Genomic DNA, 57295 nt, shown 5'->3' on the forward strand with positions numbered 1-57295 from the left:
TGTCGGTGCACCCGCACAACGACCGGGGCACCGCGGTCGCCGCCGCGGAACTGGCCCTGCTGGCCGGCGCGGAACGGGTCGAAGGCTGCCTGTTCGGCAACGGCGAACGGGCCGGCAACGTCTGCCTGGTCACCCTCGCGATGAACCTGTACAGCCACGGCGTCGACCCCGGCGTCGACTTCTCCGACATCAACACGGTCCGGCGAACCGTCGAGCGGTGCACCGGGCTGCCGGTCCACCCCCGCCACCCGTACGGCGGCGACCTCGTCTACACCGCGTTCTCCGGGTCGCACCAGGACGCCATCAAGAAGGGCTTCGACGCGCTCGAACGGCAGGCCGCCGAGACCGGTGTGCGCGCTGACGCGCTGCCGTGGCGGGTGCCGTACCTGCCGGTGGACCCCAGGGACGTGGGCCGCACCTACGAGGCGGTGGTCCGGGTGAACGGCCAGTCCGGCAAGGGCGGCGTGGCGTACGTCATGAGTGCCTGGCACGGCCTGAACCTGCCGCGCGGCCTCCAGGCCGACCTGGCAGAACGCGTTCAGCGGCAGGCCGACGCGGCCGGCGGCGAGCTGACCCCGAACCGGATCGGCGCGCTGTTCACCGGGGAGTACCTCTACCACGGCGATCCGTCCGGACCACTCCAGGTGGGCTGCGAGCCGCTCACCGCGACCCTGTACGTGGACGGCGGCTTCGACGTCAGCGGCGACCAGGCCGACGCGTTCCGCACCCTCGGCTCGGTGCTGAGCCCCTGGGGCATCCAGGTCTGCGTGGTGCACCGGACCGGACTGCCCCTGGACCACGAGGACCTCACCCCGAACCAGGCGATCCACTCCGGCGACGAGACCGTGATCTACGCGGAATGTCACAGCGGCGGCGCCGTCGCCTGGGGCGCCGGCATCGACAGGGACATCGCGACGGCGGCCTTCTCCGCGGTCCGCGCGGCGGCCGACCGGCTCGTCCGGGACGGTCACCTGGACGACGACGCCCCCCGGCTCGCCGCCGCCGGGCACTAGGGAGACCACGAGATGACGGTGGACGACGGACGCGAGGGCCTGGCGACCCTGCGGGCGCTGCTGGCCGAGGCGGTCGCGGGCAAGGGCAGGATCGCGATGGTCACCGGCGCGGTGGCGACCGGCAAGAGCGAACTGCTGTACGCGATCGCCGAACGCGCCTTCGACCAGGGCGCGCTGCCCCTGACGGCCACCGGTTCACCGGCCGAGTCCGGCCTGCCGCTGGGCGTGCTGTCCCAGCTCCTGCACAGTGCGCCGCTGCCTGACTCGAAGCGGCGCACCGTGCTCGGCCTCCTGGACGACGACCGGGGCGCCGAATCGGCCGAGCACGTCGACGTGCGGATCGTCGACGCCCTCGGCAGGATCCTGCTGGATCTGGCCGAACGCTGCCCGCTGCTGATCGCGGTCGACGACGTGCACCACGCCGACCGCGCCTCCCAGCAGTGCCTGGCCTACCTGGCCAGGCGGGTCAAGTTCGCCAACGTCATGCTCGTGCTGAGCGCCGCGGAACACAGCCCCCACCTGCGCACCCTCTTCCACACCGAAGTGCTCAGGCAGCCGCACTGCCGCCAGGTACGGCTCACGCACCTGTCCAGGGCCGGCGTCGACGCCCGGCTAGGCGAGGACGCCCACCGGTTCGGCGCGGTCGTCCACACGCTGAGCGGCGGCAACCGGCTACTCGTCGACGCCCTGCTCGAAGACCTCCAGAGCACCGGCGCCCCCGGCGACCACTACGGCGAAGCGGTCCTCGCGTGTGTGCGCAGGCTCGGACCGTGCATCCAGGAAACCGCCTACGGCCTGGCGGTGCTGGGCGAGCCCGGCTCGATCGGCCGGCTGCTCGGGCTCGGCGAGAGCGACGCCGTCGTCGACAAGTCGCTGCGGGCGCTGACCGGGGCCGGGCTGCTGACCGACGGCCGGTTCCGGCACCAGGCGGCCCGCTCGGCCGTCCTGGCGGAACTGGACACCGCCGACCGCATCCACCTGCACCGCCGCGCCGCCGAACTGGCCCACCGCGACGGCGCGAGCGCCGACGTGGTGGCCGGCCACCTCCTCCAGGCCAGCCACGCGGGCGACCCGTGGGCGCTGTCGGCCCTGGAGGAGGCGGCCAGGCTCGCGTTGCGCGACAACGGCGTGGAAGCCGCGATCGAATACCTCAAACTCGCCTGGCGGGCCTGCGACGACGAACGCCGCCGGGCCAGAATCGGCACGGCGCTGGTCCGGGCCGAATGGCGGATCGACCCCGGCGCCCCCACCGGCCATCTGGCCGAACTGACCGACGCGCTGCGCAAGGGCCACCTCGGCGGCGGCGACACCGTCGTGCTGGCCAAGGCGCTGCTCTGGCACGGCCACGTCCAGGACGCCATAAACGTCCTGGACCGCCTGCGCGAACTCGGCGAACCCGACCAGGAGACCACGGCGGAGCTCGCCGCCGCCCGCCCGTGGTTCCGCGCCCTCTACCCGTCGTTCCTGGCGCACCTGCCGGAGGTCACCGTCTCGCAGGCGACCGCCGCCGCGTCCTCCCTGGGCGTCGGCCGCCGGATCGAGTCGGCGGGCGCGCTCGCCGGGGTGCTCACCCATGGCCCCCGTGAGGAGACCGTGGCGACCGCCGAACACATCCTGCGTGGCTCCCGGCTGGACGAAATGACCATGGACACGGTCGAGACGGCGCTGCTGGCCCTCACTTACACCGACCGTTCCGGCCGTGCCGCCCCTTGGTGCGACGCCTTCATCGCCGAGGCGGAGACCCGCGGCGCCCCCAGCCGCCAGGCCCGCCTGTCCGCCATCCGGGCGGAGATCGGCCTCCGGGAGGGCGACCTGGCCGCGGCCGCCGCGGCCGCGCGGCGCGCCTTGGAGATCATTCCCGCGGAGAGCTGGGGGGTGGCCGTGGGCGGGCCGCTGGGCACCCTGCTGCTGGCCGGCGCCGCGATGGGCCGCCTGAACGACTTTCTGCCCGAGTTCAACCGGTCAGTTCCCGAGGCGATGCTGGAGACCAGGCACGGCCTGCAGTACCTGCGCGGCAAGGGCCGGTTCAACCTGATGGCCGACCAGCCCGACCAGGCGCTGCGCGACTTCCTGCGATGCGGCGAACTGATGACGCGCTGGGAGCTGGACGTCCCCGGCTTCATCGCGTGGCGACTGGACGCCGCCGAGGCGCTCATCGCACTGCGGGAGGACGACGAAGCCAGGCGGCTGGTGAACGACCAGCTCTCCCGGTGCGGGCGCCAGTCCCAGCGGGTGCGGGGTTCGTCGTTACGCCTGCTGGCCGCCGTCAGCGAGGTCCGCCACCGCCCGGCCATCCTCCGGCAGGCCGCCGATCTGCTGGAGGCGGGCGGCGACCAGTACGAGTACGCCCGGCTGCTGTTCGACCTCACCGAGGCCTACCACGCCACCGGCGAACACCGCAGGGCCGGGATGCTCGGGCAGCGCGCCCGCGCCCTGGCCGAGGAGTGCCACGCCGAACCGCTCAGCCGGGCCCTGCCCCGGCGGGACTGGGACGATGCCGCGGCGGCCGACCTGCCGACGCAGCTCAGCGACGCCGAACGGCGGGTGGCGGAACTGGCCGCCGACGGGTTGACGAACCGGGAGATCTCCGGGCGGCTGTTCATCACGGTCAGCACGGTCGAGCAGCATCTGACCCGCGTCTTCCGCAAGCTGAAGGTGTCCCGCCGGACGGATCTGCCGGAACTCCTCGCCGGTGAGGCGAGCGCGTGATCACAGCGGAATGTTGCTGTGGCGTCCTCGTGCGTAGGGCGCCTGGTCGAGGGCCTCGGCCAGCCGGAATCGGGTGGAGTCCGGGGAGATGACCTCGTCGACGACGCCGAGCGCGAGTGCGCGCTGGACCCCGCCGGAGACGCGGAGGTGTTCCTGGGTGAGGTGCGCCTTCAGGGCGGCGCGCTCCTCGTCGGGGGCGGCGGCGAGGGCCTTGCGGTGCAGGATGCCGACGGCGGCCTCGGCGCCCATGACCGCGACTTCGGCGTCCGGCCAGGCGAAGACCGAGGTGGCGCCGAGGGAGCGGGAGTTCATCGCGATGTACGCCCCGCCGTACGACTTGCGGGTGATCAGGGTGACCCGGGGGACGACCGATTCGGCGAAGGCGTGCAGCAGTTTCGCGCCGCGCCGGACGACGCCGTCCCATTCCTGGGCGACGCCGGGCAGATAGCCGGGGACGTCGACGAGCACCACCAGGGGCACGCCGAGCGAGTCGCACATCCGTACGAACCTGGACGCCTTCTCGGCGGAGAGGGTGTCCAGGCAGCCGCCCTTGCGGATCGGGTTGTTGGCCAGCACGCCCACCGAGCGCCCGCCCAGGCGGCCCAGGCCGACCAGGATGTTGGCGGCCCAGCGGGGCTGCAACTCCTGGAACCCCTCGTCGACGATCGCGTGCACGAGGGGGCGGACGTCGTAGGCGCGGCGCGGCGAGTCGGGCAGGAACGCGGCCAGGTCGCGGCGTTCGGCGAGCGCGCCGAGGTGGAAGGCGCCGGGTTTGGTGAAGATGCCGGTGAGGCGGCGGGCCCGCTCGTAGGCCTCGTCCTCGCCGCCGGTGACCACGTGGGCGACGCCGGACTTGGGGCCGTGCGCCTCGGGGCCGCCGAGGCCGGCCATGTCGATGCGCTCACCGGTGACGCCGCGGACGATCTCGGGGCCGGTGATGAAGATCCGCGCGTCCTCGGCCATGATCACGATGTCGGTGAGGGCGGGCCCGTACGCGGCGGCTCCCGCGGCGGGGCCGAGCACGACCGAGATCTGCGGGATCACGCCGGAGACCCTGGTCATCGCGGCGAACATGCGGCCCACGCCGTGCATCGACTCGACGCCGTCGGCCAGGCGCGCGCCACCGGAGTGCCACAGGCCGATCACCGGGCAGCCGAGGCGTTCGGCCGCGCCGATGGCCTCGACGATGTGCTCCGCGCCGGCGCCGCCGAGCGAGCCGCCCATCCGGGTCGCGTCGGTGCAGTAGGCGACGACGGGCGAGCCGTCCACCCGACCGCACACGGCCTGGACGCCGCTGTCGTCGTCGGCGTGCAGGGGCACGAGCGAGCCGGGGTCCAGCAACCGGGCCAGCCGGATCGAAGGGGCCCGGTGGTCCAACTCGATTTCAACGGTTTCGACGATCTGCATGGCTGTCATCCGCGAATCCCGATTCCCTGGGAGAAACAGATCGGTGTTATCGCCGAATGTGCCAAGCCGACCCCCTGCGGCCAACCCCTATTTTCCGCCGACCCGGCCAGAAAGGCCGCTGACCAGCGACAACACGGCATTGGCAACTTGTGACCGGCAATTCTGCTGATTGACCGCCTGCTCACATTCCCGTTTCCTCGTCGTGATCACGATGTTCTGATCGCACCGAGGGAGTACTTCCTTGTCCATATGGTCAGCACCGATGGTCGCCGCCCTCGTGGCGACGATGGCATTGCCGGCGGGTGCGGTTCACGACACCGTGCCGGCCCCGGCCACCGACGTGGCCGCACTGGTCAACCCCTTCCTCGGCACCAAGGCGGGCGCCGCGGACTTCGGGCACGGCGGCGGCGCGGGCATGAACTTCCCCGGCGCGGTCGTGCCGTTCGGCATGATGCAGTGGAGCCCCGACACGATGGAGAACGCCGGGGGCGGCTACGCGTATGAGGACAACCGCCTGCGCGGCTTCTCGATGACGCACATCTCCGGGCCCGGCTGCACCGGCGCGCAGGATTTTCCGGTGATCCCGATCTCCGGCCCGATCGGCCGGTCACCCGCCACCCACGGCGCCGACTACATCCAGACCTTCAAGCACGAGAACGAGAAAGCCTCCCCCGGCTTCTACAGCTCGGTTCTCGACACCGGCATCAAGACCGAGCTGACGGCGAGCCCCCGTGGCGGCGTGGGCCGGTTCACCTTCCCGGCCGGCAAGCCGGGCACGCTCCTGCTGAACACCAGCGGCTCGGTCAACGGCGTGGACGACGGCGAGACCAGGATCAGCGGTAACACGGTCACCGGCTGGGTGCAGACGGGCGGGTTCTGTGGCCCGCCGATGCGGTACAAGGTGTACTTCCACGCCACGTTCGACCAGCCGATCCTCGGCTACGGCACCTGGAAGGACGACACCGTCACGCCGGGGGGCGCGGCCGTGCGCAACGCCTCCGAGGCGAAGGTCGCCAACGCCGACGTGGTCACCCCGGGGGACATCGCGGTGAACGGGCCCGGCTCGGGCGCGTACCTGGAGTTCGATCCGGCCCGGCCGGTTCAGATGCGGGTGGGTCTGTCCTATGTGAGCCTGGCCGGCGCGAAGAACAACCTGGCCGCCGAGATCGGCCAGGACGGGGTGGAGCAGGTCGCCGCGAAGGCGCGGGCCGGCTGGAACGCCCGGCTGGGACAGGTACGGATCGGCGGCGGCACCGACGAGCGGCGGCGCACGTTCTACAGCAACCTCTACCACGCGCTGCTCCAGCCGTACGTGTTCGAGGACGTGGACGGCGCCTACACCGGCATGGACGGCCGGCCGTACAAGGTGGCTCCAGGAAAGCACCACTACGCGACCTTCTCCGGCTGGGACATCTACCGCAGCGAGGTCCAGCTCCTCGCCCTGCTCGCGCCGGATGTGGCCAGTGACATCGCCCAGTCGATGTACGACAACGCGCAGTCGGTCGGGAACGTCTGGGACCGCTGGTCGCACCAGAACGCGATCACCGGCGTCATGGTCGGCGACCCGTTCCACTCGATCCTGGCCAGCATGTACGCCTTCGGCGCGCGCGGCTTCGACGCCCCCGCGGCGCTGGACGCGATGGCCAGGGCGGCCCGCCGGGTCGGCCCGCAGGACATCGGCCACCCGCAGCTCGGCTACGACGAGCGCCCAGGCAACGCCGACTTCATGGCCAAGGGCTACGTCCCGATGGACCCGTCCACCACCCTGGAGTACGGCATCGCCGACTTCGGCATCGCCCAGCTGGCCGCCCGCCTGGGCAACGCCGCGCTGGCGGGCGAGTTCATGAAGCGCGCACAGGCCTGGCAGAGCACCTACAACCCGGCGAACACCTGGATTCAGCCGAAGATGGGCGACGGCGCGTTCCGGTCGCCGTTCGACCCGGCCTCGATGAACTCCTACATCGAGGGCAACGGCGCCCAGTACCAGTGGCTGGTGCCGCACAACGTGCGCGGCCTGTTCGACGCGATGGGCGGCAACGCGGCGGCGGTCTCCCGGCTGGACGAGTTCTTCAAGGTCCTCAACGCCGGCCCGAACCAGCCGTACGCCTACCTGGGCAACGAGCCTTCGGCGGCCACGCCGTGGTTGTACGCGTGGGCGCGCCAGCCGTACAGGACCCAGGACCTGGTGCGGCGGATCCAGAACGAGCTTTTCACCTCGGCCCCGGACGGCCTGGTCGGCAACGACGACCTCGGCGCGATGGGCTCCTGGTACGTCTGGTCCGCGATCGGCCTGTTCCCGGCCATTCCCGGCCGGGCCGAACTGCTGGTCAACACGCCGCTGTTCGACTCGATCACCATCAAGCGCCCGGCCGGCGACCTGGTCGTCAACGCCCCGGGTTCGGCCAACCGGTACGTGCGGACGCTGAAGGTCAACGGCGTGGCGACGACGAAGGCGTGGCTGCCGGAGACGATCGCGCAGCGCGGCGGCCGGCTGGACTTCACCACCGCCGCCACCCCGAACACCGCGTTCGGTTCGGCCGCCGCGGACGCGCCGCCCGCGTTCAACGACGGCGCGAAGCCGCTGGTGCTGGGCCTGAACCCGGGCAGCGGTCCCGCCGAACCCGGCCGGACCTTCGTGACCACGATCACGGCACGGTCGGCCGGCAGCACCGCAGGGTCGGTGCGCTGGGAGGCGAAGCCGCCGCCCGGCCTCTCGGTCGCCCCGGTCAGCGGCACACTCAGCCCGGCAGCGGGCGGCGGCGCGGCCTCACAGCGGATCACGGTGACCGTGCCCGCGAACACCCCGCTCGGCATGGTCAGCATCCCGATCATCGGATCCGGCGGACTCAACGCCGCAATCCGATTGAACGTGGCCAAGCCCGGCACTCCCGCCTGGCACCACAACAACGCCAGCATCGGCGACGACACCAAGCCCGGCAGCGCCAACGTGGACGGGGCCAACTTCAGCTACTCCGCCCAGGCGCTCGGCGCGGTCGGCCTCACCCCAGGCGCGGCGATCAACTGGAACGGCTTCACGTTCACCTGGCCGAACCGCGTACCCGGCGAATGGGACGACATCCAGCCCGGCGTCAAACCGCTGGACGTCACGGCTCCCCCCGGCGCCACCAAGATCGCCTTCCTGGGCGCAGGCACCGGCGGCTACCCCGAGGTCGACGCGACGCTCACCTACACCGACGGCACCACGACCAAGGCCAAACTCGGCATGAGCGACTGGCTCCTCGACTTCGGCGGCGGCCGGCCGGAGTACGGCAACGAGATCATCGCCTCCAGCCCCTACCGGCTGTACGGCGGCTCATGGGCCATGCAGCCCATCCCGGCCCACGTGTTCGCGGCCCAGCCGCTCACGCTCAACCCGGCGAAGAAGCTGAAGACCATCACGTTCTCCCCCGCCGAGGACGGAACCCTCCACCTCTTCACCTGGGCCTTCCTGTAAGCACGCAAAAGGGGTGCCGGGCGGAACCGGCACCCCTTTTCCGATCAGCCGGCGGTCAGCTGGTCGCGCAGGGTGGTGCGGACGTCGCAGTTGGCCACGGCGAAAGAGTCGGCCAGCGCGATGAGGTCGTCGTCAGTGAGGTCACGGAACAGTTCGGCGTACTCGTAGGCCAGGGGCTGCGCCACCGTGAGGTTGAGGATCAAGGTGCGGACCCAGTCGAAACGGCCCCACGGGTACGGGTCGAAGTCGGGGAACTCTTCGGCGATCATCTCGTAGAACGGCTTGGTGACCTCGGGGATGCCGAGGCCGTTGCTGCCCCACTGGTCCGCGCCGAGCCGGTTCTTCTTGGCCACGAAATCGCCGAAACGCTTCAGGTAGGGCGAGTCGGGGCGGACCATGACCAGGCCCTGACGGCCCAGGTCCTTGTACATCCAGATGGACCAGCCGGCGTCGTCGCGGCGGTAGATGTCGAGCTGGTCGGTCAGCAGCTGGCGGCGCATGGCGTCGCCGCGCTCGTCGCCGTTGTAGATGGGGCCGAACTCGCCGACCCAGATGGGGGTGTCGGTGCGGCGGCAGTATTCGGTGCGCTCGGCGTACTTGGCTTCCAGGGCCGCCTTGTCGAAGTACTTGCCGTCGGTCAGGCCGGGGTAGTCGCCGCCGCCGCCGAGGCCCGGGGCCGCGTAGTCGTGGGCGACGTAGACGGTGTTCTCCCACGGCTCGTCGAAGACGTCGAACTCGGTGGAGTAGGTGTTGCCGTCCAGGAACAGGATGTGCCGGTCGTCGATGGCCCGGATGGCCTTCACCAGGCGGGTGTAGAACGGGCCGACCACCAGGCGGGACTCGTCGGCGGGCTCGTTGATCGGGTTGTACCCGGCCACCCAGGGGTTGTCCTTGTAGTGCTCGGCGATGTGCTCCCACATCGCCACCACGCGGTCCTGGAAGTGCGGGTGGTCCCAGAACGCGGGCCGGTGGGTGGGGTTGTCGGAGTGCCAGTGGTGGTTCTGCGAGCCGGGGAGCGCGTGCAGGTCGATGACCGAGTAGATGCCGTGCCGCGCGCACGCCTCGATCGCCCGGTCCAGGTGGCGGAACCCGTCCTTCTTGAACTCGAACGGCTTGCTGTCGTCCTCGAAGTGGCGGTAGTTGACCGGGAAGCGCACGCAGTTCATGCCCGCGTCGGCCAGCAGCTTCGCGTCGTCCTCGCCGAAGAACGCGGTCAGCAGGCGCTCGAAGAAGAGCTCGTAGCGGTCGTCACCCAGTACCGAACGGACCGTGCTGCGCATGAGGGACTCATTGCCGGAGTAACCGGTGATGAAGTTTTCCATGTTCAGCCAGCCGCCGACCGCGACGCCGCGCAGACGGACGGGGGTGTCCGTCTCGTCGACGAACTGGCGTCCCACGGTACGAAGAAACGTCATGGGGTCTGTTCCTCAAATCTGGTTAATGGTTACTTGATCGCGCCGGCCGACAGGCCGCGCTCGAAGAGCCCTTGCAGGCACAGGTAGGCCACGATCTCGGGGATCGCGGTGATGACCGCGCTGGCCAGCACCTTGGTCTGGTCGTTGCTGAACTGGCTGACGAAGAACTGCGGCAGCAGCGTGACGGTCTGCTGGGCCGGGTCCTGGATGAGGACCAGCGGCAGCAGGTAGGCGTTCCACGAACCGATCAGCGTCAGCACCACGATCGCCGCGGCGATCGGGCGGGTCATCGGGACGACGATGTAGCGGAAGGCCGTGAACGTGCCGGCGCCGTCGATCCTGGCCGCGTCGAAGAGCGCGTCCGGGACGCCGTCGATGAACCTGCGCGCGATCAGGATGGTGAACGGGATCTGCAGCGCGGCCAGCGGCAGCACCACCGCCCAGTAGGTGTCGTACACGCCGAGCGCGAGGGTGGTCGCGAACAGCGGGGTGAGCAGCACGACCTCGGGCAGGGTGAGGGCGGCCAGGATCATCCAGAAGTAGATCTCCTTGCGGCGGATCTGCAGCTTGGAGAATCCGAACGCGGCCAGCATCGTCAGGACGTACACGATCAGGATCGTGGAGACGGAGATGATGACGCTGCTCTTGAAGAACGTCCCGAGGGCGCCGACCTCGAACACCGCGCGGTAGTTGCCGACGCCTTCGCCCGCCAGTGAGCCCTGCACCATGACGATCAGGGGAAACAGGTACGGGATGATCATCAGGGTGGCGAGGATCTGCAGGATGAGTTTGGCCGACAGGCGGCGAGCCTCAAACACCGGTCTCACTGTCCTTCCGGTTGGCCCGGACCGCGATGGCGATGGCGCCGACCAGGGCCAGGATGAGCAACATGATCGACAGGGCCGCGCCGTACCCGACGTGGGCACTGGGGATGCTGATCCGGTAGATGTAGGTGCCGAGGAACTCGGTGGCGTAGTTGGGGCCGCCGATGGTCACCAGATAGGGGACGTCGAAGGTCTTCAGCGCCCCGATCACGCTGAGCATGCCCAGCGCCACGGTGGTGCCGCGCACGCCGGGCCACACGATGCTGACCAGGGTGCGGATGTTGCTGGCCCCGTCGGTACGGGCCGCTTCCAGCGTCTCGGGGTCGATCTGCCCCATCGCCGCGTAGTAGAGGACGAAGGTCAGGCCGGTGAAGTTCCAGACGGTGATGAACATGATGACCGGCATCGCGGTGCTCGACTGGGCCAGCCACGGCTGGGACAGGAAGCCCAGGCCGAGGTGGTCGAGGGTCCAGTTGAGCTGGCCGTCGGCGGCGAACATCTGCCGGAACACCGGCGCCATCGTGGCCGGCGCGATCACCACCGGGGTGAACACGATCACCTTGTAGACGGCGCTGAGCTTGACCTTCGAGTGCAGCAGGGCCGCGAACACGAACCCGAGTGCGGTCTGCGCGGTGAAGGTCACGATGAAGAAGATCACCGTGTGCCAGATGGCCTGCCAGAAGATCGGGTCCTGCAGAATCTGCTCGTAGTTGCCGAGGCCCACCGAGGTCGGGGTCGGGCTGGTGCCGTCCCAGTCCAGGGTCGACAGGTAGCCGGTCTCGCCGATGCAGAAGTAGAGCAGGCCGACGACGAGGATGAACGCCGGCAGGATCCATGGAAGGCCGGAGGGTCGCGCCACCCTCCCCCGGGATCTTCCCGGGGAAGGGGGCGCGGTGGACGACGGACGGCGCGCCCCGGTCTTCGGCGAGGTCGTGGAGGTCATGGGTCTCCCTGCACGTAGTGGTTGGGACGGGCCGTCCGCGGGTTACTTGATCTTCGAGGCGGTGGCCTGCAGGGTGGCCGCGGCCTCCTCGGGGGTGGCCTCACCCGCCGCCACCGTGGTCGAGGCGACGCCGATCGCGGTCTGCAGGTCGGCGACCACGGTCGCCAGGCGCGGCTCGGTGGACTTGCCGGCGTCGGTGATCAGCTTCTCCAGGGCCGGCTTCTGCACCTCGGGGTTGACCAACTTGACGGTGTCCCAGTTGGGCTGCGCGCTGACCAGGGCGGGGATGTCGTTGAGGACGTCGGCCACCACCTGCTGGCCTTCCGCGGAGGTGCCCAGCCAGGTCGCGAAGGTCGTGGCGGCGGCGATGGACTTGGACCTCTTGTTCACGGCCAGCCCGAAGTCCGCGTCACCGTAGAGCGCGCCGACGTTGCCGGTGCCCGCCACGTCCGGGAACGGGATGGGGAGCTGGGTGAACGGCTTGGCGTCGGCGACGCCGGCGCCGGAGATGGCCGCCGTGCTGCCTTCGATGGTGGAGTACTGCATGTACCAGGTGCCCATCATCACCATGGCGTACTTGCCGGACATGAAGCCGTTGTTGGCGTCCGGGTACTGCTGCATGCCGAGGGCGCCCTCCTGCATGATCCCGTCGTCGAACAGCTTCTTCCACAGGCCCAGCGCCTTGACGATCGCCGGGTCGGTCCACGGGACCTCACCCTTGAGCGCCTTCTCCCACACGCCGGGGGCGACGTTGTCGGTGATGGCCTGGATGGTGTCCTCGTTGAACGCGGTCTGCGCGGCGCCCTGCACGAAACAGCCGACGTTGTTGGCCTTGAAGGTCTGACAGACCTTCAGCCACTCGTCGTACGTCGTCGGCGGGGTCAGCTGGTACTTGTCGAACAGGTCCTTGTTCACCCAGACCGTTCCGGAGAACACCGAACCGACGGACAGGGCGGCGAGCTTGTTCTCGTTCATCAGGCTGGTCACCCCGATCGGGGCCAGCTTGGACTTCCAGTCCGCGCCCAGCGTCTTCTCGACGGCGGGCGTGAGGTCGATGGCGTTGACGCCGTAGATGTCGACCGAGCCGTTGGCCGCGCCGGGCGCGACGTCGAAGACGTCCGGGCCGACCGAGGAGGCCAGCGCGGGGCGGATGGCCGCGTCATAGCCGTCGATGGTGAGCTTCTTGAAGGTGACCTTGATGTTCGGGTAGACCTTGTTGAAGGCCTTGATGTAGGCCTCGGCAGGGGTCGCGTCGGGTGTCCACCCCCACCAGGTGATGTTCCCCGAGTCGGCGGAGCCCTGGTCCGCGGTCTCGGCCGGCGCGCCGCCGGCGCATCCGGCGAGCGCCAGCGCTCCGACCATGAGCGCGGCAACGGCTCCAAGGGGGCTGCGCTTGAAGATTCGCGAAGATCCCAGCATGTGATCTCTCCTTGCAACGTGATAGGCACGCACCGTGGTATGACGCCGTTTCCGCGCCCTGCGAGAACTGCCGACGGTTCGACCGAACGACGAGAGCCGGACCTGGCTAAACTTCCGAAAGTTTCGGAAAGTGGTCTCGGGAGAGCGAAACATCGGGCGCCCGGCAGTGTCAAGAATCTGGGCTAAATTGTTTCCGTTAAGTTTCGAAACACTCGATCTTCACAATCCCGTAATCCTGGCCGTTTCCGAGCGTCGGGATGGGGGTCCTCTCGCACGTTTCCGCAGCTCTCCTGGCATCTGGGCAGTTCAGGCCGGGCCGGTGCTACGGTTATAGAAAGTTTCGACAGGTCGAATCTACGCATGAAGAGGTGTCGTGGCGATCGAACCGTTGGCCCCGAGCACACGGAAGCGGCCCAAGCGTGCCAGCCGTGTGACCATCGCGATGGTCGCCCGGGAGGCGGGCGTGTCCGTGCCGACCGTGAGCAAGGTGCTGAACGGCCGGGACGCCGTCGGCCCGGAGACCCGCCGGCGCGTGCAGGATGCGCTGAATTCGACAGGTTACCAGCGTAGGGCCAGGTCAGAGCCACGAAAGGTGGGTCTGGTGGACTTCGTGATCACCGAGCTGGACACCGCCTGGGCCTGCGAACTGCTCCGTGGCGCGGAGCAGGAGGCCTACCGGCTGGGCACCCGGCTGGTGCTGACAGTCACCCACGACCGGCAGGCCAACCCGCGCGAATGGCTGCACACCCTCGCCTCCCGGCCGACCGACGGCGTGGTCCTGGTGGCGTCGAGCACCCGGCAGGTCGCCGCGACACGGCTCCGAACGATCGAGGCTCCGTTCGTTGTCATCGACCAGTACGGCGGCTACGACCACGACATCCCGACGATCGGCGCCACCAACTGGGCCGGCGGTTTCGCCGCCACCGAGCACCTGATCGGCCTCGGCCACCGCCGGATCGGCGTGATCACCGGACCGGACGACGTCCGGTGCAGCCTGGAGCGCCTGGACGGCTACCGCGCCGCCCTCCGCCGCGCCGGCCTGCCGGTCGACGAACGCCTGGTACGGCAGGGCGACTTCTACGCCGAGGGCGGCAGGCGCGGCGCGGGAGAGCTGCTTGACCTGCCGGAACCTCCGACCGCGGTGTTCGCCGGCTCCGACCAGCAGGCGGCCGGCGTGTACGAGGAAATGCGCGTCCGTGGCCTGCGGGTGCCCGATGACCTCAGCGTGGTCGGCTTCGATGACACCGAGGTCTGCGAGTGGATGGCCCCCCGGCTGACCACCATCCGCCAGCCCCTCGCCCAGATGGCCGTGCTGGCGGTGCGCAATGTGCTGGAAGCAGGACACCCGGGTGGCGAGCCCCTGCGCCTGGAGCTCTCCACCAGCCTGGTCGTCCGGGAAAGCACCAGCCCACCCAGGTAAAACTCAGAGCATGTCGCGCCAGGAGTACTCCGGCTCGAACCCCAGCTCAGCGCGTGCCCGCGTGATGTCGAGCGCGCCCTCGTAACCCTCCAGCGGGCGGCGCACCGGCACTCCGGGGAACACCTCCGCCGCCAGTTCGGCCGTGGGCCGATCCATCAAGGTGTCGTTCGCGGCGATCACATACGACGGCGCCCCGGTCACGTCGGCGAGCAGACCACGGCGACACGCCTGCGCCACATCACGTTCGTCGATGTACCCCCACAGGTCAAACACCCTGGTCAGCGGGTCGCCCCAGAAGCCGGGCAGCTTCGGATAGTCGGCCGCGACATGGATGTTGGACAGCCGCAGCGACACGATCGGAATGCCCGACCAAGCCGAAATATGCTCTGCCATCGTCTCCCCGACCACCTTCGACAGCGCGTAGGTCGACAGCGGATACGGATAGTGGTCCTCGTCCACCGGCAGGTAACGCGGCGGCGCGTCCGGACCGAACGGGAACCCCAGCGCGGTCTCGCTGGACGCCCACACGACCCGGCCGACGCCGAGTTTGGCCGCGGCCAGGAAGACGTTGCCGTTCATGGCGTTGTTGGTGTTGAGCGTGCGGGCGTCGGTGAAGTACCCCGGCGCGGGTATCGCCGCCAGATGAACCACGCCGTCCACGCCGGTCAGCGCGTCGACGGTGTCGCCGAAGTCGGTCAGGTCCGCGCGCAGCAGCGGCGTGCCGAGCTGTTCCCACAGCTCACCGCGGTCGCCGGGCGCTCCGGCCACGTCGACGGCCCGCACTTCGTGCCCGTGGGCGAGCAGGTCCTGGAGCACGGCCCGTCCGGCCTTGCCGCTCGCTCCTGTTACCGCGATCTTCACGGCTGGCCTCGCTTTCGTTCGGAATCCATACGGTAGTAGATCAGGCACCGAAAGTTCGTCGAAACTATCGCACCCCGCCAGCGGGCCCTGACAAGCAAAAACGCGGTCAATCGGGCCTGGCCGTTCGGTCCTGCACCTTGACGTCCGAGGTCGGTCGCTCTACTTTGTCAACGTACATCTGAAGTTTCGGATAATTTCCGAAAGTTTCCGCGCAATTCTGAAGGAGTCACCGGTGCCTCTGGTGCAGATCGACCTTGAGCGTTCCCTCGCCGAACGGCTGGGCGGGCAGATCAGCGAAGGGATCCATCAAGCCCTGGTGGACGCGCTCGGGATGGACCCGACCGACAAGTTCCAGATCTTCCGCACGCACGCGCCGGGCGAGATCGTCTTCGACCCGACGTACAACGGCGTCGACCGCCGTGACCTGGTCAGCATCCAGATCCAGATGGTCCACATGTACGACGTGACCACCAAGTGGGCGATGTTCGACCAGATCGCCAAGCGGCTGGCGGAGCTCGGCATCCGCAACGACGACCTGCTGATCAGCATCGTGGAGAACGGCTTCGAGGACTGGTACGCCGGCAAGTCCCGCAGCTGACCTCGATCCCCACAGAGCTGGAGTCCACCATGAAAGTCCTCTACATCGGCGGCACCGGCACGATCAGCTCGTCGTGCGTGGCCGAATCCGTACGCCAGGGCCAGGACGTGTACGTCCTGAACCGCGGCCGCACCGCACGCCGCCCTCTGCCCGAGGGCGTCACCCCCATCACCGGCGACGTCCAGGACCCCGAATCCGTACGCGCGGCCCTGGACGGCACGGCGTTCGACAGCGTGGTCAACTTCCTCAGCTTCGGCGCCGACGACACCGAGACGGCGGTCGGCCTGCTCAACGGCCGCGTCGGCCAGTACGTCCACATCAGCTCCGCCTCCATCTACCACAAACCGGTACGGCAGTGGCCGATCACCGAGTCGACCACCCGGCGCAACCCGTACCTGGCCTACGCCCGGGACAAGATCGCCGCCGAGGACGTGCTGCACCGCGCGTACCAGGAGCGCGACTTCCCGGTCACCGTCGTGCGCCCGTCGCACACCTACGACGACGCCAACCCGCCGCTGCCCGGCGACTGGACGGCCTGGGACCGGATCGCGCGCGGCGACGAACTGGTCGTGCCCGGCGATGGCACCAGCCTGTGGACCCTGACGCACGCGCGCGACTTCGCCGTCGGCCTGGCCGGCCTGATCGGCAACTGGCAGGCCATCGGCGAGGACTTCCACATCACCTCCGACGAGGCGCTGACCTGGAACGAGATCTACGGGATCATCGGCCGCACGGCCGGCTCCCCGGCCAGGCTGCTGCACCTGCCGTCGGAGTTCCTGCCGAAGGTGGCGCCGGACTGGTTCTGGTCCGACCTGATCCTCGGCGACCTGGCGCACAGCGCGGTGTTCGACAACAGCAAGATCAAGCGGTTCGTCCCCGCGTTCCGGCCCACCACCACCTGGTCGGAAGGGGCCCGGCGACTGCACGAGTGGCGGGCCGCGCACCCCGAGCAGACCCGCCCCGACGCCACCACGGACGCGGTGCTCGCCCGGCTGGTCGAGGGACACCGGGCCGCCGCCGCCGCGCTCGCGCCACTGGCCCCGTGATGTCCGGCGACCTGACCGCCGAGGTGTGGCTGGCGGTATCCGGCGTGCACCTGGAGGGCGTGACGTGGGACGACGTCGCGGGCCGCCTGCGGTTCGTGGACATCCCCCGGGGGCGGATCTTCGACGCCGCCCCCGGCGCCGAGGCCGGCTGGTTCGACCTGCCCGCCCCGATCACCGCCGTCCACCCGACCACCGACCCCGCCACCCTGCTGATCGCGGACGGCGACGGCATGGCGCTGACCTCCGGCGGCGTACTGACCGAGCGGCTGGCCGCGCCCCTCGCCGGGCGGCCGGAGATCCGCATGAACGACGGCAACGTCGACCCCGCCGGCCGCTATCTCGCCGGGAGCATGGCCTACGACTGCACGCCCGGCGCGGGGGCCCTGTACCGCCTGGACACCGACCGCTCACTGCACACCGTGCTGACCGACGTCACGATCAGCAACGGCGTGGACTGGTCCCCCGACGGCGCCCTCTGCTACTTCGTGGACAGCCCGACCCGCCGCGTCGACGTCTTCGACTACGACGTGACCTCCGGCGCCCTGTCCGGACGCCGCGCCTTCGCCGACACCTCCGACCTGCCCGGCATCCCCGACGGGCTGACCGTCGACGCCGACGGCGGGGTGTGGGTGGCGTTCTGGGGTGGCTCGCGCGTGGTCCGCTACGACCCCGGCGGCCAGGCGGAACGCACCGTCCGCCTGCCCGTCACGCAGGTCACCTCGTGCGCCTTCGGCGGCCCGGACCTGGACCAGCTGTACATCTCCACCTCCACCGAGGAACTCACCCCCGACCAGCTCCGTGACCAGCCCGCCGCCGGCGCGATCTTCCGGGCCGAGCCCGGCCGCCACGGCCGACCCGCGAACAGGTTCGTGATCTGACATGGCTTCTGACGTGGCCTCTGACCTGGCCGACGACCCGACGCACCGACGCCCGTTCGGCCGCACCGGGCTCAGCGTCACGCCCATCTGCATCGGCACCAGCCCGCTGGCCAGCATGCCCGCCCTGTACGGCTACGCGGTGGGCGACGCCCGCGCCGAAGCCACCGTGGACGCCGTCCTCGACGGCCCTTTCAACTTCCTGGACACCTCCAACAACTACGGCAACGGCAGCGCGGAACGCCGCGTCGGCGCCGTGGTCCGCCGCCGCGGCCTGCCGGACGGGTTCGTGCTGGCCACCAAGGCCGACGCCGACCCCGACACCGGCGACTTCTCCGGCGAACGGGTCCGCCGCTCGGTGGCGGAGAGCCTGGACCGCCTCGGCGTGGACTACGTGCCGGTCATGTACCTGCACGACCCCGAATACCACCTCACCTTCGAGGAGGCCATGGCCCCGGGCGGCGCGGTCGAGGCCCTGGTCGCGCTGCGCCACGAGGGCGTGGTCGGCCATCTCGGCATCGCGGGCGGCCCGGTGGAGCTGATGCGCCGTTTCGTCCAGACCGACGTGTTCGCGGCCGTGATCAACCACAACCGCTGGACCCTGGTCGACCGCGCCGCCGACCCGCTGATCGACGAAGCCGCGGCCCGCGGGGTCGCCTTCGTCAACGGCGCGCCGTACGGCGGCGGCATGCTCGTCAAGGGCCCCGACGCCCAGCCCCGGTACGCCTACCGCGACACCGACGAATCAGTGCGCACGGCCGTCCGCGCCATGCAGGACGCCTGCGCCGCCCACGACGTGCCCCTGTCGGCCGCCGCCCTCCAGTTCTCGCTCCGCGACCCCCGGGTGACCTCGACCATCGTCGGCGTCTCCGAACCCCAGCGGATCGCCGCCACCCTGGCGCTCGCGACCACCCCGATCCCCACCGACCTGTGGGACGAGCTCGACCGGCTGACGCCCCCACCGGGCGGGTGGCTGGAATGACCTACCGCACCAAACGGAGTGACACATGACCATCGTGACGGACACCGCCCAGGATGTGTGGAGGGACCCGCACCGGTCCCCCGAGGAGCGGGTCGAGGCGCTGATGGCGCGGATGAACCTGCCCGAGAAGATCGCCCAGCTGTACGGCGTCTGGGTGGGCATCGACAACACCGACGGCGAGATGGCCCCGCACCAGCACGAGTTCACCTCGCTGCCGGTCGCCTGGGACGAACTGGTCAAGGACGGGATGGGGCAGCTGACCCGGCCGTTCGGCACCGCGCCGGTCGACGCCGCCAAGGGCGCGGCCACCCTCGCCGCCGCCCAGCGCTCCATCATGTCGGCCGGCCGGTGGGGCATCCCCGCGGTCGTGCACGAGGAGATCCTGACCGGCCTGGCCGCCTGGCAGGCCGGCGTCTACCCGTCGCCGCTGTGCTGGGGCGCGACCTTCGATCCCGAGCTGGTCGAGCGGATGGGCGCCCAGATCGGCGCCACCATGCGCCGCCTCGGCATCCACCAGGGCCTCGCCCCCGTCCTGGACGTCGCCCGCGACCTGCGGTGGGGCCGGGTCGAGGAGACCATCAGCGAGGACCCCCTGCTGGTCGGCATGATCGGCAGCGCCTACGTCCGCGGCGTGCAGTCCGCGGGCGTCATCGCCACGCTGAAGCACTTCGTGGGCTATTCGGCGTCCAAGGGCGGCCGGAACCTGGCCCCGGTGTCGGCGGGCCGCCGCGAGATCGCCGACGTGCTGCTGCCGCCGTTCGAGATGGCGCTGCGCGCGGGCGCCGGCTCGGTGATGAACTCCTACGCCGACATCGACGGCACCCCGGTGGCGGCCGACCCCGCCCTCCTCACCGACCAGCTGCGCGACCACTACGGCTTCACCGGCACGGTGGTGGCCGACTACTTCTCCGTCGCGTTCCTGCAGACCCTGCACCACGTGGCGGAGTCCCCGGCGGACGCGGCCCGGCTGGCGCTCACCGCCGGCATCGACGTCGAACTGCCCACGGTGAACTGCTTCGGGCCGCCGCTGGTCGACGCGGTCGAGCGCGGCGAGGTGGATATCGCGCTGATCGACCGGGCGCTGCGCCGGGTGCTGCTGCAGAAGTGCGAACTCGGCCTGCTCGACGAAGGCTGGACACCCGAGCCGCCCGTGCTGAGTGAGGACGGCGAGGTCGTGCTGGACGACGCCGACGTGCGGGCCCTGGCCGGTGAGCTGGCCCGCCGCTCCGTCGTGCTGCTGCGCAACACCGCGGGGACGCTGCCGCTGGCGCCGGGCCTGAAGCTGGCCGTGGTGGGGCCGCGCGCCGACACCCCGCAGGCCATGCTGGGCTGCTACTCCTTCCCGATGCACGTCGGCGTGCACCACCCGGACACCGGGATGGGCATCGAGGTGCCCACGCTGGTGGAGGCGCTGCGCGCCGACCCCGCCGGCTACGAAGTGCGCTACACCCAGGGCGTTCCGGTGCTCGGCGGCGACGACGAGGGCATCGCCGCGGCCGTGGCCGCCGCGGCGGACGCCGACGTCTGCGTGGCGGTCCTGGGCGACCAGGCCGGACTGTTCGGGCGCGGCACCTCCGGTGAGGGCTGCGACGCGAGCGGCCTGGGCCTGCCCGGCCGCCAGGAGGAACTGCTGGAGGCCGTGCTGGCCACCGGCACCCCGGTCGTGCTGGTCCTGCTGGTCGGCCGTCCCTACGAGCTCGGCCGGCAGATCGACCGGCTGGCCGCCGTGGTGTGCGGGTTCTTCCCCGGCGAGGAGGGCGCGGCGGCACTGGCCGACGTGCTGTCCGGCCGGGCCGACCCGTCGGGCCGGCTGCCGGTGAGCTTCCCCCGGGACGGCGGCAACCAGCCGGCGACCTACCTGGGTGCGCCTCTCGCCCTGCGCAGCGAGGTCAGCAACGTGGACCCGACCGCGCTGTTCGCCTTCGGCCACGGGCTGTCCTACCACCCGGTCACCTGGGGCGGGATCACCGGGGACACCTCGTGGACCACCGCGGGCACCTTCGACGTGCGGGTCACCCTGCGCAACGAGACCGAGCGGACGGCGTGCGAAGTGGTGCAGGTCTATCTGCACGACCCGGTCGCCGAGGTCGCCAGGCCCGTGCAGGCGCTGCTCGCCGCGCACCGCGTCGACCTGGCCCCCGGTGAGACGCGCGAGGTCACCCTCACGCTGCACGCCGACCAGACCTCCTACACGGGGGCGTCCTGGCTGCGGCAGGTCGACCCCGGCGCGGTGGAGCTGCGGGTGGGCGCGTCCAGCGCCGACATCCGGGAGACCATCGCCGTCACGATGACCGGCCCTCGGCGGCACGTCGGCTTCGACCGGGTCATGCAGGCGACCGTCACCAGCGTGTGACGGCGAGAAAGACGGTGGCCCCGCGCGGCGGCGGGACCACCGTCTTTTCTCACTCGCCCGGGTAGCGCAGGCCGACCTGGGCCCGGACCTCGTCCATCGTGCCCATGATCTGGCAGGACTCGTCCAGGGTGAGGATCGGGCTCTCCAGCAGGCCCGCGCGCACGCAGCGCGCGACCTCCTCGGTCTGGAAGCGCAATCCGTTGCCCGGCACGGGGAACTCGTACCGCTCCACCGCGCCGGTGCGCGCGGTCAGCGTGAACGACGTCGGCCGGTACCACCAGGCGTCGATGTCGATGCGCGCGTCCGTCCCGGCGATGGTCGCCCGGTTGGGCAGGAACGCCTCCATGCTGCTGGTCGCCACGCCCTGGCGGCCGCCGCCGTACCCCATGATCATCGTGGTCTGGCCGTCCACGCCGGTGTCGCCGAACTGCGTGGCGGCGAGCACTGAGGCGGGGGCGCCGAGCACCATGGACAGGAACGACACCGGGTAGACGCCGAGATCGAGCAGCGCGCCGCCGCCCAGGTGCGGGTCGAACATGCGGTGCGCGGGGTCGCGGTGGAACCAGACGCCGTGCTCCGCGGTCACCATCCGCAGGTCGCCGAGACGGCCCTCGGCGAGCAGTTCGCGCAGCCGGACCATGTGCGGCAGGAAGCGGGTCCACATCGCCTCCATCAGGAACACCCCGCGGGCCCTGGCCGCCTTGACCAGGTCCTCGGCCTCGCCGCGGTTGATGGTGAAGGGCTTCTCGACCAGTACGGCCTTGCCCGCCTCGATGGCGGCCAGGGCGGCGTCCCGGTGCGCGGGGTGCGGCGTCGCCACGTACACCGCGTCGATGTCCTCGGCGGCCAGCAGTTCGGCCTGGTCGCCGTAGGAGCGGGGAGCGCCCACCTGGGCGGCGAACGCCTCGGCGCGGGCGGCGGTGCGCGAGCCGACCGCCACCAGCCGGCCGGCGTCGGACAGCCGCAGATCCTCGGCGAAGTCCTTGGCGATGCCGCCGGTGCCGATGACGGCCCAGCGCAGGGGTTCGGGGGTCGGGGTGGTCATCGCAGCGAGCTCTCCAGAGTCAGGGCGGATTCGCCGGGCTTGCCGCGCGTGACGGGGTTGCGCAGCACGCCGACGCCACCGATGCCGATCTCGACCACGTCGCCGGGGGCGAGGGTGAACGGCGACGGCGGCACCAGGCAGGTCCCGGTGGACAGCACCACGCCGTCAGGGTGCACGTCGCCGAACATCAGATAGTCCACCAGGCCGTCCAGCCGCCTGCGCAGCTGCCCGGTGCCCGCCTCACCGTGCCACACCGATTCGCCGTCGCGGTGGATCGTCATCTCGATGGGCAGGTCATAGGGGTCCTCGACCTCCCACACCGGAGTGACCCAGGGGCCCAGACCGCAGGCGCCGTAGAAGATCTTGGCCTGGGGCAGGTAGAGCGGGTTCTCGCCCTCGATGCTGCGCGAGGACATGTCATTGCACACCGTGTACCCGACGATCTCGCCGAGGTTGTTCACCACCAGGGCCAGCTCGGGCTCGGGCACGTCCACCACCGAATCCGGGCGGATGGACAGCTCTCCCCCGGTGCCCACCGCCCGCCAGCCGACCGACTTGAAGAACAGCTCGGGCCGCTCGGCGTCGTAGACCTGCTCGTAGACGGTCGCGGACCGCTCGCTCTCCTCGACCCTGGCCTCCCGCGAGGTCCGGTACGTGACACCCGCCCCCCACACCTCGGTACGGCCGTCCACCGGCGCCAGCAGCTCGGCCTCCGCCAGCGGCACCCGCTCACCGAACGGACCCTCTGCCAGCCTGGCGCGCAGCGCGTCCAGCGGCAGCGTCCACAGCTGCGCGAGGGACGCGACACCGAGCAGCTCGGCGACGACGCCGTCGTCGTGCAGGCCGATCCGGGGTTCGGCGGATTGTCGCGTTCGATACCTGACGATGTTCACCTGACTCCTTAAATTTCCTGCGCGTGGGCCCGCAGGTAGTCCATGTCGAAATCGAGCCCGAGGCCGGGGCCCGGCGGCAGTCTCAGCCGTCCGTCGCGGTTGTCCAGCGGGGTGCGCAGGAACTGGTTGTACGCGCCGAGGTCGTGGCTGCTCGACTCCAGGCGGTAGAAGTTCGGCACGGTCAGCATCACGTGGCCGCCCGCGACGAGGTTGACGGGACCACTCGCGTCGTGCGGGGAAACCGGGACGTAGTACGCCTCGGCCATTGTGGCGATCTTCTTCAGTTCGCTGATGCCGCCGGTCCAGGTCACGTCCGGCATCACGAAGTCGGCGAGCCGGTTCTCCAGCACGGGGACGAAGTCCCAGCGGGTGTGCAGGCGTTCGCCCACCGAGATGGGCACGCGCACACGGTCCCGTACCTGCTGGAGGGCGTGGCGGCTCTCGGGGGGCACGGGCTCTTCGTACCAGTGGATGCCGCCCACGTCATCCAGTGCCTGGCCCAATCGGATGGCGGTGGGGACGTCGAATCGGCCGTGCGCGTCGACGAGTAGTTCGACGTCGGGCCCGGCGAACTCGCGGATCCATTCGGTCAGCTCGATCGCCTGGCGCTCCAGCGCCCGGCTGAGCCGGCCGTCGAGGTAGCGGTCGTTGGCCGGCGGCTGGCCGGGTTCGTGCGGGAACGGGTCGAACTTGATGGCGGTATGCCCGGAATCGACGATCTTCCCGATCTCCTCCGCGACTCCGTCCCTGGTGCCGAACCGGGACTGGTCGGGGTGGGTGTACAGCAGCAGATCGTCGCGGACCGCGCCGCCGAGCAGGTCGTACACCGGCACGCCGAGCACCTTGCCGCGGATGTCCCACAGCGCGATGTCGATGGCGCTGACCACGTTCGTGCCCGCCCCGCGACTGCCCAGGTAGGTGAACGCCCGGAACATCTTGTGCCAGATGTCCTCGATCCTGGCGGGGTCGTCCCCCGCGAGCAGCTCACCCGCCTGCCGCAACAGGGCGGCGACGCCGCGATTGGCCGCGCGGGTCGTGGTGGTGACCTCGCCCCAGCCGTCCACGCCCTGGTCAGTCCGTACCTGCAAAAACAGGAACTCGCCCCAGTAGGAGCCGCCCGACCGCACCAGCCACGGCACCAGCTCGACGATCTTCACGCCACCCGCTCCTCTCCGGCCCGACGTCACGCGCCGTGCCGGGCCTGCCGCCACCGCTCGTACTCGGGCGTGACCTGCTCCGCCAGCGGATAGTACGTTTTCAGGTCGCCGCCCTCGGACAGCCGCGTGCGGGAGAACTCCTCCCATTCGGCATGCCGGCTCGCCTCGGCCAGCAGGGCGGGGGCCAGCTTGATCGGGACGACCACCGCGCCGTCGTCGTCGGCGACGATGATGTCGCCCGGCACGACGACGGTGTTGCCGCAGGCCACCGGCACATTGACGGCGGTGGGGAAGATGTCGGTCTGGGAGTGGAAGTTCGGGGTCGCGCCGCGCACCCACAGGCCGAGGCCGAGTTCCCGCACCTTGCCGAGGTCGCGCACGCAGCCGTCCACGACGACGCCGAGGCCGCCGCGGTTCTTGAAATAGAGCATCATCATCTCGCCGAACACGCCGCTGCCCATGTCGCCGCGCGCGTCCACCACCACGATGTCGCCCGGCCGGGTGTGGTAGAGCACGTGCCTGTGCAGCTGCTTCTCCGGCTCGGCGTACTCGTCGACCGGGTAGAGGTCCTCGCGCTTCGGCATGAACTGCAGGGTCAGCGCCGGGCCTGCGACGCAGACGCCGGGCGTGTGCGAGACCGGGCCGCGGATGTGCGCGCTGCGGATCCCGAGGCGGTTGAGCTCGCTGCTCGCGGTGGCGCTGCCGATGGCCTGTAATCCGGCCACGAGTTCGGCCGCCGGGCGAACGATGTCGTGCGTCTCGAACACGTCGGTCTCTCTTTCGCCCGGAGATCATCGGCCAGCGAGTTTCGAAGGAATTTCGTAAACGTTCGCTGATGTAATCGTAGCGTCCGGGCGACGTCCAGGTCACACCGCCGAAACATCGAAACTCAGGTTCAGCGGGCCAGCGGAGCCGTACTGCCGCGCACCACCAGCTTGGTGGACAGTTCGACCCGGCCCTCGGGCATCTCGCTGCCGTCCTGGTGCACCAGCAGGGTGCGGACGGCCAGGGCGGCCAGCTCCGCGATGGGCTGCCGCACCGTGGTCAGCGGCGGGGTCACCCACTGCGCCATCGGCACGTCGTCGAAACCCACCACGCTCAGGTCGGCGGGCACCCGCAGGCCGCGCTGCTGGATCGCGGCGTAGACGCCGAGCGCCTGCTCGTCGTTGGCCGCGAAGATGGCCGTGGGCGGTTCCGGCCGGTCCAGCAGGGCCTGCGCCAGCGTGAAGCCGGAGGAGTAGTGGAAGTCGCCGTGCTCGACGAGCCCGTCGTCGGCCACGATCCTGGCCCGCTCCAGCGTCGCGCGGTACCCGGCCAGCCGCGCCTGGCTGCACAGGAAGCGCATCGGCCCGGTGATCATGCCGATCCGCCGGTGCCCGAGGTCGATGAGGTGCTGGGTGGCGGCCATCCCGCCGCCCCAGTTGCCCGCGCCGATCGACGGGATGTCGGTCTCGGAGTCGCCGACCGGGTCGACCAGGATGGCCGGCACGCCGAGCTTGGCGATCCGGGTGTGGTCGGCCGCCGTCAGCTCCGATAACGCCAGGATGATGCCGCGCGGCGACCGGTCGGCGATGTCCTCCAGCCACTGCTGCCCGCGCCCCGGGCCGCTGTCCAGCGCCGACACCACGATGCCGACCCTGGCGGCCCTGGCCGCCGCCTCGGCGCCGCGGATCATCTCGGCGGCCCACGGCGTGCTCGGGTCGTTGAACAGCATCTCCATCAGGCCGCCGCGGCGTTCCGCGACCACCGGGCGCTTGGTGCGCTTGGTGGGCACGTAGCCGCGGGTGACGAGCATGGCCTCGATCTGCACCCGGGTGGCCGGCGCCACATCCGAACGGCCGTTGAGGACCTTGGACACGGTCGCCCGGGACACCCCGGCCTCGGCGGCGATGTCGGCGACGGTGACGCGCGGTTCGATCGAGTCGGACACCAACCGTTACTCCATCACCGAAACTTGGCTTCACTGTCTAGTAAGCATCGTACGGGCCAGCGGTCATTCGGGCCTAATGCTTGGTCGTATGCGCTGTCTGTCCCGATATTGACGTCACTCGAACAGAACCGACCATGTCAGTGCGAGTCGCGTGGCACCTCGCTCCCGCGACCGCCCCGCAGGAACCCGAAGTCCGCCCCGCCGTCCGCCTGCAGCACATGCTCCCGGTACAGCCACCGGTAGCCGCTGTCCTCCTCGGCCTTGGGCGGCAGCCACTCGGCCCGCCTGCGCGCCAACTCCTCGTCCGGCACCAGCAGGGTCAGCCGCCGGGCGGGCACGTCCAGTTCGACGCTGTCCCCCGTACACACCAAAGCGAGCGGGCCGCCGACGGCCGCCTCCGGCGTGACGTGCAGCACCACCGTGCCGAAACCGGTGCCGCTCATCCGCCCGTCGCTGATCCGCACCATGTCGGTCACCCCGGCGCGCAGCAGCTTGGCGGGCAGCGGCACGTTCGCCACCTCCGGCATGCCCGGATAGCCCTTCGGCCCGGCGCCCCGGATGACCAGGATATCGCCGGCGTTCACGTCCAGGTCGTCGTCGTCGCAGACCGCGTGGTAGTCCTCCGGCGAGTCGAACACCAGGGCCCGGCCCACGTGGCGCATCAGCGTGGGCGACGCCGCCGACTGCTTGATCACCGCGCCGTCCGGGGCCAGGTTGCCGCGCAGGACCGCGGTGCCGGTGCCCGCGGGCAGCAGCGGCTCGGCCAGCGGGCGGATCACCTCGGTGTTCCAGCAGACCGCGTCCGCGACGTTCTCCCCCATGGCGCGGCCGGTCACCGTCACCGCGTCCGCGTTCAGCAGGCCCGCCTCGTCCAGCTGGCGCAGCACCACCGGCAGGCCGCCGGCGTAGCAGAAGTCCTCCATCAGGAAACGGCCCGACGGCATCAGGTCGACGATGGTCGGCACGTCCCGGACCAGCTCGTCGAAGTCGTCCAGGGCCAGGTCGACGCCGAGCCGGCCCGCCAGCGCGGTCAGATGGATGATGGCGTTGGTGGAGCCGCCGATCGCGGCGTTGGCGCGGATGGCGTTCTCGAACGCCGCCCTGGTCATGATCGCGCTCGGCCGCAGGTCCTCCTCGACCATGGCCACGATCCGCTGGCCGGCCGCCTGCGCGACCTCCATCCGGCGCGAGTCCACCGCGGGCCAGGCCGCCGAACCGGGCAGCTGCATGCCGAGCGCCTCGGCCAGGCACGCCATCGTCGAGGCCGTGCCCATCGTCATGCAGTGGCCGTTCGACCGGGCCATGCAGCCCTCGGCGACGTGGCCCTCCTCCACCGACATGCGGCCGGCCTTGATCTCGGCCTCGAACTTCCACACGTGGGTGCCGGAGCCGACGTCCTGGCCCCGGTACTTGCCGTTCAGCATCGGGCCGCCGGTCACCATCACGGCCGGCAGGTCCACGCTGGCCGCGCCCATGAGCAGGCCAGGCGTCGTCTTGTCGCAGCCGGACAGCAGCACCACGCCGTCCAGCGGGTTCGCCCGGATCAGCTCCTCTGCCTGCATCGCCAGCATGTTGCGGTACAGCATCGCGGTCGGCCGCAGCAGCGTCTCACCGGTCGCCATCACCGGGAACACCAGCGGGAACCCGCCCGCCATCCAGACGCCGCGCTTGACCGCGTCGGCCACCCGGTCCAGGTGCGCGTTGCACGGAGCCAGCTCCGACCACGTGCTCGCGATCCCGATGACCGGGCGGCCGTCGAAGACCTCCGCGCCGAATCCCTGGTTGCGCATCCAGGACCGGTACAGCATGCCGGAGCGGCCCTCGGCCGCGAACCAGTGCGCGCTGCGCCGTCCGGTGCCGCTGGTCTCGTTGTGTGCCATGGGGGCTCCGTTCACATCCATCCGCCGTCGACGATCCACTTCTGGCCGGTGCACATGGCGCTGTCGTCGGCCGCCAGCCACAGCACCAGCCGCGCCACGTCGGCCGGCATGACGTTGTCCGGCAACGACTGCACCTGCGCGAGTTTCTCCCGCACCTCGGGCGTGACCCAGTGGGTGAGCTGCCGCTCGGTGAAGACCCAGCCCGGGATGACGCAGTTGACCCGGATGCGGTCCGGCCCGAGCTCCCTGGCCAGGGTCCTGGTCAGGCCCTCGATGGCGGCCTTGGCGGCGATGTACATCGGCAGGCCGACGAAGTCCACGTGCGCGCTGACCGAGCCGAGGTTGACGATGGAGCCGCCACCGAGTGTACGCATGCCCGCCATCACGGCCTGGATGGCGAAGAAGTGGTGGCGCAGGTTCACCGCGATGCCGCGGTCCCAGTCGGCCGTGTCCACGGTTTCGATGTCCGTACGGACGTCGTTGGCGGCGTTGTTGACCAGGATCGAGATCGGGCCGAGCCCGTGTTCCACCGCCGCGACCGCCGCGCGCAGCTGGTCGATGTCGCAGACGTCGGCGTGCACGTACAGGGGTTCGGGGCAGCCGGTGCCGGTCAGGCGATCCAGCAGCCGCCCGGCTCCGGTGTCGTCGACGTCGACGAAGGCGACCCGCGCGCCCTGCTCCGCCAGCGAGGCGACGAACTCCGAGCCCAGGCCGGTCGCGCCGCCGGTGACGAGGGCGACCTTTCCCCGCAGGCTGGGGTAGACGGCGTAGGGGGACTCACTGGTCATGGTGTCTCCCACTGCTCGTTTCTCCCACGGCATCGTGTCGCCCGCTGGTCACGGTGTCTCCCATGGCATGATCACGCCTCGGCCGACGGAGCCGCCGGTCAGGTCGGCGAATGCTTCGTTGACGCGATCCAGCGGGTAGCGCTGGCCGATGAGCGTGTCGAGCGGCAGCCGGCCCGCGAGGTACAGCTCGAACAGTTTGGGCAGGTCGATGAGGGGGTTGGCCGAGCCGTACAGGCTGCCGATCACCCGCTTCTCGCGCTGGACCAGCATGTTCAGCGGCACATTGAAGGTCTGCCCGACCTTCCCGAGACCGACCGCGACCAGCGTGCCGCCAGGCCGCAGCGTCTCGATCGCCGTCTCCAGCGTCGCGGGCCGCCCGATGGCCTCGATGGCCCACTCGACCCCGCCCGGCCGGATGTCCTGGATCGCCGCGGCGACGTCCGTGCGCGACGCGTCGATGGTGTGCGTGGCCCCGAGCCGCTCCGCCATGGCGAGCCGCTCCGCGACCACATCCACGACGACGATCGGGTTGGCCCCCGCGAGCACCGCCCCCAGCACGGCCGACAGGCCCACCCCGCCCGCTCCGTAGATCACGATGGCTTCACCGGCGCACCGCCCGATGGCGTTGAGCACGGCCCCCACCCCGGTGATGACCGCGCATCCCGCGATGGCCGCGATCTCCGCGGGCACCCCCTCGGGCACCGGCACCACCGCCCGCTCCGACACCACGCAGTACTCCGCGAAACAGGACACACCAAGCAGGTGATGCACCCGCGCCCCGTCCGCGTGCAGCCGCGTGGTCCCGTCCAGCAGCCCGCCGGACCCGGCCATGATCCCCGCGGCCTCGCACAGCGCGGGCCGCCCCACCAGGCAGTTCCGGCACTGCCCGCACCGCGGCCGCCACATCAGGCAGACCCGATCCCCCACCGCGAACCGCGTCACCCCCGGCCCCACGGCCGCCACCACACCGGCGCCCTCGTGCCCCGGCACGACCGGCAGCGGACATCGCAGATCCCCCGCGAGGTAGTGCTGGTCACTGTGACAGACCCCAGCCGCCTCGACCTTGACCAGCACCTCTTCCGGCCCCGGCGCGTCGAGATCGACGTCTCGCACCACGAGAGGCGCCCCGAACCGTTCCAGCAGCGCAGCCCTCATCTGGCCCCGTTCTCTCTCTACCGCCCGCCGGCCTGCGGCCAAGCCGCTCCGACGCCACCGCACGGGCTCTGAATTCGATCGCTGTAACGCTAGATGTTACGAACACTGCCGTCAACAGTTTCGCAACTTTCCAATTCCCGCGTAGGCCGAGTCGACGTCGTCACTCCGTTCCCTATCGCCGGTTGAGCCAGGAAGCCCAGGTCAGGCCGCTTCTCCACTGCACACGCTGGGTATCGAACACCATCCGGATACGTGCGAAACTTTCCTAGACATAGCCGCATTCTTTCTGAGGAGCGATGCGATCTGCGCCGGTGCCGAGCGTGGGAGCACGGGCAGGCCGAGTGGTGGAGGCCCGCTACCGCCAGCCCTTCACGTGGGCCTAGCCGCTGGGATCGACGAGGCCCATGCGGCGGTTCTCTGGAAGGTCGACCGCCAATTGCCCGTCGGTGGCCAAGGAGCAGCTTCCGAGTTCCACCAGCAGCGTCGTGACGCCGTCGGCATGGACGAAGTGCCATATCTCCCAGCCGGGCGGCATCGGACAGCGGCGCCGCAGGTTCTCCGACACCCGACCGTCGCGGATCGCCGCCGCCAGGTCTCGCGCCTCTTCGCCATCGATACGCGCGGACCCGGTGAACGTGGCCCCCGTGGCGCCCGCCTCGTAACGGCAGGCAAGGATCTCCTGAACGTCCGACGGTATCCCGCGGATATCGGCCGCCCCCGGGACCAGCGCGGGGAGCATAAAAGCACATTCCGGCTTGGGAAGACTGTCCGCACTGATGATGGAGTCCTTCGGTTCGCCCGCCCAGGCGAACACGGAGGAGATCGTGATGACCGTCAGGGCCGTGATCGCGAACCCGGCTAGAGCAGTCCTCCGGACCCGACGCTGCTCGCGTACTCGCTCCATCGACCGATCCAAGGAGTCGGGTCGTGGTCTCGCTTCAGTGGCCAGTTCTCGCAATTGTCCGCGCAACCGCGCGATTTCATCCTCGTCCATCCGATCCTCATTCGGGTACGCGACTGATGTGCGATCGCAGCCGGGCCAGCGCCTTGTGATTCTGGCTCTTGACCGTGCCCACCGTGCAGCCCAGAAGCTCGGCCGTCTCCCGTTCGGACAGATCAAGGTAGTAACGCAGCACGACCACCGCCCGCTGATGCCTGGGCAAGACCGCCAGCCTGCGCCGAAAGTCATCGGCCGCCAGCGCCTGCTCCAGCCCGTCCGTGACCCCGGCAACGTCATGATCGTCGAAACTGGTGGGAATCTCCCCCCACCAACGCCGTCGCCGCCAGGACAGGTAGGTCGTGACGAGAATCCGATTGAGATAGGCGTCCGCGAACCTGCTCCCGCTCGCCTGCTTCCACTTCCGCCAAACCCGGATCAACGTGGCCTGAACCAGGTCCTCGGCCAGATGATGATCGCCGGTCAGCAGAAAGGCCACCCGGGTGAGCCGATCGATCCGCTCGGCCACGAATTCACGAAACCCCACCGGTTCGTCCATCTCACCCCCGCCCGTCACCTCAATAACGACCTGCCTCCGCAGAAGGGTTGCCATGTTCGCCAGAGGAGCGACGTCTTCCTCATCCGAGAGCTAGACCCGATACTGATCGAGACGAACGCCATGGCTTCGGACACCCACGAAGCCCCGCCCTTGGCCAGTGAGTTCCCCGGCATCGTGCGGGCAGCCGGTGGCCTTCTTAATCTTCGCTGGACGTCGTGACGGAATGGATCAGTGAGACATGGGCACCGGGAGCAGCGTCAGTTGCGCGCTCGTCTATGAGATCGCCACCCCGACCACCATGGTGATCCAGGTCGCGGCCACTCCCGATCCCGGCACCCGGCTCAGCGAACGCCTCGACGTCACCAACAACGCCGCCCCACTCCTCGCTCACGAGATCGCGGACACACACGGAGGACGTCAACATCTCCTACACGCCGAACCCGGCGTCCTCACCCTCGCCTACCAGGCCAGCATCGACCCCAGTTCACAACCACCCGAGCGCGTCACCGAACTGGCGCGGGTGATCGCCCTCCGCCCCAGCCGTTACTGCCCGTCCGACCGAATAGCCGGCTTCGCCCAGAGCCATTTCGGCTCCCTGCCAACCGCCCTCGATCGCGTACGGGCAATCTGCGACTACGTCTGGGAACACATCACCTACCAGACCGCCACAAGCGGCCCCACCACCGACGCCATCGACACACTCCTGACCGGACACGGCGTCTGCCGCGACTTCGCCCACCTGGTCACAACCCTGTGCCGAGCCGTCGACGTACCAGCCCGCGTGGCAGCCGTATACGCACCGGGCCTGTCCCCCATGGACTTCCACCTCGTGGTGGAAACGGAGATCCAGCACTACTGGCAGGTCTGGGACGCGACCCGACTGGCCCCACGTCCCACCCTGACCCGCATCGCCACCGGCCGAGACGCAGCCGACGTGGCCTTCGTCACGACCATCTCCGGCACCGCCGAACTACAGAACCTCGAAATCACCGCAGTCGCCAACGGCGACCTACCCCTAGACGATCACCAACAACTCGTCACCCTGAGCTGACCTGTGGGGGCACCAGGTGCCCGCACACGGCGACCGGACGGCGAGGCGATGCCAGCAATCCCACCGCCGAGGCCGAAAGCGAAAGCCGGCGTGGAACCCCAGTGAGCGCCCGCCGAAGTTTGCCGACCCCAGTGGCCAGACGGATGCGCTTCCTTGAATCAAGAAGGTATCCTTGATTCAAGGGAGCCATGGACATCCACGCCATCGGGGAACGCGTCCGCAGCGAACGCGAGCGGGCCGGCCTCACCCAACGGGACCTGGCCAAGTTGGCCGCCCTGTCCCAGCCCACCCTGGCCCGAATCGAGCTGGGCACCCGGGCGCGGCTCACTATCGCCGAACTCGACCGTATCGCCACCACCTTGCGCATCCCACTCGCCGACCTCACCCGCGGCAACCCGGTCCGCGAACGCGTCCGCGTTGCCGCCATGCCACAACGTGATCAGCTCTCATCGTCCTGGGGCGGCGGCGATCTCAGAGTTTCTGGTGGGCCGACAACCAGGACAGGCCGTCGCTGGGGCCGTCGGGGCGCCAGGAGATGGGGAGTTGGACCAAGACCGACAAACCCGTTCCTGGGCGGGATGGGGGTTCGATTCTCACCTGGCCGCCGTGTAGGACGACCTGTTGGTGGATCAAGGTCAGGCCCAGGCCCGAGCCCGGGCTGCCGACGCGGCGGCTGAAGCGGTTGAAGGCCGCCTGGTGGAGTTCCAGGGGCATGCCGGGGCCGTCGTCGGCGACGCGCAGGAGGGCGAAGGCGCCTTCCTGCTTCACGGTCAGGTCGATGCGGACGGTGCCCCGCGGGCCGACACCGTGGACGGCCGCGTTGTCCAGGAGGTTGTCGACGATCATGCGCAGGCCCTCGGCCCAGCCTCGGACGATCACCGTGTCGGGGAGGTGGGCGACGATTCGCGCGTGGGGGTGGCGGCGGGTGGCCTCGTCCACGGCCCCTCCGCTGAGGCTCGCCAGGTCGACCTCTTTCAGGGAGTCGGGATTCATCAGCTCGCCCCTGGCCAGTTGCCGCAGCATCGTGATCAGCCGTTCCACCCTGGCCTGTTCGCCGGCCAGGTCGCGGATGACCTCCTCGCGGTCCTCCGGCGGCAGGGTCGGATAACCCAGCAGGGAGATGTTGGCGCCCATGCTCGTCAACGGGGTGCGCAGCTCGTGCGCGGCGGTCGCGGCGAAAGCGCGGGCCGTCTCTAGGGCCTCGGCGGTCCGGTGCACGGCCTCGTCGCGGCGATCCAGGATGCCGTTCACCACGCCCGCCAGCTCGGCGATCTCCGGCACGCGCGAACCACGCGTCAGGCGGCCTTCTCCGACCTGTACGTCTACCGCCGCCGCGTTCTTCGTCAGCCGCGCGAGCGGACGCAACACGAAACGACCGAGCACCAGGCCCGACACCGCCCCGACCACCAGGGCGATCAGCGTCACGATCAGGTGCTGACGGTACAACTGGGAGATCCGGACGCTCAGCGGAGCCTCCTGCTCGAAGACCCAGAGCCGGCCCCTCCTGCCGTTGACGCCCAGCTCGGTGCTCGCAAAACGCCAGACACCGTCCGCCGAGGTCACGGGGCCGGACGCCGGCGTGGGCAGAGACGCCGGCACCATACCCATGATCAGCGGGACGCCCTTGGCAGGAGCCACATAGACACCCTCCGCCGTCTGGCCGAGGTCCATCGGCGTCAGGCGGATCCTGGCCGCGCGACTCATGGCGGCCTCACGCTGCGCGTACGTCAAGGCGAGGGGTTTGAAGGACTGCATCCGCTGGGTCAGCCGCAGGTCGCGCTCGGCGTACAGGTCGTCGATCGACAGGCGGACGACCAGCAGGCCCGGCAGGCCGACCAGCAGCGGAACCAGGACGGCCAGGCACAGTGCGAACCGGGTCGACAACCTCATGACGGACGGCCCCGCAGGACGTAACCCACTCCCCTGACCGTCTCCAGGATGCGCGGCTCGCCGACGGCCTCCAGTTTGCGGCGCAGGTAGCCGATGAACGTCTCGACCGCGTTGTGGGTGACGGCGAAGTCGTACCCCCAGACCCGTTCCAGCAGGACCTCGCGGGACAGGACGATGTTGGCGTTCCTGGCCAGCACCTCAAGCAGGTCGAATTCGCGCCTGGTCAGAGTCAGCGGCCTGCCGCCGAAGACGGCGTCGCGGCCGGCCGTGTCCAGCACCAGGTCACCGACCCGCAGGGCGGAGCCGCCGCCGGTCGTGGCGCCGGACCTGCGCAGCAGCGCCCGCAGCCGCAGCGCCAGCTCGGTCAGGTCGAAGGGCTTGACCATGTAGTCGTCGGCCCCGGCCGACAGACCGGCCACCCGGTCGGCCACCTCGTCCAGTGCCGACAGCATCAGAATCGGCACCTCGGAACCGCGGTGACGCAGTTCGGCGCACACCTCGATGCCCGACAAACCGAGCATCGAGACGTCCAGGACGATGGCGTCGACCCGATCGGCTATCTCCAGCGCGGCATGGCCGCTCCCGGCGGGTTCCACGGAGAAACCCTCCAGTGTGAGCCCGCGCCGGAGCACCCGCAGGATCGCCGGGTCGTCGTCCACCACCAGGATCCGGTGTGCGCCCATCTGCTTCCTCCTCCGGCCGTGGCCCGGCATCGTACGGGACCAACGGCCGGACCTGGCATATTAGGCCTTACGGTGCACCGTGAACGGAATCGAGACCGGGTGCTGGCGGTACTTGCCCAGGTAGACCTTGCCGGTGGGCAGCGTGTTGCCGTTGATCTTCAGGTCGCCGACCGTGAGGCTGTCGGCGCAGCTGGTCTTGAAGTCGAAGCCGTCGATCAGGCCGTGGTTCACGACCGTGAAGGTGATCGAGAGCTTGTCCGCGGAGAGTGCGATCTTGTCCTGCTTCTCCAGCTTGACCCACTTGAAGCCGACGATCGGGGTGTTCGAGGTGATCGTGCCCGAGTAGGACTGGGCCTTGCTGCGCTTCTGGGTGACGCGCAGGTGGAAACCGTACTTGTCGTGCCAGAAGTAGTCGCCGCTGCGGGAGCCGGGGCCGAGGCCGGTCGGTCTGCCCTGGACCTGGCCGACCCAGGCGGCCTTTTCGCAGGTGCCGCTGGTCGTGGCGGAGGCGGGGGAGGCGCTGATCAGCGTCGCGCCGATCAGAGTCGCGCCCAGGACAGCGGGGATGAGGGTGCTTCGCCGCATGGGAAACCCTTTCGTGTGAGCGAACGTGGCGCGCAGGACGATAGGGATGCTTCTTGGCAAGAACCTGAGATTCCGGCGAATGCCACGATCGACTCCCGCTGCTTCGCGGGTCAGCCGCGTCTCATGCTGAGGATCTCGCGTCCCCGTTCCGGTGTTATCAACCGAGCGGTGCGGGGATCGGCCAGCAGGGTGATCGGTGCCAGATGGTCGTCGCTCATCGGCCGCCACGTCGACAGTGCGTCGCGTAAGAACGGCCAGGCGTCGTCCCGGGCGAGGGCGGCACACACGGCGCTGTCGAACTCCGGGTTGCCGAAGCGGGGCTCGGCCGGTCATGTCACGGGTCATCTCAGCAGAGGCCACTGGCATTTAGCGGGTCGCCCGCTCACGGGCCTCAGGGGCGTGAACCTGATTGGTTGCCCGTCCGACTGTGCTGGGTGACGGGAGAGTGAGATGACCGATGAGTTGCTGGTGGTACGGGCCCAGCTGGGTGAGCGGGCGGCGGTGGCCGAACTGGTGGCGCGCTGGCGGATCCCGGTGTGGACGTATGTGCGGCGGATGCTGGATGCCGAGCGGGCCGACGACGTGAGCCAGGAGGTCTGGCTGGCCGTGGTCCGCGGCCTGCCCCGGCTGCGGGAACCCGACCGGTTCGCGCCCTGGCTGTTCACCATCGCCCGGCGATCGGTGGCCGATCGGCTGCGGAGCGAGTACGCCTCTGAGAAGGAAGGGTTCGCGGCGAGCGATGCGGTTGCCGAGGATCCGGTCGGGGCGATGGTGGATCGCGCCGAAATGGTGAGCGTCCTGTCGGGGCTGCCCGTGCTGGAGCGGGAGATCCTCGTCCTGTTCTACCTGGAGGACCTGTCGGTGGAGGACTGCGCGCAGATCTGCCAGGTCCCGGCCGGCACGGTCAAGTCCCGGCTCAACCGGGCCCGTCGAATGCTGCGTACGCACCTGGAGGAGAAGGGATTCCGGCCATGACCGAGGAACCGCGCCTGTCGGCGCAGGAGATGATCGAGCAGCTCGAACCGTCGTTCTCGTTGAAGAGGCGCATCCGGGCGGTGGTGGCGCTGTCGGCCGGGCTGGCCGGCGCGGTGTTCGTGACCGCGCTGTGGCTGGGCGAGTCTGGTCTGCCTGGCCGTACCGGCCTGGCGTTCGGCTTGTTCATCGTGATCTGCCTGACTTGGGCCGGCTACGGCGGGTGGCTGCTGACCCGCAGGGTGCCGCTGTTCGCCACCGATCAGGTGATCGCCGCCTGGATCGGACTGACCGCCTCCGTCGCCACCACCGCGGTCGTGGCCGCCATCGCCGTCCAGCGCGGCAGGGGCCTGGCGCTCGCGCTCGTGGTCGGGGGGCTGTTCGTCGCGACCGCACTGACGCTGGCTGTGCGAGCCCACGGCCGCCGGGCCGCGCTGCTGCGCCGCGTACGCGAGTTGACCGACGGGGACGCGGGAAAACCCTGGGAATCCTGACCACGACTCCGCCGGATCCGGGCGTTCGATGCCTTGGGAGCCGTCTGCTCACAGATTTCTCCCAGAACCGCTCAGCAACCCTGCAGCGAGATCGCGGAGGCTCTGCGTCATGAGACGACAGAGAGAGGCCCGATGATCGAAGTGGAAGGTCTGAGCAAGCGCTACGGCCCGGTCACGGCGGTCGACGACCTGACGTTCGACGTCGCGCCCGGGTCGGTGACCGGCTTCCTCGGCCCCAATGGAGCCGGCAAAACCACCACGATGCGGATGATCCTCGGGCTTGACGCGCCCAGCGCGGGGCAGGCTCGGGTGCTCGGATCACCGTTCGCCGACCTGGCCGCGCCGATGCGGGCGGTGGGTGCGCTGCTGGACGCGGGAGCCGTACACCCGCAGCGCACGGCCAGGGACCACCTGCGGTGCCTGGCGTCGAGCAACCGGCTGTCGCCGCGCCGCGTGGACGAGGTCCTCGACCTGGTCGGGCTGACGGCCGTGGCGCACCGGCGCGCGGGCGCCTTCTCGCTCGGCATGAGCCAGCGGCTGGGCCTCGCCGCCGCCCTTCTGGGGGACCCCGAGGTGCTGCTCCTGGACGAACCCGTCAACGGGCTCGACCCGGAGGGCATCGTGTGGATTCGTACGCTGATGCGCCAGCTCGCCGCCGAGGGGCGGACGGTGCTGGTGTCCAGCCATCTGATGGCGGAGATGGCGCTGACCGCCGACCGGCTGATCGTCGTGGCCCGCGGCCGGCTGATCGCCGACACCACCGTCGAGGCGTTCGCCCGCCCGGACGGCGTGCTGGTGCGCACCCCGGACGCGCGGACGTTCGCCGGCACGCTGGTGGCCTACGGCGCCTCCGCCGTACGGCACGGAGAACAGGACGGCGAGGAGCTGATCGTGACCGGAGTGACCGCGCCCGAGGTCGGGCGGCTGGCCGCGGCCGAGGGGATCGTGCTGCACGAGCTGACCCCGCGCCGCGCCTCGCTGGAGGCGGCGTTCATGGCGCTGACCAGGGAGTCCGTCGAGTTCGAGGCCGCCAGATGACCACGACGCTCGCCGACACGATCCGCTCGGAATGGTGCAAGGCGTGGACGATGAGGTCGACCTGGATCACTGTGCTCGGCATCGTCGTGCTCGGCACTCTCTTCGCGCTGCTGTTCGGCTTCGCGAGAGCGACCGAGTACGCCAGGTTCACGATCGCCGAACGCGCCGCCTACCAGCCTGACCCGGACTTCCGCGCCCTGCTCTTCGCACAGATCGTCGTCGGCTATCTGGGGCTGCGGGCCTTCACCGTCGAGTACGCCACCCGGACGATGCCGCTGACCCTGACCACGACCCCACGCCGGGGCCGGGTGCTCGCGGCCAAGGCCCTGGTCTGCGCCGCCGTCACGCTGGTGACGGGTACAGTGACGGGGCTCGCGGCGTTCTTCGTCAGCCGCGCGGTGCTGATCGCCAGAGACGTGCCCGTCAATTCCCTGGACCAGCCAGGCATGACGCGCGTCATGGCCGGAGCCGGGCTGCTGCTTGCGCTGGTGAGCCTGATCGGGCTGGCCATCGGCTGCCTGATCCGCAGCACGGCGGGCGCGCTCAGCATCGTCATCGTGATCGGCATCCTGGTCCCGGCGATGTCGTCGCTGTATCCGGAGTGGCTGGCGCGGCTCATCCTGAGCTACTGGCCGATCACGGCGGGGCTGCGGCTGCTCAGCCTGGACGCCGACCCCACGCTCCCCGGGCCGTGGGCCGGGATCGCCGTGACGTGCGGCTGGGCGGCCGTCCTGCTGGCCGCCGCCTTCGCGGCCTTCCGCGTTCGGGACGCATGATGATGACAGGGAGGTGACGATGGAACGGCTGCTGGTGGTGGACGACGAGCCCACCGTGCGGGAACTGCTGTCGGCGACCCTGCGCTTCGCCGGCTTCGCCGTCGACTCCGCCGCCACCGGCGCCGAGGCCGTCGAGTCGGTCCTCGACCGGCGGCCCGACCTGATTCTGCTCGACGTGATGCTCCCCGACCTGGACGGCTTCCAGGTGGTACGCAAACTGCGCGAACTGGCCCGCCCGCCGGTGCCGGTGCTCTTCCTCACCGCCCGCGACTCCCCGGCGGACAAGGTCACCGGGCTGACCCTCGGCGGCGACGACTACGTGACCAAGCCGTTCGACCTCGCCGAACTGCTGGCCAGAATCAGGGCGATCCTGCGCCGCACCGGCTTCCCGCACGCGCACGCCCTGGTCGTGGGCGACCTGGAGGTCGACGTCGAGGGCCACCACGTGCAGCGCGCCGGCATCCCGGTAAGGCTCTCGCCGACCGAGTTCCGCCTGCTCTGCTACCTGGCGGACCACGCGGGCCGGGTCGTGTCCAAGACCCGGATCATCCAGGACGTCTGGCAGTACGACTTCGCCGGGGACACCAGCATCGTCGACACCTACGTCAGCTACCTGCGCAGGAAGCTGGAGCCGACCGGCCCCCGGCTGATCCACACGGTGCACGGCGTCGGCTACGTGCTCCGCGAGCCCCGGTGACGGACCGGCTGCGCCGGATGTCGCTGCGCGCCCGGCTGCTCCTGATCACCTGCGCGCTGCTGACAGCGGGGCTGGTGCTGAGCGGGTCCATCGTCATCGGGCTGCTCCGGGCCAGTCTGGTGGACCGGGTGGACACCCAGCTCCGCGTGTTCGGCGGGCTGATCTCCGTCCTGCCGTCCGGCCTCACGGAGCAGGTGCCACCGGACCGGCTCGCCGGGAGAGCCCTGGCCACCAACCTCGACCTGATCAACCGGCTGTACATCGTCAATCTCACCCCGGCGGGCGCGACCGGGCCGGAGCTCCGCATTCCGCCGGGGTCCGGCGGCCCGGCGCTGCCGCGACTCGACGCCGCGGCGGTCGCCCGCCTGAACGGCCGACCGTTCGACGCGCGGGACACGGCAGGCTCGGGGTCCTGGCGGGTGCTCGTCCTGCCGCGCGGCCCCAGGCCACTGCCCATCGGCACGGTCCGGCCTCCCGGGAGCGGCGTCGTGGCAGCTCAGCCGCCCGGGAGCGGCCTCGTCACCGCAGCTCAGCCGCCCGGGGGTGGCGTGGTCGTGGCGGCCTCGCTCGACGCGGTCGGCGCGACGATCGGGCGGCTGCGTGTCACCTACCTCGTCACCGGGGTCGCTCTGCTGTCCCTGCTCACGCTGGCCGGTTGGTTCGCGATCCGGGGCGGCCTGCGCCCGCTGCGGCGCATCGAGGAAACCGCCGCGGCGATCGCCTCGGGTGACCTGGGCCGCAGGGTGCCCGGCCCGGAGACCCCGGACACCGAGGTCGGGCGCCTCTCGGCCGCGCTCAACGGCATGCTCGGCCAGATCGAGCAGGCGTTCGCCGCGCGCACCGAGTCGCAGGCGCGGCTGCGGCGGTTCGTGGCCGATGTCGGTCACGAGCTGCGTACCCCGCTGGTCGGCATCAAGGGCTTCTCCGAGCTGTATCGGATGGGCGGTTTGACCGACGTGGGGCCGGCGATGGCCCGGATCGAGAGTGAGGCGGGGCGGCTGACCCGGCTGGTCGAGGATCTGCTGTTGCTCGCCCGGCTGGATGAGGGCGGCGACGCGCTGCCGCTGGATTTCGCGCCGATGGACCTGCGCACCCTGGCCGCGGACGCCCGCCTGGATCTGCGGGCGCTCGCTCCCGGGCGTCCCGTCGAGTTGACCGGCCCAGAGGGGGGTCCGCCCGCTTCGGCGCCGGTGCTGGGGGACGAGGCCCGGCTGCGCCAGGTGGTGACCAATCTGGTGGGAAATGTGGTGGCGCACACCCCGGACGGCAGCCCCGTACGCATCGGCGTCGGGACGAGGGGTGCCGAGGCGGTCCTGGTGATTCAGGACGACGGCCCCGGACTCACCCCCGAGCAGGCGCGCCGGGCGTTCGACCGGTTCTACCGCGCCGACCCCTCCCGGAGCAGGTCCGGGCCGGGCGGAGCGGGCCTCGGGCTCGCGATCGCGCGCTCACTGGCGGTGGCGCACGGCGGCCGACTCGATCTGCGTACCTCCCCCGGCCGTGGTGCCACTTTCACGCTGTCGGTTCCCGTTCAGGGCGCTTGACGCCGAATACACCCTCGCTTCATTATGAACAAGCATTCATGAACGTGCGTTCATAACGGAGGATCAAGTTGAATGAGATCGCCAACCTTCATCAGGCCGAGGCGTGGAACGGCTACGAGGGGAACCACTGGGCCGACAACCACGACCGCTACGACGCCGTCAACAGCGGCTTCAACGACTACGTGCTCGCCGCTATCGACGTACAAGATCGGGTCCTGGACGTCGGCTGCGGCAACGGCCAGCTGACCCGGCTGGCCGCGCGACGAGCGGCCGGCGCCCACGGCATCGACCTCTCCGAGCCGATGCTGCGCCGAGCCCGCACCAACGCGGAAGGCATCGCCAACCTGACCTTCGAGCAGGGCGACGCCCAGATCCACCCCTTCCCGGAAGCCGCGTTCGACATCGCGGTCAGCCGCTTCGGCATCATGTTCTTCGCCGACCCGGTCGCCGGCTTCGCCAACATCGCCCGCGCACTCCGACCAGGTGGCCGCATCGCCTTCCTGAGCATGCGCGCCCTCAACGACAGCGACCTGGGACTCATATTCGCCGCCGTCGCCGAACACCTGCCCGCCGGCGACGGTTCCGGACCCCTTTCGCTGTCGGACCCGGCGGTCATCGCCAAAGTCTTCACCAAAGCGGGCCTCACCGACATCACCGCCACCCCCGTCGAAGCCACCGGAATATGGGGACGCGACGCCCCCGACGCCGCCGCCTTCCTCAGCGCCTGGGGCCCGGTGCGCTACGCCCTCGGCCAGGCCGACACCTCAATCCGCGAAGCACTCCAAAGCGCACTCAGGCCCCACGAACACCCCGACGGTGTACGGCTACGCGGCGCCGCCTGGCTCATCACCGCCACCAAGCCCACCTGACCATAAACTCTCTCCCGATGTCACCCAGAAAAGCAGCCGCACTCCGCGACGACCAGAGCCTGCGCGACCACCTCATCGCCACCTGCGAACACCTGATGGCCGAACGCGGCGCCGCCGGCTTCACCGTGCGCGACATCGCCAGAAACGCCCAGGTCGCCGACGGCGTGCTCTACAACCACTTCACCGACAAGGAGGAACTCCTCGCGGTCGCCCTGCACGCCCACGTCCGCAACACCGAACGCGCGCTCGGCGAACGCCCCGGCACCCCCGGCCAGGACACCCTGGAAGCCAACCTGCGCGCCTACCTGGACTACGCGCTCCGGCTGCACATGGCGATCATGCCCGCTTTCGCCGGACTCGTCTCCCAGCCCAAAGTCCTGGCCCGCTTCGCCGAACTGTCCAATCCGATGGCCGACGGCCAGGGCCTCCAGGCGAACCTGGCCGCCTACCTCCGAGCCGAACAGCGACTCGGCCGCCTCCGCTCCACCGCGAACCCCGACGCGGCCGCGACCATCCTCATCGGGGCGTGCCACGAACTGATCCTCCCCCGGCTGTATGTCCAGGGCGCCCAACCGTCCCCGAACGACATCCCGCCCGGATACATCGACGGCATCGTCACGACCCTCATCAACGGCATCGTCTGACCACGTCCGCAGAAGGGTCTGTCTCGGTACTTCTACGCAGACTCGCGGGCGTGACTGGCTGGACCCTGTGCCTAAGCGGCCCGATTCAGAGGGCGTCGGCTATAGAGATCGGCTTGGGGACAGCTCATGGGAGCCATTCGATGGTTACACGTCGCCGCGCTCCTTGGCGCGGTCGTCTTGATCGCACTGTCCGGTCGGCCTTTGGCCGTACAGACGGCCACGGCCATTCCTGTTTATGAGGCGGTGGCCGCTCCCGCCATCTATCGAGGGGCCGCCGTCGACGGCACCCGGGTCTGGTTTTCGACCACCGAAGCCTTCCCGGGAACCGGTGACACCGACTGGGCTGAGGATATTTACGAGCGGAGGCCCGACGGAAAGGTCCGGTTGATCTCGACGGGCGGGCGGAATATCGGAACGACTTTCCTGCGCGGCCACGGCGGCAAGGGTCCCGTCTGGTTCGCCACCCATGAGACGATCCCAGGCACCGGCGACACCGACACCGCTTCGGACATCTATGAGCGGACCAACGGAAACGTCCTCCGGCTGGTTTCCCCGGGCAGCGCCGACGAGCCCGCGCAGTTTCTCGGCGCGTCCGTGGACGGAAAGCGGCTCTGGTTCGGAACCGCCGAAGCCATTCCCCGCACCGGCGACACCGACTACGCCTACGACATCTACCAGCGAACGACGCACCGCGCGATCACCCTGGTCTCCCTGGGTGTCTCCGATATCCCCGCGACGTTCGTCGGCGCCTCCGCTGACGGCTCGCGCGTCTGGTTCCGTACCGACGAGGCGATCCCCGGGACCGGGGACACCGACCTGACCCGCGACATCTACGAAGCCACGGCCGGTCGCGTACGGCTGATCACCCCCGGCACCGCCAACCTCGACGCCCACTTCGTCGCGGCGTCCGCCGTCGGCGCCCGGGTCTGGTTCAGAACCCGCGAAGCCCTCCCCGGCACCGGCGACACCGACCAATCCCACGACATCTACGAGGCGAAATCCGGTGCCATACGAATTACGGTCAGGAACTAAAACCGCAAGGACAGATTGAGTAGGGGGTACTCAATCATATTTATTCATTTGCCGCTAGCTTCGGTAGTTGGATAGATTTTCGGGGAGAGCCACGCACCTTTCGCGAGAAAGGGAGGCAGCAATGAGCGCTTTCGTAAGGATCGCCGTCGGCCTCTGCGCCGCCGTCCTACTGACCGCCTGTTCCCCTGACGAAGCCCAGATCGTCAGCGGGGACGCGCCACTGTCGACACCGTCGCCGGGAACGTACACGGCCGCCGCCGAAAGCGCGTCGCCATTCTCCGCCTCGCCGACACCGGTCACCCGGGCGAAGCCCTCGAAGAAACCGGAACCGGAACCGACGCCTACCAAAGCGACCGTCCTCCCCAGGCCCACCCCGACGAAGGCGACGCCCACGAAGAAGCCGGCGGTCAAACCGACCCCAACGGTCAAACCGACTCCGACAGTGAAGCCCACCCCCGTCGTGAAGCCGAGCCCGTCGCCCGCGCGGCCGTCTCCGTCACCGTGGAAGACCCCGACCGTGCAGGTCCCCGGCGGCGCCTCGCTGCAGAACCGCACGCCCAGGGAGACGTGCGTAACCGTCGTACTCCCCGGCGACAAGGACACCGTGATCACGAGCGTGTCGATGGGCAGCGGCGGCCTGGTGACGCCGGACCCGCAGGCCGCCCCCGAGACCGAGAACGCCCCCGAGGGCAACGTGAGCCTCAGCGCCGGCCCCTGCGCCGACGAACCGCCCTGCGCCGAAGGACTGAACGCCCAGGGCCAGTGCGGGATCGAGGCCACAATGCGGGCATCGATCGACGACCCGGTCAAACCCGGCGTCTACCGCGCGACCGCCGCGTTCAAGTTCGCCACCCTGTGCGTCGACCGCTCCGGCCCGTGCGCCGCCCTCGGCGACTCCCACTCCCCAAGCCCCGACAAACCCGTACGCGCAGTATGGAACGCCACCACCGAGGTCTGCGCGACCGTCGACGCGAACGGCGACCGATACCTTGCGTCGCGCTGCGGCTAGGCAGGCGCGGCAGGAACGCCGCGCCCCGCCTCCCGTCGCCGCCGAACCACCCCCGCCCGAAACCCCGCCGGAGAAGAGCTGGGCCGACCGGCTGAACACCCTCACCACCTTCGGCCCGCCGATAACGATCATCACCGGCCTCCTCATCTGGTACGGCTACGTCGCCACCTACCAGCGGTTCCGCTTCTTCGGCGTCTACCTGGAACTGGCCGACCTGTCCAACCAGGACCTGATCCTGTTCGGCGTGGAGACCATCTACCCCGCGGCGGCGCTGCTGCTCTTCGGCTTCCTGCTGATCCTCCTGGTGCACGCCGTCGTCACCCGCCAGCTCGCCGCCGGCCGGAACCGGACCATGCGCGTGGTCGCGGCCCTGTCCATGGCGGGCGGCGCGGCGCTGACCGTACGCGGCCTGATCGGCCTGGTGAACGCCCGCGTCTCAGCCGACGAATCCCCCGGCGTCACGCCGTTGTCGCTGGCCTTCGGCGCGCCCCTGCTGGTCTACGGGCTGTGGATCCTCTCCCGTACCGGCCGCGACTTCCTGTCCGCAGGGGCCACGCGCACGGCCAGGATCATCGCGGCCGGAATCGCCGTGGTCGGCCTGTTCTGGGGCGGCGGCAGCCTGGCCGCCGAGGTCGGCGTGGCCCGCGGCCTGGAGGACGCGAAAACCCTGGCCACCCGCCCCGCGGTCGTCCTGTACTGCAAGGAACCCATCATCGACGTCCCCCCGGAGATCCAGTACGACGACTTCGGCGAAGCCTTCCCGCACCGCCACCGTTACCAGGGCTTCCGGCTCCTGCTCGAATCCCACGACCGCCTCTTCCTGGTCCCCCTGACCTGGCAGCCCACCGATACCACGGTGGCCATCTCGACGTTCGTCCTCCCGTACGACGACGGCATCAGACTCCAGCTGATGGCCCCCTGAGAAGCCGAACAATCGCCAATCGCATATGCGCACCGACCCAACAAGGTCACATTTCCCCACATGGCCGACCCCGTGATCGACAGACGTTGTCAATTCGTTCTAATTCATCATTAATCAACCGTCAGGACAGCATTTCTACCCATCCATGGCTTTACTCTCCCAGCCATGCGTCCCATGCCCCGGGCCCTCGCGATGCTCGTGACTTTCGGCGTCACCGCCGGGTCCTTCGCCGCCCTCCCCTCCGCTCCCGCCGCCGCGACGCCGGGAACAGTAGTCATCAGCCAGGTCTACGGAGGGGGCGGAAACCTCGGCGCCCCCCTGACCAACGACTACGTCGAAGTCTTCAACCGCAGCGGCGCCTCCATCTCGCTGACCGGCTGGTCGGTGCAGTACACCAGCGCCACCGGCACGGGGAACTTCGCCGCCAACAAGACCAACCTCACCGGCACCCTCGCCCCCGGCCAGTACCACCTGGTCCAGCTGGCTGCGGGCGCCACCCCGAGCGGCTCGCTCCCCACCCCCGACGACATCGGCAACATCAGCGTCAGCGGCACCGCGGGCAAGATGGCGCTGGTCCACTCCACCGACGGCCTGGCCTGCAACGGCTCCACCGTCGTCTGCACCCCCGACCAGCTCGCGCTCATCGCCGACCTGGTCGGTTTCGGTACGGCGAACTTCTTCGAAGGCACCGCCGCCACCCCCGCGCTCAGCAACACCACCGCCGCGATCCGCAAGACCGCCGGCTGCGCCGACACCGACGACAACGCCGCCGACTTCGAGACCGGCGCCCCCGCCCCGCGCAACAGCGCGACCACGGCGGCCCCCTGCGGCGGCGTCCAGCCGTCCCCCTCTCCGTCGCCGACGCCGTCGCCCTCGGTCAGCCCGTCTCCCTCCCCGAGCCCGAGCGTCCCACCGACCACCTCGTGCGACACCCCGGTCACGCACCGGATCGCGCAGGTCCAGGGCAGCGGCGACGCCAGCCCGATCGCCGGCACGGACGTCCGCGTCGAGGGCGTCGTCACCGGCGACTTCCAGGCGTCCGGCCAGCTCGGCGGCTTCTACATCCAGGACACCAAGCCGGACAACGACGCTGCCACCTCCGAGGGCCTGTTCGTGTTCTCCAACGCCCCCGTCACGGTCGGCGACCGCGTGCTCGTCTCCGGCAAGGTGATCGAGTTCAGCGGCCTCACCGAGATCTCCCCGGCCACCTCGGTCGACATCTGCGGCACCGGCACCGTCAAGCCGGTCGACCTGGAACTGCCGATCAAGAGCGGCACCTCCTTCGAGCGGTACGAGAACATGCTCGTCACCTTCGACGACAAGATGGTCGCCTCGGAGATCTACAACCTCGGCCGGTTCGGCGAGGTCACCATCTCGGCGGAGGAGCGGCTCTGGCAGCCCACCGACCGCGAGGACGTGGACACCGAGAAGGACGCCCGGCGCACCATCCTGCTCGACGACGGCTCCAACGTGCAGAACCCGGCCACTCTCCCGTACCACACCGAAGGATTGACCACGGTCCGCCTCGGCGACGAGCTGAAGAAGCTGACCGGCGTCATTACCTACGGCTTCAACCTCTACCGGGTCCAGCCGACCCAGCCGACCGTCTTCCGGTCGCAGAACCCGCGCTCCGCCGAGCCCGACCGCGTCGGCGGCAACACCCGCGTGGCCAGCCTCAACACCCTCAACTGGTTCACCACCCTCGGCTCCCGCGGCGCCACCACGGCCATCGAGCGCGACCGCCAGCTCGCCAAGCTGGTCGCCAACATCCTCAGCCTCGACCCCGACGTGGCCGGCCTGATGGAGGTCGAGCGCAACAACGACGTGGCCCTCAGCGCCCTGGTCAACGCCCTCAACGCCACGGCCGGCGCGGGCACGTACAAGGCGATCACCCACCCCAACCCGGGCACCGACCTCATCCAGACCGCACTGATCTACAAGCCCGCCAAGGTCACCCCGATCGGCGCCGCCCAGTCCTCGGCCGATCCGATCTTCAACCGCCCCCCGCTGGTCCAGGCCTTCCGCCGCGCCGACGGCAAGGGCGAACTCTTCACCATCCTGGTCAACCACTTCAAGTCCAAGGGCTGCACCGACGTGGACGGCCCCGCCACCGGCCCCGACGCCGACCAGGGCGACGGCCAGAGCTGCTACAACGCCAAGCGCGTCAAGCAGGCACAGGCTCTGCTGACCCTGCGCGACAGCCTCAACCTGCAGAACGTCCTGGTCGTCGGTGACATCAACGCCTACGGCGAAGAAGACCCCATGCACGTCTTCGAGAACGCCGGCCTGACCAGCCTGAGCAAGAAGCACATCGCCAAACAAGACCGCTACAGCTACGTCTTCGAAGGCCTGTCCGGCGAACTCGACCACGTCCTGGCCGACAAGAAGCTGAACAAACTGGTAACCGGCGCCACCATCTGGCACATCAACTCCGACGAGGGCCGGTTCATGGACTACAACACCGAGTTCAACCCGCCCTACCTGTACGCCCCTGACGCCTACCGCTCCTCCGACCACGACCCACTGCTGGTCGGCCTCAAGCTGTAACCGAATCCGCTAGGTAGTCAATGGGCGTCTCCGGTCTACCGGGGACGCCCATTCATCTCTTATGAGCCCTGCGCGAGCATCGGAAAGTCCCCGCCCGCAAAGTCCAGAAAGGGCGAAGGTCCTTGACTCTCCGACGCTTTCCGTTCAGGCTCGCGTCCGGGCATGTTCGTGCCGCACTTTCCTCGCACCAAGATGGAGGACACGTGGCGATACGGTACATCGGCAAGTGGAAGGAGTCTCCCGACGGGGACTCACCTACGCTATGGATGGATGACGAGACCGACCTCTGCTACATGCAGGGCTACGTGGTCGCGGACCTTTCCGTACAGGCCGACCTACTGGCTGCTTCGGGTCGCGACAACATCCCAGCGGGTGAGACACTCATCAGCTTCCATCGCGACATGGCGGATCTCCTCGCGGAGGTAAAGCGTGACGATACCGGGTCCGAGTCCGGCTGATCTCGTCCAGGCGGCCCAGCGCTCCGCGTACCACCTTGAGATGCGGGATGCATACATGCGGTCCGACCCGTGGTTCCAGGCGTGGCAGAACGGCCAGGCAGACGAAGGCCAGGTGGACTCCGAATTCGTGTCCGGATGGCTGAGGATCACTACGCCGAGCGAGATCGCGTTGTACGCCCAAGCATTCCGGTTACTCGCTTCACAAGGCGTCTACGGCGAGGCCGCCCGAGCACTCATGCGGGCTTCGCTGGAGTCGCTGGAATCTTAGCTGCTGCATCTTTTTGCACACTCGTCGCGTGGTGCGTGCGCCCCTTCATACCGTCTGAGGGCGACGCCGTCGCGGGCGCTGAAAGGAGAACTGCCACGTCCTGGCTGATGCTCGACCACCCCGCCTGGGACACCCATCAGGGACGCCCCGTCCGCGCCACCCGCACCGCCTCGGGTCCTTGGCTGGTTTCCGCTCTCCCGTACGAGGCGACTCCGCTGGCGGACGCAACCCACCCGCCCATTGTCGACCGTTATGACCCAGCGATCATCGTGGAACGGCCGCTGCCGAGCGGGCTCCGCACTGCGCTGGAAGCCCTCGGCCCGGTGACCCGGCTGCGCACGGCCGACCTGTGGGAGTCCTTGGCCACCGCGATCATCCGCCAGGTCATCCGCTCGGGCCAGGCCCGTGCCATGCATCGCACCTTCCGCAGCGCCATCGGCCAGCAGGCCGGGCCAGCCTGGCTCATCCCCGCGCCCGAGCAGGTGATCGGCCTCGGTCGGGAGGTGTTCGCCAAGCTCGGTATGTCTTTCAAGTGCCGGCCGCTTCAGGCCGCCGCCGATGCCTACCTGCGCCATCGGGGCCACTGGGCAGAACTGCCGCCCGATGTGCTGGTCAAGGAGATACAGACCATCCCACGCATCGGGCCGTGGACCGCTGGGGCAGCCGTCGCCGACTACAGCGGCGACTTCGCCTTCTACCCGCACGCCGATCTGGCCGTACGCACCTGGGCCAGCCGTGCCGACCCGCTCACGGACTGGCCGGACGAACGTGAGTTCGCCGCGTTGTGGTCCACGCTCGCTGGCCCGCATCTGTCCACCCTGACCGTGCTCACACTCGCCTGGGGAGACCACCATGCCCATCAGTCCGCACTCGCTGATCAAGGGAGCGCGCCCGACTGATCCACTCGATCTGCTGCTCGTCAACGCGCCACTGCGAGACTACGCACTACGGCCCCGCGTCAACGACTACACGCTGCCCGTCCTCGGAATGGCCTACATCGCCACCCACGCCGCCACCCAAGGCCACAACGTCGCCGTCCTGGACGCCGAGGCCCATGGCTTGCCCGTCGCCGTCACCATCAACGCGATCAACCAGCTCGCTCCCCGCTGGGTCGGGCTCAACCTGCTCGCCCCGACCTACGACATCAGCGCCGGCATAGCCGCCGCGCTCGACCCGGGCACCCGGCTCATGGCAGGCGTCGCACCTTACCTGGCGGGAAAATCGGTGGGCTTGCACGGCTGGTGAGGGAAGCCAGGGGCCCCTTAGTGGCCAGGTCGCAATTCCTCCGCGGCCTGTTCAACCGTCTCGTGAAAACCGAATACCCGCTCCACGCCGGTCCGGCGGCAGTGTGCCAGCAGATCAGCGGGGCTCGCCGCGACGGCGAACCCGCCACCGTTCGTCATAACGCGTTTCGCGGTTGAGATAATGGCCCCGATCGCCCAGCTGTCCCAAGAGGAAACCCCGGCCAGGTCCAAGACCAGGAATGGTGGGTCAGGCATGGGCAGGGCTGCCATCTCATCTCGAAGACGGGCTCCCAAATGCTCGTCCCCGCGGAACTCACCGCTCACATGCAGAACCGCGTACCAATCCGCGAGTGCCGCACGCACCTCCAGAGCGGTACCAGGATACTCACCTGTCATGCGCCACAACCTTTCGTCTCGGCCGCAGCCTCGCTCTGCGCTCGGTCAGCTCCTCGGTGAAAGTTCCGGTTGCTCTTCAGTCTGCCTCTCGTAAGGCAGGGCGTGACCGGCTATCTCTGGCTCGCATAGCGGGCGGGGCTGACGCCGAGGATTCGTTTGAAGTGGCGGGTCAGATGGGATTGGTCGTAGAAGCCGGAATCGATGGCGGCGGTGCTGGGGGGTAGGCCCTGGAGTAGCAGGTGGCGGGCTTGGTCTACTCGGCGGGAGGTCAGGTATTGGTGGGGGGCCATGGCGTAGGCGCGGGTGAAGGCGCGGATGAGGTGGGTGGGGTGGCGGTGCAGGTGTCTGGCGGCCTCGTCGAGGGAGATGCCCTCGTTTATGTGCGAGTCCAGTAGGTCACGTAGGTCGCGGGCCAGGCGGGGATCGGGTGGGGCGGGGTTGTCGTCTGTTGTGCGGAGGAGGTGGGTGTGGAGGCGTTCGTGGATTAGCTTCAGGCGGGTTTCGGCTTCCAGTTCTTCGCCGGGGGACAGCAGGGCGGTGTGCAGGCGGTCGATGGATTGGCGTAGTTGGGGGTCGCCCAGGGCTGGGTGGTCGACCGCGGGGCCGATCAGGTCTTCGCCTAGTTCGGCTTGGTCGAGGTAGAGGACTCGTTTTCTGAAGCCCTGGGAGTTGGCGGCCCGTCCGTTGTGCGGGACGTAGGGCGGGAGCAGGGTCACGAGTTTGGTGAGGGCGCCGTGTTCGTGACGGTCCAGGTCGTAGCGGACCATTCCGTCGTCGATGATGAGAACCGTCCAGGAGTCGTGGACGTGCATGGGATACGCATGCTCGACGAATCGTGCGTGGAGGACTTCGGTGATTCCCTTGATGGGGGGTCGCCACGCCTTGACGAGCTCGCGGTCGGCCGCCATGTCAGGATCGTACAAGACTGGTCGTCGGTGGGACCGGCAGTGTCTCAGCCATGGAACAGCGACCTCAGCCCGTCCGCTTCGACACCAAAATCGCCGTCCTGCTTCGGGACGACCTCGCGGTGTGGCAGCGGCTGAACGTGACGGCCTTCCTGGTCAGCGGGGTGGGTTTCGTCGCCCCGGAAGTGATCGGCGAGCCTTATCAGGACGCGGACGGCACCGCGTATCTGCCGATGTTCCGTCAGCCTGTGCTCGTTTTCGAGGGGTCGAAGGAGCAGGTGACCGCGGCGTATGGCAGAGCTCTGGCCCGCGACCTCAAGCTGTCGGTCTTCACGTCTGATCTGTTCGGCACCGGCAACGACCACGACAACCGGGCTGCGGTACGCGCGGTCACGAGCGACGCCCTCGATCTGGTCGGGATCGCCGTCTATGGTGCGCGCAACGCCGTCGATCGAGTGACCAAAGGCGCACGAATGCACCCGTGAGGCACGCCCGTGGGGTCCGGTGGTTTCGGCGGCCCTGGCGGAAGGAACCCGCGAAGCGCCCATACTGGTCGCGGACCTCTGGAGGTGTCAGGCACGCTGGATCGCCTGCTCACTCGTGAGGCAGAAACGGCGTAATGGCCTGACGATGAATGGCGAGCACACCAGGAGGTGCGCGATGAGCCGTACAGACAGGCGGTCCTTCCAGTCGTTGACCGTGAGATCCCTTTCGTGAAGGTCGCCCTTCTGGGGCCGGTCGCGTGGCGTACGCCTCCGCTTCACTACGGGCCCTGGGAGCAGGTCACGAGTCTGCTGGCCGAAGGGCTCGTCGCGCGTGGCGTCGATGTGACGTTGTTCGCCACCCTGGACTCGGTCACCGCCGGCACGCTGGACGGGGTGTGCCCGCGCGGATACGCGGATGATCCGTCCGTCGATGGGCGGGTATGGGAAGCCATGCACGTCGCGCACGCGTTCAGCCGCTCAGGTGAGTTCGATCTCGTGCACAGTCATCTCGACTGGCTGCCGCTGGCCTTCGCCGACCACTGCCGTGTCCCGATGCTGACCACAGTGCACGGATTCTCCGGAGCGGGCATCCTGCCCGCCTACGTCCGGGCCAGGTCCGCCTACGTGTCGATCTCGGACTCGGACCGCGCGCCGGAGCTGGACTACGTCGCCACCGTCCACCACGGCATCGACGTCGACGCGTTCCCGTTCTCCCCCACGGGCGGCGAACACCTGATCAGCTTCGGCCGGGTCCATCCCGACAAGGGCACCCACACGGCGATCGAGATCGCCCGGCGGGCCGGGATGCCGCTGACCATCTGCGGGATCGTCCAGGACGAGCGGTACTTCAAGGAGGAGATCGAGCCGAAGATCGACGGGGATCGGGTCAGATTCCTCGGATCGGTCGGGCCGGAGCGACGCGGCGAGATCCTCGGCGGCGGCGCCGCTCTGCTGCATCCGATCGCCTTCGACGAGCCCTTCGGCCTGTCGGTGGTCGAATCGATGGCCTGCGGCACGCCCGTCATCGCCTACCGGCGCGGATCCATGACCGAAGTCGTGGACGAGGGCGTGACCGGCTTCCTGGTGGACTCGCTCGACGAGGCCGTCGCCGCGGTGAAACAAATCGCGACGATCGATCGCGCGGGCTGCCGCGCACAGGCGGAACGCCGATTCAGCGTCGACCAAATGGTCACCCACTACCTGCGCATATATCGCCAAATGTCAGGACAAAGTTAGCGCCTGATAGTATTCGATCGTGCAGACCCCGCCATCGGCTGAGGGTTGCCACAGCCGGGCCCCCGTACGAGGACGGGCCCCCGGCGACAGGCTCAGGATTCCATCGCACCAATAGACGGTCAGCCGTCTACGCGAGCCCGCATGGCGCGCATTCCCGCCACGGGCACCCAATGGAAGGCATCATGTTGGCCTGCACGTACGGCTTTCTCAGCACCCATCCGCCCACTCTCTGCGGACTGGCCACATTCAACTCCGCCCTCGCCGCCCATCTCACCGAAGGCGGCCTGTACGGCGGCATCGTCCGGGTCACCGCCGACGGCGACGACGAACGCCCCCGCCCGGGGGTCGTGCACACCTGGTCCCCCACCGACTCCGGCGGCTGGCGCGCCGCGGCCTCCGCCCTGGACGACTTCGACGTCGCCGTCATCCAGCACGAGTACGGCATCTACCCCGGCTCGGACGGCCAGGACGTCCTCCCCCTGCTGCAGAGCCTCCGCGTCCCCAGCATCGTGGTCCTGCACACCGTCCTGACCAGGCCCACCACCCGGCAGAAAGCCCTGCTCGAAGCGATCGCCGCCACCGCCGACGTGGTCGTGACCATGACCGGCACCGCCCGGGACCGGTTGCTCACCGGCTACCGCGTCGACCCCGGCAAGATCTTCGTCATCCCGCACGGCACCGCCGACCACCAGCGGATCCCGGCCCACCGGCACGCCCGTCCGCACCTGCTCACCTGGGGCCTGATCGGCCCCGGCAAGGGCATCGAGTGGGCGTTGCGCGCGCTCGCCCAGCTGAAAGACCTGGCCCCGGTCTACACCATCGCCGGCGCGACCCACCCCAAGGTGCTGGAGTTCCAGGGCGAGGCGTACCGCGACGGCCTGCACGAACTCGCCGCTCAGCTCGGGGTGTCCGCGTCGGTGCGGCACGATCCGGTCTACCGGGATCAGGAGTCGCTGAGCCGCCTGGTCCGCTCGGCCGACATCGTCGTGCTGCCGTACGACTCGGCGGAGCAGGTCACCTCCGGGGTGCTGATCGAGGCCGTGGCGGCGGGCGTGCCCGTGGTCGCCACCTCGTTCCCGCACGCCGTGGAGTTACTGGCGGGCGGTCCCGGGCTGCTGGTTCCGCACGGCGACCCTGGCTCGCTCGCCGCCGCCGTACGCCGCATTCTCACCGAACCCGGGCTGGCCGACGAGCTCTCCGGCCGGACCCGCGCGCTGGTGCCGACCATGCTGTGGCCTGCGGTCGCGGCCCGATACGCCGGTCTCGCCCGGTCGCTTCTGGCCGCGCGGCCGGCTGTGGCAGCGCTGCGATGAGCTCCGCCACGCCCGGTTTCGCGCACCTGATCCGGTTGAGCGATGACACCGGGCTGTTCGAGCACGCGCGGCACGCCGTCGTCCGCCGCGAGCACGGGTACTGCACCGACGACGTGGCCCGCGGGCTCGTCGTCGTCTGCCGGGAACCGCGCCCGTCGCATCGGCTGACCCGGCTGGCCGAGAGCTACCTGGGCTTTCTCACCCACGCCCAGGGTCCCTCCGGCGCGTTCCGGAACAGGCTCACCTTCGACCGGCGTTGGCGCGACGAGCCTGGCGCCGGCGACTGGTGGGGGCGGGCGCTCTGGGGGTTGGGCACCGCGGCGGGCCGCCACTCCGCGCCCTGGATCAGGGACGAGGCGCTGACCGCGTTCACGCTCGGCGCCGAGCAGCGTTCCCCGCATCGGCGCGCCATGGCGTTCGCCGGGCTCGGCGCGGCGGAGGTCCTGCGGGCCAGCCCGGACAGCGGCGTGGCGGCCACGCTGCTGACCGACGCCGTCGCGGCGATCGGCGCGCTCCCGGAGGATCCGTCCTGGCCGTGGCCTGAGCCGTACCTGAGCTATGCCAACGCCGCGCTGGCCGAGGTGCTCATCTCCGCCGGGGACCTGAGCGACGACCGGCAGGTGCTCAACACCGGCCTGCAGATGCTCACCTGGCTGTGCGACATCCAGACCAAGAACGGCAGGCTCTCCGTCGTCCCCGCCACCGGCTGGCGGCCGGGCGAGCCCCGGGCCCAGTTCGACCAGCAGCCGATCGAGGTGGCCGCGCTCGCCGACGCCTGCGCCGTCGCCTCCCTGGTCACCGGCGATCCGTCCTGGCAGCAGGGGGTACGGCGGGCGGTGTCCTGGTTCCAGGGCGCCAACGACGCCAGCGCCCTGATGTGGGATCCGGCCACCGGCGGCGGCTTCGACGGCCTGACCGAGCAGGGCCCCAACCTCAACCAGGGCGCGGAGTCGACTCTCGCGCTGATCTCCACCATGCAGCACGCCAGGGAACTCTCATGACCAGCGACGATCTGGCCGTACGGCTCGGCCCGGCGATCACTCCCGACCCGCGCAGAGTGATCGTCAAGCTCTTCGTGCCCGGCGAGGACGCGGCGCTCACCCGGACCAGGGCCGCCGCGCTCATCGACCGGATCATGCTCCTGGACGAGGACACGACGGCGGGCATGCTCAAGGAGACGCTCCGGCGGTTCGGCTGGCGGCACCAGGACCTCGAAGCGACCTTCGCCCACCACCACGACCTGGTCCGCCATCGGGTTCCGCGCGACGCCGACCTGTCCATGGCCGCCCGCCTGCTGGTGGGCGCGTACTTCAGCCACGAGTACGCGGTCGAGGCCGCGGCGGTGTGCAACCCGTCGATGGTCCCGCACCCCGACCAGTCCGGGCTGCTCCCCGGGCAGCTCCGCGCGGCGATCAGCCTGCGGCAGATCGGTGAGGGGCACCTGTCCTCCATCGGCTTCGCCACGGCGGTGCTCGGGCCCGGCGCCCAGTTGGAACTGGCCGACCGTTCCGGGGCGCTGTCGGTCGGCAGCACCCAGCCGATCCGCCATCGGCGCGACCTGCTCGCCGCCGGGCTGTCCGGTGACGCCTTGGACAACGAGGTGTCGGCGACCATGCTGGAAGCCCTGCCGGAACGCTTCGACGACGACGAGTTCGAGCGGACGATCTCGCGGCTGCCCGCCGACCTGCACACCCGTACCACCACGCAGCGGACCCTGGAGGAGATGCGCCGCGCGACGCGCTCCGACTACGCCGTGACCTTCGACGCCGGGCTTCCGCTGCATCGGCGGGTGCTCTGGCCGGCGACCGCGGACGAGAGCAACGGCATGGAGGACGCGCGGTTCGTCCGGGTCGTCGACGCGGACGGCGGTTCGTCGTATCGCGCCACCTACACCGCCTACGACGGACGGCACATCAGGTCCCACCTGATCGCCAGCGATGACCTGCGCCGTTTCGAGATCACCCCGATGCGTGGCCCGGCCGCCGCCAACAAGGGGATGGCGCTGTTCCCGCGACCGGTGGGCGGGCGCAGTCTGGCGCTGTGCCGCTCCGACGGGGAGACCATCGGGCTGACCACGCTCGACCGGGACAGCACGTGGCAGCCGCCGGTGCCGTTGCACGCCCCCCGCCGCAGCTGGGAACTGATCCAGGTGGGCAACTGCGGCTCACCCATCGAGACCGAATTCGGGTGGATCGTTCTGATCCATGGTGTCGGTCCGATGCGTGACTACGCCATGAGCGCACTGCTGCTCGACGCCGACCAGCCGGAGCGCGTCATCGCGGAGCTCCCCGGCCCGCTCCTCACCGCCGGCGACAGTGAACGCGAGGGCTACGTCCCTAACGTCGTGTACTCCTGCGGCGGGCTGCTACACGATGACGCCGTGTGGCTGCCGTACGGGGCGAGTGACCACCGCATCGGGTTCGCCCGGATCCCGCTCGCCACCCTCATCGAGGCGATGGTTCCCACCCGTCACTGAGTGCTGGCGCGCGCGGCGGCGTCGAGGATGTGCGCGCCGGCGTCGTGCAGGGTGATGCCGTAGCCGTCCGGCGTCCCGCCCGTCGGCATCCACTCGCT

The 57295-nt window shown here is 69.7% G+C and carries 53 protein-coding genes and 1 pseudogene (2 of these 54 running past the window's edge); 32 read left to right on the plus strand and 22 right to left on the minus strand.

Annotation, left to right across the window (positions count from 1 at the left end; genetic code table 11):
- Both Acor_RS06695 and Acor_RS06700 read left to right on the plus strand, forming a co-directional pair.
- Window positions 1-1013, plus strand: the 3' portion of a protein-coding gene (locus tag Acor_RS06695) for a 2-isopropylmalate synthase (protein WP_155335665.1). 718 nt of this gene lie to the left of the window's left edge; the window shows 1013 of its 1731 coding nt (coding positions 719-1731); the start codon falls outside the window, past its left edge; it ends in the stop codon at window positions 1011-1013.
- Window positions 1014-1025: 12 nt separating this feature from the next.
- Window positions 1026-3722, plus strand: a complete 2697-nt coding sequence (locus Acor_RS06700) for a helix-turn-helix transcriptional regulator (RefSeq protein ID WP_155335666.1) — start codon at window positions 1026-1028, stop codon at window positions 3720-3722.
- On the opposite strand, the gene Acor_RS06705 is transcribed toward Acor_RS06700, so the two are convergent.
- Window positions 3723-5138: an acyl-CoA carboxylase subunit beta gene (locus Acor_RS06705; RefSeq protein ID WP_155335667.1), complete on the minus strand. Its 1416-nt coding sequence runs from the start codon at window positions 5136-5138 to the stop codon at window positions 3723-3725.
- Window positions 5139-5391: 253 nt separating this feature from the next.
- On the opposite strand from Acor_RS06705, the gene Acor_RS06710 reads away from it, so the two are divergent.
- Window positions 5392-8583: a GH92 family glycosyl hydrolase gene (locus Acor_RS06710; RefSeq protein ID WP_246238468.1), complete on the plus strand. Its 3192-nt coding sequence runs from the start codon at window positions 5392-5394 to the stop codon at window positions 8581-8583.
- Between the two features lie 44 nt (window positions 8584-8627).
- Here the strand turns inward: Acor_RS06710 and Acor_RS06715 are convergent, their stop codons facing one another.
- From Acor_RS06715 to Acor_RS06730, 4 genes are read right to left on the minus strand one after another with little or no spacing between them, the layout of a single operon-like run.
- Window positions 8628-9998: a glycoside hydrolase family 5 protein gene (locus Acor_RS06715; protein ID WP_155335668.1), complete on the minus strand. Its 1371-nt coding sequence runs from the start codon at window positions 9996-9998 to the stop codon at window positions 8628-8630.
- Window positions 9999-10027: 29 nt separating this feature from the next.
- Entirely contained in the window at window positions 10028-10816 is a 789-nt protein-coding gene (locus tag Acor_RS06720) for a carbohydrate ABC transporter permease (RefSeq protein ID WP_155335669.1), read from the minus strand.
- Window positions 10809-11765, minus strand: coding sequence for a carbohydrate ABC transporter permease (locus Acor_RS06725; RefSeq protein WP_155335670.1), 957 nt, complete (start codon window positions 11763-11765; stop codon window positions 10809-10811). The genes Acor_RS06720 and Acor_RS06725 overlap by 8 nt, the downstream gene beginning before the upstream one ends.
- Before the next feature lie 42 nt (window positions 11766-11807).
- Window positions 11808-13184 carry an ABC transporter substrate-binding protein gene (locus tag Acor_RS06730; protein ID WP_170316814.1) on the minus strand — a complete coding sequence of 459 codons (1377 nt, stop codon included), beginning with the start codon at window positions 13182-13184 and terminating at the stop codon, window positions 11808-11810.
- 430 nt (window positions 13185-13614) lie between these two features.
- Here Acor_RS06730 and Acor_RS06735 point away from each other — a divergent pair, with 430 nt between their 5' ends.
- The gene (locus tag Acor_RS06735; RefSeq protein ID WP_246238469.1) at window positions 13615-14604 is read left to right on the plus strand and encodes a LacI family DNA-binding transcriptional regulator; all 990 of its coding nucleotides are present in this window, start codon (window positions 13615-13617) and stop codon (window positions 14602-14604) included.
- A gap of 3 nt (window positions 14605-14607) precedes the next feature.
- Here the strand turns inward: Acor_RS06735 and Acor_RS06740 are convergent, their stop codons facing one another.
- Window positions 14608-15465 (minus strand): NAD-dependent epimerase/dehydratase family protein, encoded by an 858-nt coding sequence (locus tag Acor_RS06740; protein ID WP_218034155.1) that lies wholly within the window; start codon window positions 15463-15465, stop codon window positions 14608-14610.
- 232 nt (window positions 15466-15697) lie between these two features.
- Here Acor_RS06740 and Acor_RS06745 point away from each other — a divergent pair, with 232 nt between their 5' ends.
- From Acor_RS06745 to Acor_RS06765, 5 genes are read left to right on the plus strand one after another with little or no spacing between them, the layout of a single operon-like run.
- The gene (locus tag Acor_RS06745; RefSeq protein WP_155335672.1) at window positions 15698-16063 is read left to right on the plus strand and encodes a tautomerase family protein; all 366 of its coding nucleotides are present in this window, start codon (window positions 15698-15700) and stop codon (window positions 16061-16063) included.
- A 29-nt stretch (window positions 16064-16092) separates the two neighbouring features.
- The gene (locus Acor_RS06750; protein ID WP_155335673.1) at window positions 16093-17109 is read left to right on the plus strand and encodes an NAD-dependent epimerase/dehydratase family protein; all 1017 of its coding nucleotides are present in this window, start codon (window positions 16093-16095) and stop codon (window positions 17107-17109) included.
- Window positions 17109-17987: an SMP-30/gluconolactonase/LRE family protein gene (locus Acor_RS06755; protein WP_155335759.1), complete on the plus strand. Its 879-nt coding sequence runs from the start codon at window positions 17109-17111 to the stop codon at window positions 17985-17987. Before Acor_RS06750 ends, Acor_RS06755 begins: the two co-directional genes overlap by 1 nt.
- 1 nt (window position 17988) lies before the next feature.
- On the plus strand, window positions 17989-18966 hold the full coding sequence (locus tag Acor_RS06760) for an aldo/keto reductase (protein ID WP_155335674.1): 978 nt from the start codon (window positions 17989-17991) through the stop codon (window positions 18964-18966).
- A gap of 25 nt (window positions 18967-18991) precedes the next feature.
- A complete protein-coding gene (locus tag Acor_RS06765; protein WP_155335675.1) occupies window positions 18992-21319 on the plus strand; it encodes a beta-xylosidase/alpha-l-arabinosidase in 2328 nt (775 codons plus the stop codon).
- Between the two features lie 49 nt (window positions 21320-21368).
- On the opposite strand, the gene Acor_RS06770 is transcribed toward Acor_RS06765, so the two are convergent.
- The 10 genes from Acor_RS06770 to Acor_RS06815 form a co-directional block, all read right to left on the minus strand.
- Entirely contained in the window at window positions 21369-22364 is a 996-nt protein-coding gene (locus Acor_RS06770; protein WP_155335676.1) for a Gfo/Idh/MocA family protein, read from the minus strand.
- Complete coding sequence (locus tag Acor_RS06775) at window positions 22361-23257, minus strand: fumarylacetoacetate hydrolase family protein (protein ID WP_155335677.1); 897 nt, start codon at window positions 23255-23257, stop codon at window positions 22361-22363. The genes Acor_RS06770 and Acor_RS06775 overlap by 4 nt, the downstream gene beginning before the upstream one ends.
- A gap of 8 nt (window positions 23258-23265) precedes the next feature.
- Window positions 23266-24414 carry a mandelate racemase/muconate lactonizing enzyme family protein gene (locus Acor_RS06780; protein ID WP_155335678.1) on the minus strand — a complete coding sequence of 383 codons (1149 nt, stop codon included), beginning with the start codon at window positions 24412-24414 and terminating at the stop codon, window positions 23266-23268.
- Window positions 24415-24440: 26 nt separating this feature from the next.
- Complete coding sequence (locus Acor_RS06785) at window positions 24441-25181, minus strand: ribonuclease activity regulator RraA (RefSeq protein ID WP_155335679.1); 741 nt, start codon at window positions 25179-25181, stop codon at window positions 24441-24443.
- Between the two features lie 128 nt (window positions 25182-25309).
- The gene (locus tag Acor_RS06790) at window positions 25310-26344 is read right to left on the minus strand and encodes a LacI family DNA-binding transcriptional regulator (RefSeq protein WP_155335680.1); all 1035 of its coding nucleotides are present in this window, start codon (window positions 26342-26344) and stop codon (window positions 25310-25312) included.
- A 137-nt stretch (window positions 26345-26481) separates the two neighbouring features.
- Window positions 26482-28224: an IlvD/Edd family dehydratase gene (locus tag Acor_RS06795; RefSeq protein ID WP_155335681.1), complete on the minus strand. Its 1743-nt coding sequence runs from the start codon at window positions 28222-28224 to the stop codon at window positions 26482-26484.
- Between the two features lie 11 nt (window positions 28225-28235).
- A complete protein-coding gene (locus Acor_RS06800; RefSeq protein ID WP_155335682.1) occupies window positions 28236-29012 on the minus strand; it encodes an SDR family NAD(P)-dependent oxidoreductase in 777 nt (258 codons plus the stop codon).
- A gap of 48 nt (window positions 29013-29060) precedes the next feature.
- Window positions 29061-30167, minus strand: coding sequence for an alcohol dehydrogenase catalytic domain-containing protein (locus Acor_RS06805; protein ID WP_170316815.1), 1107 nt, complete (start codon window positions 30165-30167; stop codon window positions 29061-29063).
- Between the two features lie 379 nt (window positions 30168-30546).
- Window positions 30547-31161, minus strand: a complete 615-nt coding sequence (locus Acor_RS06810) for a hypothetical protein (protein WP_155335683.1) — start codon at window positions 31159-31161, stop codon at window positions 30547-30549.
- A 7-nt stretch (window positions 31162-31168) separates the two neighbouring features.
- On the minus strand, window positions 31169-31633 hold the full coding sequence (locus Acor_RS06815; protein WP_246238470.1) for a SigE family RNA polymerase sigma factor: 465 nt from the start codon (window positions 31631-31633) through the stop codon (window positions 31169-31171).
- A 268-nt stretch (window positions 31634-31901) separates the two neighbouring features.
- Here Acor_RS06815 and Acor_RS06820 point away from each other — a divergent pair, with 268 nt between their 5' ends.
- Both Acor_RS06820 and Acor_RS46145 read left to right on the plus strand, forming a co-directional pair.
- Window positions 31902-32714 (plus strand): transglutaminase-like domain-containing protein, encoded by an 813-nt coding sequence (locus tag Acor_RS06820; RefSeq protein WP_155335684.1) that lies wholly within the window; start codon window positions 31902-31904, stop codon window positions 32712-32714.
- Window positions 32715-32902: 188 nt separating this feature from the next.
- Window positions 32903-33085, plus strand: a pseudogene (locus Acor_RS46145) (helix-turn-helix domain-containing protein); the annotation flags it as partial.
- A gap of 100 nt (window positions 33086-33185) precedes the next feature.
- Here Acor_RS46145 and Acor_RS06830 read toward each other — a convergent pair.
- From Acor_RS06830 to Acor_RS06840, 3 genes are read right to left on the minus strand one after another with little or no spacing between them, the layout of a single operon-like run.
- Window positions 33186-34604 (minus strand): sensor histidine kinase, encoded by a 1419-nt coding sequence (locus Acor_RS06830; protein WP_155335686.1) that lies wholly within the window; start codon window positions 34602-34604, stop codon window positions 33186-33188.
- On the minus strand, window positions 34601-35287 hold the full coding sequence (locus Acor_RS06835; protein ID WP_155335687.1) for a response regulator transcription factor: 687 nt from the start codon (window positions 35285-35287) through the stop codon (window positions 34601-34603). Before Acor_RS06835 ends, Acor_RS06830 begins: the two co-directional genes overlap by 4 nt.
- Window positions 35288-35347: 60 nt before the next feature.
- Window positions 35348-35872, minus strand: coding sequence for a hypothetical protein (locus tag Acor_RS06840; RefSeq protein ID WP_155335688.1), 525 nt, complete (start codon window positions 35870-35872; stop codon window positions 35348-35350).
- Between the two features lie 450 nt (window positions 35873-36322).
- Between Acor_RS06840 and Acor_RS06845 the strand changes: the two genes are divergently transcribed.
- From Acor_RS06845 to Acor_RS06920, 16 genes are all read left to right on the plus strand, one after another.
- Window positions 36323-36847, plus strand: a complete 525-nt coding sequence (locus Acor_RS06845; protein ID WP_155335689.1) for an RNA polymerase sigma factor — start codon at window positions 36323-36325, stop codon at window positions 36845-36847.
- A complete protein-coding gene (locus Acor_RS06850) occupies window positions 36844-37338 on the plus strand; it encodes a hypothetical protein (RefSeq protein WP_155335690.1) in 495 nt (164 codons plus the stop codon). The genes Acor_RS06845 and Acor_RS06850 overlap by 4 nt, the downstream gene beginning before the upstream one ends.
- 132 nt (window positions 37339-37470) lie before the next feature.
- Complete coding sequence (locus Acor_RS06855) at window positions 37471-38376, plus strand: ABC transporter ATP-binding protein (protein WP_155335691.1); 906 nt, start codon at window positions 37471-37473, stop codon at window positions 38374-38376.
- Complete coding sequence (locus Acor_RS06860; protein WP_155335692.1) at window positions 38373-39152, plus strand: ABC transporter permease subunit; 780 nt, start codon at window positions 38373-38375, stop codon at window positions 39150-39152. Before Acor_RS06855 ends, Acor_RS06860 begins: the two co-directional genes overlap by 4 nt.
- A gap of 19 nt (window positions 39153-39171) precedes the next feature.
- Window positions 39172-39849 (plus strand): response regulator transcription factor, encoded by a 678-nt coding sequence (locus Acor_RS06865; protein WP_155335693.1) that lies wholly within the window; start codon window positions 39172-39174, stop codon window positions 39847-39849.
- Window positions 39846-41393 carry a sensor histidine kinase gene (locus tag Acor_RS06870; RefSeq protein WP_218034157.1) on the plus strand — a complete coding sequence of 516 codons (1548 nt, stop codon included), beginning with the start codon at window positions 39846-39848 and terminating at the stop codon, window positions 41391-41393. Before Acor_RS06865 ends, Acor_RS06870 begins: the two co-directional genes overlap by 4 nt.
- Window positions 41394-41461: 68 nt before the next feature.
- Complete coding sequence (locus Acor_RS06875) at window positions 41462-42262, plus strand: class I SAM-dependent methyltransferase (RefSeq protein ID WP_155335694.1); 801 nt, start codon at window positions 41462-41464, stop codon at window positions 42260-42262.
- 17 nt (window positions 42263-42279) lie between these two features.
- Window positions 42280-42906: a TetR/AcrR family transcriptional regulator gene (locus Acor_RS06880; RefSeq protein ID WP_155335695.1), complete on the plus strand. Its 627-nt coding sequence runs from the start codon at window positions 42280-42282 to the stop codon at window positions 42904-42906.
- A 126-nt stretch (window positions 42907-43032) separates the two neighbouring features.
- Entirely contained in the window at window positions 43033-43938 is a 906-nt protein-coding gene (locus Acor_RS06885; protein ID WP_155335696.1) for a hypothetical protein, read from the plus strand.
- 121 nt (window positions 43939-44059) lie between these two features.
- A complete protein-coding gene (locus Acor_RS06890; RefSeq protein ID WP_155335697.1) occupies window positions 44060-44947 on the plus strand; it encodes a hypothetical protein in 888 nt (295 codons plus the stop codon).
- The gene (locus Acor_RS06895) at window positions 44928-45869 is read left to right on the plus strand and encodes a hypothetical protein (RefSeq protein ID WP_155335698.1); all 942 of its coding nucleotides are present in this window, start codon (window positions 44928-44930) and stop codon (window positions 45867-45869) included. Before Acor_RS06890 ends, Acor_RS06895 begins: the two co-directional genes overlap by 20 nt.
- 165 nt (window positions 45870-46034) lie before the next feature.
- Entirely contained in the window at window positions 46035-48416 is a 2382-nt protein-coding gene (locus Acor_RS06900) for an ExeM/NucH family extracellular endonuclease (RefSeq protein WP_155335699.1), read from the plus strand.
- A gap of 266 nt (window positions 48417-48682) precedes the next feature.
- Window positions 48683-48874: a hypothetical protein gene (locus Acor_RS06905; protein ID WP_155335700.1), complete on the plus strand. Its 192-nt coding sequence runs from the start codon at window positions 48683-48685 to the stop codon at window positions 48872-48874.
- A 40-nt stretch (window positions 48875-48914) separates the two neighbouring features.
- Window positions 48915-49142 (plus strand): hypothetical protein, encoded by a 228-nt coding sequence (locus Acor_RS06910; protein ID WP_170316804.1) that lies wholly within the window; start codon window positions 48915-48917, stop codon window positions 49140-49142.
- Window positions 49143-49249: 107 nt separating this feature from the next.
- Window positions 49250-50041 (plus strand): DNA glycosylase family protein, encoded by a 792-nt coding sequence (locus tag Acor_RS06915; protein ID WP_218034158.1) that lies wholly within the window; start codon window positions 49250-49252, stop codon window positions 50039-50041.
- Entirely contained in the window at window positions 49995-50387 is a 393-nt protein-coding gene (locus tag Acor_RS06920) for a radical SAM protein (RefSeq protein WP_218034159.1), read from the plus strand. Before Acor_RS06915 ends, Acor_RS06920 begins: the two co-directional genes overlap by 47 nt.
- Before the next feature lie 17 nt (window positions 50388-50404).
- Here the strand turns inward: Acor_RS06920 and Acor_RS06925 are convergent, their stop codons facing one another.
- Both Acor_RS06925 and Acor_RS06930 read right to left on the minus strand, forming a co-directional pair.
- Window positions 50405-50782, minus strand: a complete 378-nt coding sequence (locus Acor_RS06925; RefSeq protein ID WP_155335702.1) for an STAS domain-containing protein — start codon at window positions 50780-50782, stop codon at window positions 50405-50407.
- Window positions 50783-50892: 110 nt separating this feature from the next.
- Window positions 50893-51690, minus strand: coding sequence for a helix-turn-helix transcriptional regulator (locus Acor_RS06930; protein WP_155335703.1), 798 nt, complete (start codon window positions 51688-51690; stop codon window positions 50893-50895).
- Between the two features lie 50 nt (window positions 51691-51740).
- On the opposite strand from Acor_RS06930, the gene Acor_RS06935 reads away from it, so the two are divergent.
- The 5 genes from Acor_RS06935 to Acor_RS06955 all read left to right on the plus strand — a co-directional run bounded on the left by Acor_RS06935 (window position 51741) and on the right by Acor_RS06955 (window position 57197).
- Window positions 51741-52172 carry a DUF2000 domain-containing protein gene (locus Acor_RS06935; RefSeq protein WP_155335704.1) on the plus strand — a complete coding sequence of 144 codons (432 nt, stop codon included), beginning with the start codon at window positions 51741-51743 and terminating at the stop codon, window positions 52170-52172.
- A 228-nt stretch (window positions 52173-52400) separates the two neighbouring features.
- A complete protein-coding gene (locus Acor_RS06940) occupies window positions 52401-53408 on the plus strand; it encodes a glycosyltransferase family 4 protein (RefSeq protein ID WP_155335705.1) in 1008 nt (335 codons plus the stop codon).
- Window positions 53409-53590: 182 nt separating this feature from the next.
- Window positions 53591-54721 carry a glycosyltransferase gene (locus Acor_RS06945; protein ID WP_246238471.1) on the plus strand — a complete coding sequence of 377 codons (1131 nt, stop codon included), beginning with the start codon at window positions 53591-53593 and terminating at the stop codon, window positions 54719-54721.
- Entirely contained in the window at window positions 54718-55722 is a 1005-nt protein-coding gene (locus Acor_RS06950) for a glycosyltransferase (RefSeq protein ID WP_155335706.1), read from the plus strand. Before Acor_RS06945 ends, Acor_RS06950 begins: the two co-directional genes overlap by 4 nt.
- Window positions 55719-57197: a glycoside hydrolase family 130 protein gene (locus Acor_RS06955; protein ID WP_155335707.1), complete on the plus strand. Its 1479-nt coding sequence runs from the start codon at window positions 55719-55721 to the stop codon at window positions 57195-57197. The genes Acor_RS06950 and Acor_RS06955 overlap by 4 nt, the downstream gene beginning before the upstream one ends.
- On the opposite strand, the gene Acor_RS06960 is transcribed toward Acor_RS06955, so the two are convergent.
- On the minus strand, window positions 57191-57295 hold the 3' end of the coding sequence (locus Acor_RS06960) for a hypothetical protein (RefSeq protein ID WP_155335708.1). The gene runs 213 nt beyond the window's last position; only the last 105 of its 318 coding nucleotides appear in the window; its start codon lies off the right edge, out of view; it ends in the stop codon at window positions 57191-57193. The genes Acor_RS06955 and Acor_RS06960 overlap by 7 nt on opposite strands.

It is taken from the genome of Acrocarpospora corrugata (assembly GCF_009687845.1).
Taxonomy (GTDB): Bacteria; Actinomycetota; Actinomycetes; order Streptosporangiales; family Streptosporangiaceae; genus Acrocarpospora; species Acrocarpospora corrugata.

Excerpts from the sequence above, each read along its gene's own strand:
- Acor_RS06700 (WP_155335666.1), top strand. The coding sequence starts at position 1,026 with ATGACGGTGGACGACGGACGCGAGGGCCTGGCGACCCTGCGGGCGCTG.
- Acor_RS06705 (WP_155335667.1), bottom strand. The coding sequence starts at position 5,138 with ATGACAGCCATGCAGATCGTCGAAACCGTTGAAATCGAGTTGGACCAC.
- Acor_RS06710 (WP_246238468.1), top strand. The coding sequence starts at position 5,392 with ATGGTCGCCGCCCTCGTGGCGACGATGGCATTGCCGGCGGGTGCGGTT.
- Acor_RS06715 (WP_155335668.1), bottom strand. The coding sequence starts at position 9,998 with ATGACGTTTCTTCGTACCGTGGGACGCCAGTTCGTCGACGAGACGGAC.
- Acor_RS06725 (WP_155335670.1), bottom strand. The coding sequence starts at position 11,765 with ATGACCTCCACGACCTCGCCGAAGACCGGGGCGCGCCGTCCGTCGTCC.
- Acor_RS06730 (WP_170316814.1), bottom strand. The coding sequence starts at position 13,184 with ATGCTGGGATCTTCGCGAATCTTCAAGCGCAGCCCCCTTGGAGCCGTT.
- Acor_RS06750 (WP_155335673.1), top strand. The coding sequence starts at position 16,093 with ATGAAAGTCCTCTACATCGGCGGCACCGGCACGATCAGCTCGTCGTGC.
- Acor_RS06755 (WP_155335759.1), top strand. The coding sequence starts at position 17,109 with ATGTCCGGCGACCTGACCGCCGAGGTGTGGCTGGCGGTATCCGGCGTG.
- Acor_RS06760 (WP_155335674.1), top strand. The coding sequence starts at position 17,989 with ATGGCTTCTGACGTGGCCTCTGACCTGGCCGACGACCCGACGCACCGA.
- Acor_RS06765 (WP_155335675.1), top strand. The coding sequence starts at position 18,992 with ATGACCATCGTGACGGACACCGCCCAGGATGTGTGGAGGGACCCGCAC.
- Acor_RS06770 (WP_155335676.1), bottom strand. The coding sequence starts at position 22,364 with ATGACCACCCCGACCCCCGAACCCCTGCGCTGGGCCGTCATCGGCACC.
- Acor_RS06795 (WP_155335681.1), bottom strand. The coding sequence starts at position 28,224 with ATGGCACACAACGAGACCAGCGGCACCGGACGGCGCAGCGCGCACTGG.
- Acor_RS06800 (WP_155335682.1), bottom strand. The coding sequence starts at position 29,012 with ATGACCAGTGAGTCCCCCTACGCCGTCTACCCCAGCCTGCGGGGAAAG.
- Acor_RS06805 (WP_170316815.1), bottom strand. The coding sequence starts at position 30,167 with ATGAGGGCTGCGCTGCTGGAACGGTTCGGGGCGCCTCTCGTGGTGCGA.
- Acor_RS06810 (WP_155335683.1), bottom strand. The coding sequence starts at position 31,161 with ATGGACGAGGATGAAATCGCGCGGTTGCGCGGACAATTGCGAGAACTG.
- Acor_RS06820 (WP_155335684.1), top strand. The coding sequence starts at position 31,902 with ATGGGCACCGGGAGCAGCGTCAGTTGCGCGCTCGTCTATGAGATCGCC.
- Acor_RS06830 (WP_155335686.1), bottom strand. The coding sequence starts at position 34,604 with ATGAGGTTGTCGACCCGGTTCGCACTGTGCCTGGCCGTCCTGGTTCCG.
- Acor_RS06835 (WP_155335687.1), bottom strand. The coding sequence starts at position 35,287 with ATGGGCGCACACCGGATCCTGGTGGTGGACGACGACCCGGCGATCCTG.
- Acor_RS06840 (WP_155335688.1), bottom strand. The coding sequence starts at position 35,872 with ATGCGGCGAAGCACCCTCATCCCCGCTGTCCTGGGCGCGACTCTGATC.
- Acor_RS06845 (WP_155335689.1), top strand. The coding sequence starts at position 36,323 with ATGACCGATGAGTTGCTGGTGGTACGGGCCCAGCTGGGTGAGCGGGCG.
- Acor_RS06850 (WP_155335690.1), top strand. The coding sequence starts at position 36,844 with ATGACCGAGGAACCGCGCCTGTCGGCGCAGGAGATGATCGAGCAGCTC.
- Acor_RS06855 (WP_155335691.1), top strand. The coding sequence starts at position 37,471 with ATGATCGAAGTGGAAGGTCTGAGCAAGCGCTACGGCCCGGTCACGGCG.
- Acor_RS06860 (WP_155335692.1), top strand. The coding sequence starts at position 38,373 with ATGACCACGACGCTCGCCGACACGATCCGCTCGGAATGGTGCAAGGCG.
- Acor_RS06865 (WP_155335693.1), top strand. The coding sequence starts at position 39,172 with ATGGAACGGCTGCTGGTGGTGGACGACGAGCCCACCGTGCGGGAACTG.
- Acor_RS06880 (WP_155335695.1), top strand. The coding sequence starts at position 42,280 with ATGTCACCCAGAAAAGCAGCCGCACTCCGCGACGACCAGAGCCTGCGC.
- Acor_RS06885 (WP_155335696.1), top strand. The coding sequence starts at position 43,033 with ATGGGAGCCATTCGATGGTTACACGTCGCCGCGCTCCTTGGCGCGGTC.
- Acor_RS06890 (WP_155335697.1), top strand. The coding sequence starts at position 44,060 with ATGAGCGCTTTCGTAAGGATCGCCGTCGGCCTCTGCGCCGCCGTCCTA.
- Acor_RS06900 (WP_155335699.1), top strand. The coding sequence starts at position 46,035 with ATGCGTCCCATGCCCCGGGCCCTCGCGATGCTCGTGACTTTCGGCGTC.
- Acor_RS06905 (WP_155335700.1), top strand. The coding sequence starts at position 48,683 with ATGGATGACGAGACCGACCTCTGCTACATGCAGGGCTACGTGGTCGCG.
- Acor_RS06910 (WP_170316804.1), top strand. The coding sequence starts at position 48,915 with ATGCGGGATGCATACATGCGGTCCGACCCGTGGTTCCAGGCGTGGCAG.
- Acor_RS06915 (WP_218034158.1), top strand. The coding sequence starts at position 49,250 with ATGCTCGACCACCCCGCCTGGGACACCCATCAGGGACGCCCCGTCCGC.
- Acor_RS06920 (WP_218034159.1), top strand. The coding sequence starts at position 49,995 with ATGCCCATCAGTCCGCACTCGCTGATCAAGGGAGCGCGCCCGACTGAT.
- Acor_RS06925 (WP_155335702.1), bottom strand. The coding sequence starts at position 50,782 with ATGACAGGTGAGTATCCTGGTACCGCTCTGGAGGTGCGTGCGGCACTC.
- Acor_RS06930 (WP_155335703.1), bottom strand. The coding sequence starts at position 51,690 with ATGGCGGCCGACCGCGAGCTCGTCAAGGCGTGGCGACCCCCCATCAAG.
- Acor_RS06935 (WP_155335704.1), top strand. The coding sequence starts at position 51,741 with ATGGAACAGCGACCTCAGCCCGTCCGCTTCGACACCAAAATCGCCGTC.
- Acor_RS06945 (WP_246238471.1), top strand. The coding sequence starts at position 53,591 with ATGTTGGCCTGCACGTACGGCTTTCTCAGCACCCATCCGCCCACTCTC.
- Acor_RS06950 (WP_155335706.1), top strand. The coding sequence starts at position 54,718 with ATGAGCTCCGCCACGCCCGGTTTCGCGCACCTGATCCGGTTGAGCGAT.
- Acor_RS06955 (WP_155335707.1), top strand. The coding sequence starts at position 55,719 with ATGACCAGCGACGATCTGGCCGTACGGCTCGGCCCGGCGATCACTCCC.